Genomic DNA, 40,630 nt, shown 5'->3' on the forward strand with positions numbered 1-40,630 from the left:
AATGTTGACTTTCTTATCAGCATAGCGGATAAGCGCATGTACAAAATGAAATTTCAACGTTAAACGGTATATATGATGAGAAAGTTCATGCAAGTACTGCTTCTACTGGCAGTCATTGCGGCAGGTGTGTTGGCTTGGGTATTTATTCCATCGCACGAAACCATCGGGCAAAAAACGCTTGAGCAGGCACTCAACGACGACTACAGCCTCGTTGGACATCGAATCTACTCAACCGATCCGGATGCTGGCAACCGATTCGGCTACTTCGTATTAGCAACGGGCCAGAGCATTGAAGAGCAAGAGCCGTTTTTGGTCACTTCGGATCAGTTTATTCGCATGGAGAAAACGGGTGATAATACCTTGTCTGTGACCGTCAATGGCCGTATTTACCATTATCATAACGACTTGTGGGTGCCAAAATCAGACGGGAAATTGCAGCACTTTTTAGTCAGCGCAACCGCCAAGTACGTACGCTAAAACGGGAACCTTACTCCCCCCAAAAAAACAAAGCCCCGCATACACTGCGGGGCTTTTTACGTGAAGAAGAAAATAACATCGAAAGAATGAGCGTTACTTCGCTAATACTTTCTCTTTAATCACTTTGAGTACCCCAGCCTCTTGGTTGCTTGGCGCAGAATAACGAGCAATTTTCTTAATCTCTTCGTGCGCGTTGGCAACCGCGTACGAATGCTCACTGACTTGCAGCATTTCGAGGTCATTGAGGTAGTCACCAAACGTCATAGTTTCTGCCGGAGTAAAATTCATCGTCTCTTGAAGATGCTGAATGGCCGCACCTTTAGAGGCCTCGGCATTCATCACATCCAGCCAGATTTTTGCACTCACCACGACTTTATGCGTTGCGCCAAACTTTGCGTTCATGGTCGGGAACAGGAGCTCTTCCGAACCATCAAAGTGACAAATTGCTACCTTAATAAACTCGTCTTCGACCTCAAGCAAATCCGGCACATATTCACAGCGGTGGTAGTACTTTTGAAATTCTTCCAGCGATTGCTGATCATGCGTTTCGATGTACGCCGAGCGCTTGCCACACAATACGATGTTCGCCCCGTCAATCTCACGAGCCGCTTTCACAATCTCCAACACTTCCGCTTTAGGAATGGTACAACTGTAGAGCTCATTGTCTTGGTACATCACTAAGGTGCCGTTTTCAGCCACATACAACAGTCTGTCTTTGATTGGCGCGAACGTGTCTCGCAGACTGTAATACTGACGACCAGACGCAGCGGAGAACAAAATACCTTGCTCTTCCAGTTGCAAAAACAGATCGAAAAACTCTGGATCCAAACGACCGTATTGGTCAAGCAATGTGCCATCCATATCGGAAGCAATAAATTTGATGCGAACTTGTGACATTAACTAAAACTCTAAATGACGCTGCGAAAATATATCCATGTAAGGTACAGGATCTTGTATGAATCTCAAGTCGGGATGACGACGCCTTTCGCTATTACCAAGGATGCTGTTTAAAGTAATCTTCACTGTGATCGATGAAAGCTCTCACCGCAGGAGACAAGTGTTTACGTGATGAATACAGCGCGTAAATGTTGAGATCATTTGGCTTCCAATCCGGCAACACCGACTCAAGCTGACCCGATTTGAGATAGATATTGCTCAAGTAAGTTGGCAACATCGAAATACCCATGCCTTGTAAAGCGCCATGCAATAACGCCGTGGCCTCATTGCTGGTTAGGCGACACTCAATTCCCACCGATTCGAACTGGTCGCCCTGAGACAAATGCCACACGTGACGCTCAAAGTTTTTGTATCCCAAACAGTCGTGTGAAGATAAATCTCGCGGATGCGCAATCGCGTGGTGAGTTTGCAAATATTGCGGTGATGCCACCAACACCGATTCGCACACCGCAATCGGCTTACCAATCAAAGAAGGATCGGGATCTGACGCAATTCGGATCGCCAGATCGATGCGTTGTTCGGTTAGATCACTCACTGAATCTTGCAGATCTATGTCGATATACACTTTGGGGTGCTTTTGCATAAAACTGTTTACTACGGGGATCAACTGTGAGAATCCAAATGAAGTACTAGACGCAAGACGGATTTTTCCGGACAGCTCACCATCAACGGCAATGTTCGACGTTAATGTATCGGCCTGTTTTAACCAGCGCTCAATCTGAGGCAAGCTGCGCTCCCCTGCGGTGGTGAGGGACACCTTGCGCGTGGTGCGGTGTAACAAACGAGTTTGCAGCCAGTTCTCCATAGCCTCTACATAACGAGTTACCATTGGCCGAGACATGTCTAACCGCTCTGCGGTCGCGGTAAAACTGCCAGAATACACCACATCCACAAACACTTTTGCTGCCGTTACTCTGTCCATAAATTTGCTCGAAATAAGAAATAGTGATGCACATTATTGTGTATTTTTCCGAGCGTATCAATTTCCTAATATAGCTCCCGTTCCCAAGCCATCGTCGCTTGGCCCCAAATTCTTTAGGAGCTTATTATGAAAAAATTTACTTTGATTGCTGCATCCGTTTTAATGGCAAACCCTGTCCTAGCGGCAAACCACTCTCCCCTTACTCTTGAGGTTTACAACGCCGACGGTAACAGCTTCCACGTAAACTCAACCTTGGTATACGGTGAGACTGACGCCATGGTCATCGACACTGGCTTCACCAAAGCTGACGCGATGCGCATTGCCGCTAAAGTGTTGGACTCAGGCAAAACGCTTAAAACCATTTTTATCAGCCAAGCGGACCCAGACTACTACTTTGGCGCAGAGGCCTTACACCAACAGTTTCCTGATGCGCAGATCATCGCAACGCCTGCGGTTCAAAAAATTATTAAAGAAAAATTGGCTGGAAAGCTGGCGTACTGGGGACCAAAGCTGGGCGCAAACGCACCGGTAAAACCAGTGATCCCTGTCGCGTACGATAAAGCATCATTGGAGCTAGAAGGTCATAAGATTGAAATTCGTGGTAACCATGGCACATCAGCACACCGCCCTTACCTATGGATTCCAGATAACAAAGCGATTCTAGGTAACGTAGCCGTGTACTCAAACGTACATTTGTGGATGGCCGATGCCGCAGACCAAACCGCTATCAATGCTTGGGAGCAGCAGCTTAGCGAGATGCTTGCGCTTAAACCTCAAGTGGTCATTCCTGGTCACATGAAAGCAGGCACAAAGCTGAACGCAGACACCATTCGCTACTCGCAACAATACTTGCAGGATTTTCAGCAAGCGAAAAAACACAGCAATAACAGCGCTCAACTCATTGACACCATGTCAGCGAAATACCCAGAAGCTCAATTGCCAATCGCGCTAGAAATCGGTGCAAAAGTGCATACTGGTGAAATGTCATGGTAACCGTGCATTACTTCTTCGATCCCATGTGTGGTTGGTGCTACGGGGCATCACCACTCATCGAAGCCTTGATGGACACCTCTCAATTTAAGGTGGAGCTTCATCCCGGCGGCATGATTGAGAAAAGCGCGATTGAGCCTGAATTTCGTCAGCACATCATCAACAGTGACGCTCGTATCGCAACCGAAACCGGAGCAACGTTTGGTGAAGCATATCTGCAACGCGTGAAAAGCGAAGATGCGTTTGTTCTTGATTCTTATCTACCAACACAAGCGATCTTGAGTGCGGAGAAAATGGGGCTGAATCCATGGCACATGCTAAAGGCCATCCAATCCGCGCATTATCAGCTCGGGTTAAAAGTGAATGAAGCATCGACGCTCAAAGCCATTGCAGAATCGCTAGGTTTAGCAAACGATGTGTGGGAGCAAAACATGACGTTAAGCGAAGCCGATCTAGATGAGAAAATTCGCTCTAGCCGACAGTTGATGCGCCAGTTACACGTTGGTGGCTATCCAACCCTGATTGCAGAAGTAAATGGCGAGTACCTGACCTTGCCGCACTCGGCCTACTACGACAAACCGGCACAGTGGAAGCTGGCATTACAAAAACTGCAATAAGCTCTTCCCCACTCGCTCTTGTTCTTAATCCAAGAGCGAGTGCCAACACCGACATGGCAATCCTGACTCAAACAGGTACAATCCTCGCTCGATTTTTTACTCGCGCGGATACCCACCATGCACTCGCCTGAACATTGTTTTACTCGTTTTACTGCTGATACTTCTGACTATGAATTACCAACGCAGTTTACGTTTCCGTTCTACTACACGCCGCATCCTCTTTGCGTTATGGCTGCAAAGCAATTGCAACAGCACTTATTAGCGCAAACCGACTTCGAACACGATTTTGGTTTGGTTAATGAAGAAACGGGGCGAGGCAAAATGTTTGGCGTATTGCTGGTAGAAAGCTCTCAAGGCGATCTCGGCTTTTTAAGTGCGTTTTCTGGCAAAATTGCTGACCAAAACTTGATTCCAGGATTTGTCCCTCCTGTGTACGACATGCTGACCGATGAAGGCTTCTTCCGCGCAGAAACGGATGCCATCAACGCCGCCAATGCGGAGTACAAAACCTGTGCCGCGAATCCGGAATTAGCGGATCTTAAAGCGCAAATCCAAGCCGACCGAGCCGCTTATCAGCAAGAGGAGCAAACACAGCGCCAAGTGATGATTGATGGCCGCGCCGCACGCAAGCGACAGCGCCAACAGGGCGAGCAAACGCTCAATGCCGATGATCTCAAAATCTTGTTGGATGAGTTGGGTAAGCAAAGTGTCGCTGAGAAAAACGTTCTCAAATACTTAAAGCAAGCGTGGGATGAAAAGCTTGCAATCAAAGAAGCGCGATTGGCCGAGTTAGAGCAGCAACTTGCTCACCTGAAAGAGCAGCGCAAAACGCTCTCCAACGCTTTACAGCACAAATTGCATAAACAATACCGCTTCCTAAACAGCCATGGCGAAGCACGCGACTTGGTGGACATTTTTGCAGACACCACAAACCCAGTTCCACCAGCAGGTGCGGGGGAATGTGCTGCGCCAAAACTGCTCCAATACGCGTTTAAACACGGATTCAAACCGCTGGCGTTGGCAGAATTTTGGTGGGGTGTGTCGCCAAAGCCTGAAGTTCGCCAACACAAAAAATTCTACCCATCGTGTAATAGCAAATGTCAGCCGATTTTGGGCCATATGATGCAAGGGCTGGATGTCGAACCTAATCCATTGGCGGAGAATTGGGCAGAAGACAAAGAACTAGAGATAATCTACCAAGACGACGCTATGGTCGTCGTCAACAAGCCCTCGGGCTTACTTTCAGTGCCTGGTAAAACTATCAAGGACTCTGCTTATACGCGCCTACAAGCGATGTACCCTGATGTGGAAGGGCCGTTTGTGATTCATCGCCTCGACATGGCGACCTCTGGCATTTTGGTGTTTGCCTTAACCAAGCGCGCGAACAAAAGTCTGCAAAAACAGTTTATGGCTCGCGGCGTAAAAAAACGTTATATGGCACTGCTCGAAGGCGTATTAAACGAGCCTGAAGGGGAAATTTCACTGCCAATGCGTGGTGACCCCGACGACCGCCCACGTCAACTGGTGTGTTTTGAACACGGGAAACATGCAGAAACCTACTGGCAACTGATTGAAGTCAAAGATGGACGCAGCAAGGTATACATGTATCCGAAAACAGGGAGAACTCACCAACTACGTGTACACAGTGCTCATCACATGGGGTTAAACATGCCGATGGTTGGTGATGGTTTATACGGCGAAAAAGCGAATCGCTTGCACCTGCATGCTGAGATGCTAGAGCTGGATCATCCATACAGCAAAGAACGCATGGTGTTCCAAGCTGAGTGCGAATTCTAACGTCTTCCCAAGTTTAAATAACAAAAAGGCACTGACTATCAGTGCCTTTTTTTTCTAACACCAGAATAAGCGTGATGCGCGATACCGAAAACCGTTAGCTCACCTTAAACTTGGTCCACACCTGAGAGCGCCAACGCCTTGCCATGATGATACCACGTACCCATTCATCGAGTGCGATTGCCATCCAAGCCCCTAAAACGCCATAACCCAAGTGGATGCCAAAGATGTAAGAGAAAAGCACGCCTAATCCCCACATACTCAAAATCCCCATTTGCACTGGGAACTTGATGTCACCCGCGCCTTTGAGCCCCGCGATAAAAATCAGGTTAAACACACGTCCGGCCTCGAGCAAAATTGAGCCCATGACTAACGAACCTGCCAATGCGAGTATCTCTGGTTGATCGGTAAATACGCGCAGAATCTCTTCTCTAAACAGGTAAATCAGTGTGGTTGCCGCCGTTGATGCCACAAACCCCACTAAGAAGTAGATTTGTACGCGTTTTAAAATGCTACTCACCCAACCTTTACCGATGTAGTAACCGGTCTGAATTTGCGCTGCCTGACCAATTGCCAACGCGAAAGCAAACGAGAAACGGGCAATGTTTTGTGCATAAGTGAAAGCCGCCAACGATGCCGTCCCCATTTGCACCACAAAGTACACAATGCAGATTTGCGCCACGTTGTAAGACAGCACTTCACCCGCGTTCATACCGCCGATTTTTAAGATCTTTTTGTAAATCTCTGCCGGTACTTGTTTCATAGTCGACATTGGTAGTTCAATGCTACTGCGAGCGAGAATAAACCATAACATTAACGTACCGATGATTTGGCTGACGACGGTTGCTATTGCCACGCCTTGCACACCATACACAGGTAAACCAAATGGCTGGTAAAGCGCAATATAGTTACCAATGATGTTGAACACACCCGAGATCAAATTCACCACCATTGGGGAACGTGAATAACCATGACTACGCAGAATAGTTGTAAAAACAACGCCAATCGTAACGTTAAACGTCATCGCACCGCTTATCAGCAGATATTCATGAGCGTACTGCTCGACTTGCGCTTCCAAGCCGTAATACGGGAGTAGGTATATCGCACCAAGCACGGCAATCACACTCAATAGCACACCGACGAGCACAGACAACGCAATACTCGCAACACCAACGCTCACTGACTCTTGCTCGCGTCCAGCGCCATTGTATTGGGCAATCAAAATCCCCGTACCGCTACTGACAAACGTCGAAACGATGATTAAAAAGAAGGTAATCTGCGTGATCACACCAACAGCGGATACGGCTTTGTCTGAGTAGCCACTCAGCATGAACACGTCACTGGTTCCTAAAGCCGTCCGTAGCAAAATTTCGACAAGAATTGGCCAAGCTAATGCCACGATGGACATTCGTTGGTTGATGTTTTGGCTTTTAGGCATGCTTGTAACCTTTCCTACAACTAAAAACTGCCTCACAATTTTGTGAAGCAGTTTAAAAATAGTGACTCGAACGAAGCTCGATATGAGGTTGTGATTTAGCGCGGATTCTAGTCGCATATTGGTCATAACGACAACAATATTTCGCCCTGTTTCGGAAAAATATTTCTAATGCCTTTTCGAAACGACATATGCCTTAACGATAAGTAGAGCAGAGATTGGTGAACAATACTCTCAATCAACAAGCACCGAACAGAATCAGGATAATCAATAGTAATGCGTCTAACTAGATACATTACTTTGAGTTATCAGTCCAACCATATAGAGCCATGAAGAACCGTCATGAAAACCTGCATGCGCTACCATTCCTCTTTGAACACTCGCACCAAATCACACTGATGGCTTTGCACTAAAAATGACTGATATCACATTTGGAAACTTTGTTGTTCTATTTATCGCGAAAATACCGCCTAGAATAAGCGTACACGTTAATTAAGCAAGGATACGTAATGTCGACATTGGCTGGGGCGCGCTTAGAAGAAATGGCGGACATCCGCTCAACAAGAAAAAAGAAAATTGTCTTTTTATGCTCCAGTATCGCCGCTGCCTGTTTAACTTATGGTTCCATTGCTCAATCACTTGAGAATAACTGGGGCTTAAGCTTTTTCCATGCTTTGTGTGCCTTGGCATGCTTAGCAATCAGTTATGTAATAAAAGTCCAGCGGCACCATCAATACGCCGACTTATGGCTAAGTGCTGTCTTAATGTTCGAAGGGTTATTGTTACTTCTGTATAACGACGCTCCGTCAGGCAAGGTGCTATGGCTATATCCTATTGTCGCCACTCTGGTATTAATTAATGAGTTTAAGGTCGGTCTGCTGTTCAGTGGCACCTACATTTTACTGATCTTTTTTGGGGTCGCTTTTTTAGATCGACTGCCAACAGCCACAGAAATCATAGAGCGGAGATTGATGCTGACCCTGATAGCGACCGCGTTTGTGTGTCACACGTTCTCGTATTACTACACGAAAGTCCTCAATTACATTCAAACACTGTATCGTGAGGGGATTGAGGAGTTAGCATATTTTGACCAGCTCACTGGGCTTGCCAATCGCTGGAGCTTTGAGACTTGGGCGCGCGCAAAGCTCGATGAAATCAAGCACTCATCTGATGACAGCATCACCGCATTGGTTTTTCTCGATATCGATAACTTCAAGCACATCAACGACACCTACGGGCACGATATTGGTGACCAAGTACTTCAAGCCTTCGCAACTCGATTAAAAAATAACATTCGCAACAAAGACAGAAAAACAGATAAACACGACTACTCCATCGCTCGATTTGCGGGCGACGAGTTTGTAATCATGCTTTACGATGTAAAAAGTAAAGATGACCTAGACAGCATCCTAAAACGGATCGTAAATCTGTTTCCGACAGGTTACCGAAGCTACGATATGATTAACGAGTTAACGATGAGTGTAGGTGCTGCTATCTATAAGCAAGATGCAAAGGATTTGTCTGAATTGACTCGATGTGCAGACAAAGCAATGTACGCAGCTAAACATACTGGTAAAAACCAGTACGCCTTTTATGAGCACTGCAATACGGAAGAACAGTCAACATCTGATGCACCAGCGGTACCAGAAGCTTGCTAATGACTAAGCGAACACATGCATCACCCAAAGCCCCACAACGAGGAATACGATTAACCACACTACTTGCAACGTTCTGTTCGGCTTGTCTTGCTGACGAGTGGGGTGATCTTTAAACGCACGGCCCTTCATTTTGCCCATTAAGCTCTTTCCTAGAGCACGTCGATAAAATTCACGTCTCTTATGAGCGGCGTTGGCAACTTCGGTAAAGCGCTGTCTTTGCTCATTGGTGAGATCTTTATCCTCGTAACGAGGAGGGAGATCAGAATGCTTGCGTTGTACTGCCATCACTTCCTCCCTGGTCGATGGGTACATTTTTATTAAGTATATACCCAAATAACCAAAAAGATGCGTTATAAGTGAAGCACATAGACGAAAAAACCACCCGAAGGTGGTTTTATGACGAGCAACAAATGAACGCTAGAAGTACTCACATAAATACGCAGTCGCTTCTTTCACTTGAAGCTCAAATGAAGAATTACCTTCCACTTCAAAAAACTCACCACTTTGACAAGTCGTCCAATCGCTCTCGCCAACACGCTTGACCACAAGCGCACCTTTTACAACCGTCATACGCTCTGGTGCTTGAGTACCAAACGTGTACTCACCAGGAAGCATCACACCAACGCTAACATCCTGATCTTTCTGGTTAAAGCCTAGTGATTTTACACTACCAGCAAAATAGCTATTTTCCTTAATATTCATTATTGGTTTCCTTATCAAAAGTCCGCTCTTTTTTACCTTGTTTCTTTCCGTTACTCAAGCTTTGAAAGCCATTAAACTCAACGTAATAACGCACATCCTTTGCTACTGAGCGAGAACCTTTTTTCGCGAGAATTAATCAGGCGACCTAAACCGAGCAAGAAAACCTACGAAGTAATGAATGTGAGCAAACAACAAAACCATCAATAAGATGTGTATCTGAATGTAAAAGTGGACATTAGATCATAGTTTCGTCGTCTCAATGGCGGGATTGTTTGTTTTTAAAAAGGAAGGTTTCCACCATGTTAAAAAAGTGGAGAAAATTAGATCTATGACGGACTCAACCCGCCGAAGGCGAAAAGCACGACAAGAACCAAAACTTTCATTTTTGGCTCGCCACCAATCTAAAATCCTCAAGAGTACATTTGTCTGCTTCGGGATGGGTCTGTTGACGTTTTTTGGCTATCAAATCCACCTTTCCTATCAAGACCACATTGATCCGGAAAAGGTGTACGGCGAATGGATTGAGATTGGCGCGCCACCCTACCAAACAGAACGTCTCGTTTTCACTGAAGATGGGGTATACCGAAACCATCGACTTATTACGACGGAATTTGAATTCGATGGCAAGGTCATCACGTTGAATACCGGATTAGGAAAGACAGCGTATCAGATCTCGGGCTCTCATCTTTCACCTCAAATACGCCGTATTGAGCCTCTTATTCCAGATCAGCGATTCATTCGTAAAGGATTTGAGCATACCGTTCAGGGCTCAGAAACCGGTGCAGCCTCTAAACGTCGCGCCGCGTTGAGTGAACACTTCAGCCGTGACTAATACGTCTTCACGGCTATTTTTCCTTTCAATTCTCTTTCTATATCAATGAAACAAAACCTTAATAAACAACAAAATAAGGCCTTCATCGCATTTAACTAACTCGTTACTGAGTAAACAATAATTTTAGTTTCTGCTGAGATTTTATAAATTATTGACTCAGTCTGACACTTTCTGTGTAACAGAGTGCGAGTTTTAGTTAAGTTCTCTCAAGTGCCTCGAAAACCGTCTTAATTTTTTTTGACGAAAAAAAACTCTCTGAAATGCTGAGTGTGATGCTTTTGCACGTGGAGTAAATCCAATCATCTTATCTGGTGCAAGAGCAGCCTATGTTCTAGGTAGAACATGAATCCAAGGATTGAGAGAGAAGTTATGATTCGATTTAACCTATGTGCAGCTGGAGTTGCTTTAGCGCTATCAGGCGCTGCAGTTGCGGCTCCAACCGCACCAAGTATCGATATGTACGGTTCCAACAACCTTCAGTTTTCTAAAATTGAACTCGCGATGGAAACCACGTCAGGCTACTACGACATGGTGAAATACCATGAGCAAGCGAAGATCACTGTTAAATTTAACCAGTGGAGTGGCACACCTGGTGACACTTACAACGTCTATTTTGATGGTGTAAAAGTAGCAAGCGGCCCTATCACTGGTAGCCAAACGACAGCTTCGTTTGAATACGGCCAAGGTGGCTTATACCAAATGGAAATCGAAGCATGTGATGCGACAGGTTGTGCGAAAAGCGCACCAGCTGAAATCACAATTGCAGATACCGATGGTTCTCACCTGAAGCCACTAACGATGAATGTTGATCCAAACAACAAAACCTACAATACCGATCCAAGCGTCGTGATGGGTACGTATTTTGTTGAATGGGGCATCTATGGCCGTGACTACACAGTCGATAATATGCCGGTCGACAACTTGACTCACATCCTTTACGGTTTTATCCCAATTTGTGGCCCAAATGAGTCTGTGAAGTCTGTTGGCGGCAACAGTTTCAACGCGCTACAAACTGCTTGTACAGGTGTGCCTGATTATGAAGTCGTTATCCATGACCCTTGGGCTGCTTATCAGAAGAGCTTCCCACAAGCTGGTCATGAATACAGCACGCCTATCAAGGGTAACTACGCAATGCTAATGGCATTGAAACAACGTAACCCTGATCTAAAAATCATCCCATCGATCGGTGGTTGGACACTGTCTGACCCATTCTTCGATTTCGTGGACAAGAAAAACCGTGACACATTCGTCGCATCAGTTAAGAAGTTCCTGAAAACTTGGAAATTCTACGACGGTGTTGACATCGACTGGGAATTCCCTGGCGGCGGCGGTGCAGCAGCCGATAAGGGCGACCCTGTAAACGATGGCCCAGCATACATCGCACTGATGCGTGAACTGCGCGTAATGCTTGATGAATTAGAAGCTGAGACAGGCCGTACTTACGAGCTAACGTCCGCTATCGGTGTCGGTTACGACAAGATTGAAGACGTAGACTACGCAGATGCAGTTCAGTACATGGATTACATCTTCGCAATGACTTACGACTTCTACGGTGGTTGGAATAACGTTCCTGGTCACCAAACTGCGCTTTACTGTGGTTCATTCATGCGTCCTGGTCAGTGTGACGGTAGTGGCGTTGATGAGAACGGCGAACCGTACAAAGGTCCTGCTTACACAGCAGATAACGGCATCCAACTTCTTCTTGCTCAAGGCGTTCCTGCGAACAAGCTAGTACTTGGTACAGCAATGTACGGTCGTGGCTGGGAAGGCGTAACTCCAGATACACTCACAGATCCAAACGACCCAATGACAGGTACTGCTACAGGTAAACTGAAGGGCAGCACAGCGCAAGGTGTTTGGGAAGATGGCGTAATTGACTACAAAGGCATTAAGTCATTCATGCTAGGTGCAAACAACACTGGTATTAACGGCTTCGAGTACGGCTACGATGCACAAGCAGAAGCACCATGGGTATGGAACCGTACTACGGGCGAGTTGATCACATTTGATGACCACCGTTCAGTGCTAGCAAAAGGTAGCTACGCGAAGTCTCTTGGTCTTGCTGGTCTATTCTCTTGGGAAATTGACGCGGATAACGGTGACATTCTAAACGCGATGCACGAAGGTATGGCTGGTGGTGTGGTTCCTCAACCAAACCGTAAACCAACCGCAGCCGCTGGCGCAGATCAATCGGTAACAGGTCCTGCAAATGTGGTTCTAGATGGCAGCCTGTCAAAAGACTCTGACGGCACCATCGCAAGCTACGCTTGGGAACAAGTATCTGGCACAGCAGTGGTACTAACAGGTGCAAACACAGCGAAAGCAAGCTTTGATGCAGCAGAAGTTACTGTTGAAGAGCAATTAACTTTCAAGCTGACGGTGACTGATAACGAGGGTGCAACGGCATCTGACCTCGTTGTAGTAACAGTGAAACCAGCAGGTGTTGTTGACCCAGTGAACAGCGCACCAGTAGCACAAGTTGTTGCTCCAGCAACAGCAAACGCTGGTGACGTTGTGGTTGTAGATGCATCTGCGTCTAGCGATGCAGACAACGATACCCTGACATTCAACTGGACTCTACCTCAAGGTCTGAATGCAACGGTTGAAGGCTCTAAAGTCACGTTCACTGCTGCGGAATACCCGCAAGACACAAGCTTAAGCTTCACTGTAAGTGTGAGCGACGGTAAAGCGTCTTCATCGGCAAACGCGACAGTGGTTGTTGCACAGCACACAACCGATCCGAACCCTGGTACTTGTGACAACGCATGGGATGCGAGCGCAGTGTACACAGGTGGTAACCAAGTGACTCACGCAGGTAAAACGTGGGAAGCGAAATGGTGGACTCAGGGTGACGATCCTAGCCAATCTGGCGAATGGGGCGTTTGGAAAGAAGTTGGCGTAGCTAACTGTAACTAATTTCAGCCTTGCAGACGTTCTGCTAAATAAACAAAGGACAGCTTCGGCTGTCCTTTTTGGATTTAACCTCTTAACGAGGAGAGCAACACCAGAGACGAAAAAATCTGAGGTGTTACTTTCAAATCGACTTAGCCCAAAACGGAGCGAGTCAATCAGTAAAAGTAAGGGTTACCAAGCACTATCGAGCAAACGGTCAAAACTACTGAAGACTTGCTCACACTTCATCACTCGACCATGCCCCTGACCTTGTGTTGTCACTAACTCAACGTTTTTAATCTCTTCAGCCGCTTTTGCCGAGACACTGTATTTGGTGAACTTATCTTGCTCATCATGAATAATAATGGTGTGAGACGGACGCTCAGACAAACGCTTCATCGGATCAATGGACTGTAACGGATAGCCAAATTGGTCTTCAACTTCTGAAACCACAGCATTAAAAAGCTTCATCGAGTAACCGGAACGCGCAATGCTACCGAATAAGTTCTCTACGTAATTTAATACCGGAGCAATAAGCAGCAAAGGCTTGTTTTCTAATTTGCTGTGTCGGCACTCAAGAGCAGAAGCGGTGCCCATGCTGTGCCCAACTAGGCCAACAACATCCTCGACCGTATCCAACACATCTTCTAATCCTCTGACAAACCCCGGAATGTGCCCATACTGCCCCTCACTCTCACCATGTGCCGGATGATCGTACGCCAAAGCAGTAAACCCTTTCGACGCAATATGTTCCATCAGTGGATAAAACTGACTTGCCGTGCCAGACCAACCATGAGTTAGCACCCAAATAGGTCCAGAGCCCAAAGTATAGGTTTTGATGATGCCTGCATGCCCTTTAATTTCACCTTTGATAAGCCCTTGAGGTTCAATATTTTTAGGTTGCGTACGAGCAGGTGTCAGAAGAAGCTTGCGCGCGGTCTTCTTTGCATGTGACGGGGCCAGTGTATGGTGTAACCGAGTACTAATGTTCACCAAACTGCGCTTAATACTGAAACGTTGCGATGTATTAAAGTAAATTTTTTCACTCATAATCATGTCCTTAACTATCAGCTTTGCAAAAAATAGAACGGTCGTGCTTTTTACGCTGATAAGAAAGAGCGAACTCAGCCGCTCTTTGTGATTTTATGTCTACGAATCTGGGAAGCGAATAACCGATATTAGCCTTTCCAGCGAGAAAATAAGTTGTCGATCCCTTGCCAAAACAGACGCAAGCTTTCTTGCTCACCTTTAATTGAGTAAAAAACATGCGCACTCAAATAGAGACCGTACAAATCAAACGTTGCTTGGCGTGTATCTAAGTCTGCTGCAAATTCTTGCTTCTCTTTGCCTTTCGCTATTTGGATCTCCAAATAACTCAGCCAAGTGTCTATGGATTTACGCAGTCCGGCCTGAAGCGGGCAATCTTTATCTGCCGTATCATTCCAAGCGTCAAGAAACATACAACTTCCTTGGAATGCGTGATTCCAAGTCATCCAAGAGTCGAGCAACCCTCGAATTTTACGCTCGATATTGCCATCCCCGAGTTCTCGAGCAGGCTCAATAACCCGATCAGCGAACACTTTATTGGCGTGATCAAGCACCGATAGCTGTAAATTCAACTTCGAATTAAAGTGGGCAAACAGACCACTTTTCGACATACCGCATTGCTTGGCTAACTCTCCAATCGTAAGACTTTCTAATCCGTCTTCGCTGGCGATCTCAAAAGCCCGCTGCAGAATAAACTCTTTTGTCACTTTTCCTTTTTGCATAATCTTATTTTTAGCACGATCGTTCTTTTTTGCAATCTAGAGTTAACTGGTCTAACCATTATTCAGTGCTATTTTCGACTCACGAATCAGGTATTGATTGCGTTAATAGGTTAATAATTAAGAAGTTTGACGTAAGTCTTAATTTTCGAAACAGCTTCAATGTAAGCGCAAGTCTGTTGACTTTTTCACGTATTACTTCAACAACAACCTGCTATTTTCACCTAAGTTTTTTATTTAGGTAAACAATGTAATGGCAAAGAAACAAAAAATAGCCAGCTTAGAGTTTGCACGTATCATTGCAATACTTGCGATTGTGGGTTTGCATTGCCAGATGGCACTGACGTACTGGCAGTGGGATGGGATTCCATGGGTTGGCTATATGCTCAACCAACTGGCTCGTTTTGCTGCTCCGCTGTTCTTTCTCATCTCGGGTTATCTAATCCAGCCGAAGTTGAGTCATTCACCAATCGATACTCTTAAGAACTACGCCAAACCGTTAATGAAGGTTTGGCTCATTTGGAGCATGATCAGTTTACTGATGCCATTCCAATGGCAGACGGTCGCTGAGGCTGGGTATCTCGCCGAAAGGCAAGGTTATTGGGGGTACTTAATGTCAACCCCGATCAATTCACTCATCGAAGGCGGACTCGTTCATCTGTGGTTTATTCCGGCTCTAGTCATTGCCGTAGCGTTAATTGCCTTTCTCGTGCATATCAATATGGTGCAACTGATACTGCCAACTGCAGTATTGCTATACATATACGGGGTCTTTGCTGGCAGTTACGCGACCATTACCGACCTGCCAGCGCCTTTCTTTACTCGTAATGGGCCTTTTTTCAGCACGTTGCTAGTTGTTCTGGGTTATTTCGCACGAGAAGCGCAGTGGCGGTGGTCGCGAAACAATACGGTTCGATGCATTATTCTTGGCATGGCACTGCATTTTGGTGAAGCTTACTGGCTGATGCAACATGACATCGCTTTCAACTCGCACGACTTCCTATTCGGTACCGTTATCTGGTCTGTAGGTGTCTTTAAGTGGCTTTTGGCTCACCCTCATTTTGGCGACATGCCTTGGGTCTTCAAACTATCTCCTAGCGTGTTAGGGATATATGTTAGCCATCTGCTTATCATAATTGTCATGATGAATGTCGCTGGATTTATCGGGCTGCAACACCTCGCGAAAGATGTGTTTATTTATCCTGCAACGATTGTTGCAACCATACTGCTTGTGAAAGCAATCGACGCTTCACCGTTGAAAAAATGGCTCCTACGCTAAATGCATTCAGCTCTAGATATAGCTAGCTTTAACTCAAAAGGGTTAGAGCTAGCCAGTTCAAAATGAGATTTCTCTCTCACTGACCAATTTTTGACTTTCTAATCCTTCAGAATTTGCTTTCACTCACAAAAAACATTGTTCATTTCCTTTAAATTGGCTCGACTATTACAACATTGCTCATTAAACGGAGGCTGTATGTGGGCAGGTCAAGGACTCGTTCCTTTTTTAGAGATTAGTCACTGGTTAACTTACGGTTTATATGCCGCTGCGGTTTTATTCGGCGCAGCAAGCATTGCGTCACTCAGAAAATAGTGGCGCACACTATCATTTCCTAACTCCTACTGTTAATTCGAGCTCTCTCACAACTAACTCATTCATTTGTGGCTAATATTTCTCCAACCAGACAAAGGAGAAATGTCTATGCCAATCTATCCAATTGTGGCTTTCTGCTGTTTGTTGTTCTCTAGCGCCACCTTTGCTGCATCAACCAATGAACTGAATCTTGTTAATTCTGGTGTCGGTTACGCGGCTCTGATTATCTTTTCGATCGCTTACATACTGGTTATGTTGGAAGAGTATCTGAAAATGAGAAAATCCAAGCCAGTGCTGCTCGCGGCAGGGTTAATTTGGATTCTGATTGGCTACACCTTTGCTCAGCACAACCAGCCTGAAATCGCCAAATCCGCACTAGAACACAACTTGTTGGAATATGCCGAGTTGCTGCTGTTTTTGCTCGTGGCGATGACCTACATCAACGCAATGGAAGAACGCAAACTCTTCGATGCCTTACAGGCGTGGATGGTTGGTAAAGGTTTTGGATTCAAAAAGTTGTTCTGGCTGACGGGGTTTCTCGCTTTTGTCATTTCACCGATTGCAGATAACTTAACTACGGCCCTTTTGATGTGCGCTGTAGTGATGAAAGTCTCTGGTGATAATCCTAAGTTCGTCAATCTTGCTTGTATCAACATTGTTATCGCAGCCAATGCTGGCGGTGCATTCAGCCCATTTGGTGATATTACAACCCTGATGGTGTGGCAGGCCGGTCATGTCAGCTTTGCTGAGTTCATTCCGTTGTTTGTACCGTCATTGGTGAACTACTTGGTTCCCGCATTTTTGATGTCACTTTTTGTTCCAAACACAAAACCGAATACGATTCACCAACACGTTGAGCTAAAACGCGGGGCAAGGCGTATTGTCGCGTTGTTCATTTTGACGATTGCCACCGCAGTCTCTTTCCATGCTGTGCTGCACTTCCCACCCGTTATGGGCATGATGATGGGCTTGGCGTACTTACAGTTTTTCGGATATTTTTTGCGCCAAACTCTCAAACACTCACTCGCAAAAAAAGCAGCTATGGCAATTGCCAATGGCGATGATCAGGCATTGAAGCGCTTAGGCTCAGTGGTTCCGTTTGATGTGTTTCATCGTGTGTCTCGAGCCGAATGGGACACCTTGTTGTTCTTCTACGGTGTTGTAATGTGTGTTGGCGGTTTAAGTTTACTTGGCTACCTCGAACTGGTTTCAAACGTCATGTACACGCAATGGAACCCAGTCTGGGCAAACGTAATGGTTGGTGTCCTATCTGCAATCGTCGATAACATTCCGGTTATGTTTGCTGTACTGACCATGGAACCAAGCATGTCGATGGGCAACTGGCTACTGGTCACATTAACCGCAGGTGTCGGTGGCAGTTTGCTTTCCATTGGCTCCGCGGCAGGCGTCGCTTTAATGGGAGCCGCGCGTGGACAATACACCTTCTTTGGCCACCTAAAGTGGGCTCCCGTCATCGCCTTGGGTTATGCCGCCAGTATTGCGGTACACTTGTGGATAAATAGCGGTTTATTTACTTAAAAACACCTAGAATTAGTCACTTAACTTGCAATGTAACCTAACGGTCGGATGGATGGTTAACGCCATCCATCACTTCAATCGCTCCCAACTCATATGGGTTGACGCCCTCTAAGCAGCCGACATTATAGCCATACTCACTCGGGTCAGAACGACGCTGATGGTGCGTATAAATACCGCACTCGCCACAGAAAAAGTGCTTCGCAGTGTGTGTATTAAATTGATACTGCTTCAAGACGTCTTCGCCTTGCACAATACGAATACCGTTCAAAGGTACAGATGCGACAATCGCGCCACGACGTCGACACATAGAACAGTCACACCGTCTCGGCTTCTCAATACCATTGGGTAACGCCAGTTCCAGCTCAACTTTTCCACAGTGACAACTCAGTCGATGTAATGTGCTGATTTGGGTGTTGCCAACTTTCTTAATCATAACTTTTCCTTGTTGTTTTTCTATCTGTGTACATTATGTTAAACAGGTTAATATCATCATAATCTCGTCCAAAAACTCGACATCCATCACTTTTCGCGACATTTTATTGGCCGATTTGTTAGTTGCTATTTTGGCGACTGTCTATCGCGTCCGTGAGACGTGTTATCTCCGGCGCGGTTTTTAAACCAAGGAAATTAATTTATGGACAAAGATCATAGCCTAAGAGAGAACCTCTTGGCTCTGACGCTCGGCAGTGCGTTGGTGTCACTTGGGGTGATATTTTTTAGCAAAGTAGGATTGCTCACTGGCGGTACGGCTGGTTTGGCGATCTTCCTAACCAAAGTGAGTGACTTCAGTTTTGGTCAGATATTTTTCGCTCTTAACCTCCCTTTTTATATTTTATCTGTGATGCGCATGGGTTGGCGCTTCACTATCAATACTTTTATTGCGGTTTCGATTGTCTCTTTTGCGGTCGATCATCTGCATCATGTGATTGAGATTTCACGAATCGAACCTTTCTATGCGGCACTTTTGGGTGGTGGGCTGATTGGAATCGGTATGTTGGTAATTTTCCGTCACAAAATGAGTTTGGGCGGCTTTAACATTCTAGCGTTGTACCTTCAGGAACGTTTTGGAGTTCGAGCGGGTAAAGTTCAAATGGCGTTAGATTGTGCCATCGTGGTGATGTCACTGTTCATTGTAGATGTGCACCTTATCGCTCTATCTGTTCTAGGTGCCATCGCAACGAACTTGATTTTGGCGATGAACCATAAACCAGGACGATACCAAGCAAAAGCGCAAGCAGCATAATCATCGCTGCATAGTCAACAACCCTAAAGCCCCCAGCCAGTCGCTCGGGGCTTTTTTCATTCAACGCTAAGATCACGTCAACGAGCTCGTTTTGCAGTGCAGCTGCATCTCTTCATCCAATTTAGCTTTATATTTCTGGCTAAGATGGAAGTGTACTTGCATCAACAAGTCATGTGCGTGGAACAGCTCAAACGCGTCGCTACCATTTTGCTGACAAATAGCCTCACAGCGCTCAGCATGCACTTTGGCTTCTTGCGGTTTATCCGCTTTAAGCAAGCTCATCGCTAAGCGATACTCTGCGCGCTCTTCTTGCATCCACCCCCCTGCCACTTTCCAATAGTCTAGCGCGAGTGTCGCTGCTTCTAACATCTTCGATTTTTCCATGCACGTGCGCTCAGCCAGCGCTTCGTACTGACATGCTAAGTTGTTCGCAGTGATCGCGATAGCGCGCGCTAATGGCCCTTCTGCATCGTTCGGCGTCATTCCTAACGTTGCCTTCACCAACCATTGACTCGCCAGTTCAAGCTGAACAAGTGCAGAAAGTTCATTCGAAATCAAAGCGTAAACTCGGCGTTGTTCTTGCTCTTCCAATAATTCCATATTGTCAGTGCCATCTACGAAGTAGCGCGCAACGGCAATACTGCGTTGAAATGCCAAACTCTCGGCAACCTTGCGTTCATCAAAGTGATCTAAACAAGTAAGAAACTGTTCTGGGCTCTGGAGATGCCCAATAGCGGTATGCAGCATCAATGCGAATATTCGCTCGATTTGGGTAACGTCTTCCACCTCGCTCAGAGCCGTTTCTAGCTGAGCATAAATTTGTTCGGGATTTTCCTCGTGATGCTGCCAACACTCACTCATGAAGGCATCAAAATCCGTTTTGAAAGGCATGTCCTTATTGTCCTTTTTCTATTCGTATAACGAATATGAAACTCTACACTATCGTTACCCCTGTGTAGCACGCTTAATCCCAATATGAGAATCGCCTCACTTAAAGCGGTGTACCTTGCTCCAACGCGAGCAAACGTTGCTTGCGCTCCACTCCACCTGCATACCCAGTCAGTTTTCCGCTTTTGCCAATAACGCGATGACAAGGCACCACGATAGAAATCGGATTCTTCCCATTTGCTAACCCAACAGCACGCACAGCTTTAGGGTTACCTATCGCATTCGCGAGATCTTGATAGCTCCACGTTTCCCCATATGGAATGGTCGTTAGTGCCTGCCAAACTTGATTTTGAAAATCAGTGCCTGTCGCTGCAAGGGGCAAGTCGAATTCGTTGCGCAGACCAGCAAAGTATTCATCCAGTTGGGTGACAGCTTGGCGCAAGACCGGATGCTGCTCGTCTCGCACCCCCAGCTCACTCGGCTTAGTGGTGCATGTTTCAAACCAAATGCCAAGTAAGCCCTCAGCGTTCGATTGGATAGTCACCGTTCCTAGTGGACTCGGCATTTCGGTATAAAATGTTTTCATGATTGATTCCATAAGTGAAACGTCGCGTAGCTTCCCCAAGGGGCCGCAGTGTGCGTATTCAGTGATGGGTAACGCTGCATCGCCTTTTTCACCACTAAGTCTTTATCTAGAAAGCAATCGGGTTGAGATTGCCCTCGCAGTTGAGCATAACTGACGGTCCAAGGTCCAATGCCTTTCAAAGTTAGCCACTGCTGGGGGTCAGCTTCTGAGTTGTCCTGCATAAACTGGGCGAAGCGCACTAGCGTCTCTTTACGGCTTTGCGGCATGCGCAAAAAGCTCACGTCGGAGTTCGCAATATCACTGGGAGTCGGGAAAAAACGTTTTTCTGACTCTCCGCTAAGTGTGGCCACCAATAAGTTAAGTTGACCAATCGCAGCTTTAACCGACACTTGCTGGCCTAAAATCGCTCTAACCCCTGCTTCCCATGCATTCCATACACCAGGAATACGAATACCTTTACTCGACACGAGCCCAGGCGCAACATACTCCAAATGCTGCTCAACAGTACAAATATCAGCGTCAAGATCGAACATACGACGAATGTCAGACACCAAGTTTTGCAGCTTCGTTACGTCTTCAATTTCAAACGCCAGTTCTAAGTATCCTTCACCTTTTGTCGCTTTAAACCAGGCTTTGCTGTTATCCAAAAAAACGTTGCGCTGATAACTCTCATCACTCACTAGCTCAACCCCCTCAACCGCTCGCAAACGATAGAAGTCCAACATGTGCGACCAATTCAACTCACCTCGATAAGGTAAGGCAATTCGATTGCAACCCGCACCATCAAACTCTTTACGGCGTACTTGAGAAGGCGTTAGTTTGAGAAACTTTTGAAAAGCATCGTTAAAGCGGCGCGTACTGTTAAAACCTGACGCAAACCCCACGTCGGTGACCGACATAGAGCTGGAGTGAAGCAACTGTTTGGCGAACATTAGTTGCTGATATTGCGCATACTGCTTGGGTGACATACTTAGATACTGCTCAAACAACATACGTAAGTAACGGTCAGAAATCCCAACACGCTCAGCCAACTCAGACACCGAATGGTGATGCAACTCCCCTCTATCAATTAACGAAATCGCTCGTTGAAAGGTCGTCTCGACACCTTTCCATGCCCAAGATCCAGGCGCGCTGTCAGGTCGACAACGTAAACACGGACGGTACCCTGCTTGAAGGGCTTGCGTCTTATCAGCGAAATACTCAACATTTTCTTCTTTAGGCAAATTTGCCGGGCAAATCGGACGACAAAAGATTCCCGTTGTTTTTACCGCCACATAAAATCGCCCATCAAAACGGCTGTCTCGCGCGACTCGCGCCTTGTGACACTGCTCGAAGGTCAGTGAGGTATGAGGGTGAATAAACATAGTGCTTTCCTTGCTCATGCCTTTTGTCATTTATTGTTCATAGGCATCGTTCAATATAGTGTTATTGTAGCTTGCTTAAGCGCCCACAATTAGCCATTTTCGGAACTCAATATTGAGATTTATTGGCATTAGCGCTTTTGTACACTAAAGTTAGATCCAGAACATCACAACAACGTCGGCTAAAGGGAATTGGCATGGACTTACATACTTGCGTAATTGTATTAAGAAACCAAAAGGTTATTACCAGTAAATCCGTAGATCATTCTATTGGAATTATCGAACGAGACTCAGATAACGAGATCTCAGAAATTCAGATTAATGCGACGGATGGACGTAATATTCGAACTTATCACTACAACAATGTAGAGGAGTCATTAGAGCGCTTAATGAACCTCTGACGGTTTTCTTTAACACACCTTTCTCCCTTGTTAAAAGCGAAAGCAATAGAGCACAGTACATGTGCTCTTTTTTTGTTTAACAGCAAAAATGTTTATCGAAAATAATGACAGACCTTGATTTTAAACAGAACATAATAGGCAAATATAAACCCAAAAAAAACTTTACAAGATATTGATTTAAAATAATAAAAACCACTTATTCAATTTTTTAGAATGAGTTTATCAAAATCCTCCCGTTATTTTTATGTTCGCCTCTACCTAAACTGTTCTCAACAGCACGGGAGCACACGCTTCCCACTCATTGAAAAGAGTCAGAGGACAGAATCATGAAAGCACTATTACAGAAAATTACCACATCAAACGCAGGTTACAGCGCACTATCACTTCGCGTTCCAATCGGCATTATCTTTATGGCGCACGGCGCACAAAAACTATTTGGCTGGTTTGGTGGCTACGGGCTAGAAGGCACAGGTCAGTGGATGGCATCTATCGGTTTAGGTCCTGGCTTGCTCATGGCGTTACTTGCGGGCAGCGCAGAGTTCTTTGGCGGCTTGTTCATTTTACTTGGTCTGCTAACTCGACCAGCAGCGGTTGCTTTGGCGTTCACGATGGTGGTAGCGATATTCTCTGTCCACTTTGAGAATGGCCTGTTCATGGCAAACAACGGTTACGAGTTTGGCTTGGCATTACTGGCAGCGAGCGTTTCTCTGGCGTTCTCTGGCGCAGGTAAAGCAGCGTTAGATAACTTATTAAACAAAAAGCTCTCTTAAGGAGGCCTTATGATTACGGTAAGACATGCAGCAGACCGAGGTCGAGCAAACTTTGGCTGGCTTGATAGCAAACATACGTTTTCTTTTGGTAGCTACTACGATCCTCAACATATGGGCTTTTCTGAGCTGAGAGTCATTAATGACGATGTAGTCAAGCCTGGCGCGGGTTTTGATACACATGGCCACCGTGATATGGAGATCATCAGCTATGTGTTGGAAGGTGTTATCGCACACAAAGACAGTGAAGGTAACGTCAAAACACTACCTGCAGGTGAATTCCAACTCATGTCGGCAGGGAAAGGGATTTACCACAGTGAGTACAATGCATCGAACCAAGATACGCTGCGGTTTCTACAGATTTGGATTCAACCGAACACATTTGGAACCAAACCAGGTTATCAGCAAAAAGATTTTGGTCGCAATCCTGGGTTAACGACTATCGCAACTCCAACTGGAGAAAACGGCACGCTACTTATTAAGCAAGATGCGACTTTGCATCAGTTAATTCTTGAGCCAAGTAGCGAACTAAACTTTGAGATTGAGTCGGGCCGAAATCTATTCATCCATCAAGTGACTGGGAGCCTTAGTGTCGACAATACCACTTTGACGGCTGGCGACGGCGCGAAGGTTGAACACCAGAGTAAGGTTGTTTTGCGCAATACATCAAACGAAAGCACAACAGCCCTGTTGTTTGACTTACCATAACTATCGATTCATCGAGATAAAAACAAAGCCGCCTTGATTTCTCAAGGCGGCTTTTTCGTTTTTCTGACTTTTCATTCAACGCTATTCGTCGGAAGTGCCAGAACCAATTTGCTGAAAACTGTAAGCGGTCAGTGGATCGATCTCTTTGACAATTTCTTCCACTTGCTTAATCGCGTCTACAGACGAGCTAGCTTTACGATAGCTCAAATAGATAGGGCGACACCAATCTTCTACTCCAGACACCTTGTGAAGCTGCCCATTAGCGATAAATGGCTCCACGAGAGAGATTGGTAAGTACGCGGCTCCACCCTTCTCTAAAATAAAGTCCAATGCGATACGCGCTGTTGAAGTGCGTAAATATGGAGCCGGAATCTTAGGGTGACGCTCAGAATGCTCTGAGGAGAAACGCGTCCCCCAGTCAACGTACACATATTTGTTTTCGAAAACGGTGTCTAAAGAATCTTTCTCAGTTGATACCAGAACGAGAACAACATCCGCCACTTTTTTACAGTTAAGCTCATCAGCTTTGATCTGATCGAACGCAAATGCCATATCTAACGTGCGCTCTAGCAAGCTACGACTGAGCATCTCACGTCCCATCACTTCTGCCATGAAGCCATAACCACCAAACGAATCTGTGACGACACTTAAACAATTCTGTAAATAAGCGTCCCAAATGTTTGGCGTGCCACCTAACGTTAGTTGCAGCGCTTTGCCATCTTCAAGCGATAATTCTAGCTTCGCTTGTTGCAATGTAGTGACCATTACCTCGGCATAGCTGATTAAGCGCTCACCTGCAGAGGTCAACTTTATGTTATTTCGATCACGAATAAACAATTGCGTATCGAAGTAACTTTCCAATTGTTTGATACGTGCGCTCACAGCGGCTTGGGTAATATAAAGGTTCTCAGCAGCACGTCCGAAGTGACGAACTCTTGCCAGCTCTAAAAATGTTCGAAAGACTTTTACATCCATAAACCATCTCCTGGTTAATATAAAACCAGATTAACAACTAATTAAAATCATGACGACAAAAAAGTTTTGTTTTTCTTTTGTTAGATTTAAGCCTAATTTTCGCCGTAAGTTCACTACATTCATCAATAACGGTTACAGAGGCTGTTGACATGTCTGACACTGAATTCCGTCATGGCAAAAAACGTTTTTACGATAACGTAAAATTCCCACGCGGCTTTGCAAAGTCTGGCGATTTTACTCTTTCAGAAGAGGAAATCCTAACAATTTATGGGGATACAATGCTTGGCTTAGAGTCAGGCGAATTAACACCTGAAAACAGCGAAGAGAAACACTTCATCAAGGTGTTAGAAAACCCGGGCAAAGCAAAAACAAAACTTGAGCGTACGTGGCTAAAGTACACCCAACTTGCTCGTGGTCGCAAGCGCTTCCATACGCTAAATGGTCGTAACAAGCCTGACGCCACAGAAGAATACATTGAAGAGAGTTTGGTTGAAGACGATTAATAACCAATAACCTAGTTCTCGCCTTTTTCTAGCAGTAGGCGAAAGCTCGTTTGACTTTACTGAGCGAGCAAGACAAGCTCATTTCTTCTCCTAAAGCCCAAGGGGGCATTCTCCCAAGGGCTTTTTTAATATTTGGGTGATGACCGTTTACTTGGCGAGCGTCGCAATCTTTTTCAGAAAGCTCTCTTTCAAATGCTCTTGGTCATATTCCAAGTGATAGGTGTTGTGGAAGCCAATTTTTAGCTCAACACCATTTCCTCTCAAGAAAACGTTGTACCCATCGTAGTCAGAAAACGCTTCTACACCTTCATACATTTTACCAAATTCGGTTGGCGTACCGTTGTTCATCACACATTCGTAAGCCTGTAGTACTTTGCTCGGATCTAACTCATTTTTCATACCGAATTCCTCACTGGTTTACACATTTCAATTATGGTTAAAGAATGAGCGCCATGCCATATCTAACCCATAATATTTGAAGTTCGTGTGCGATTTCGCACTCTGTAGGTTGTTAAAAAACAAGGTTAAGTGCGAAGGCAGAACTTAATTTAGATCATAAATTTTATCTATTGATTCGTCAGTTTCATAATGCAATTTCTTTGTAAAAAATCGTCTTATAAAAGCATTTAGATATAAAAATCGTCGACAAAACCAACATTGGTTAAAGAAAAAGCAAAATTTTGACCTAAAACAATAGCAGTTCGCCATTACTTATTTTATAATGCGAATTAATGTTTCAGTACATCGTTAATTCCAATAACTAGGGGCACAAAATGAGACTTATCCCGTTAACTCGAGCAGCACAAGTAGGTAAGTGGGCAGCTGCGCATATCGCTAAGCGTATCAACGACTTTAAACCTACTGCTGAGCGTCCATTCGTTCTGGGTCTACCAACTGGTGGCACTCCTCTAGCAACCTACAAAGCCCTAATCGAGCTTTACCAAGCCGGCGAAGTCAGCTTCAAAAACGTCGTGACTTTTAACATGGATGAGTACATTGGCATCCCTGCGGATCACCCAGAATCTTACCGCTCGTTCATGTACAACAACTTCTTTAATCACATTGATATTCAAGAAGAAAATATCAACCTACTGAACGGTAACACAGACGATCACGACGCAGAATGTAAGCGTTACGAAGACAAAATTAAGTCTTACGGCAAGATCAACCTGTTCATGGGCGGCGTGGGTAACGACGGTCACATCGCGTTCAACGAGCCAGCGTCATCTCTTTCTTCTCGTACTCGCATCAAGACCCTCACTGAAGACACTCGCATTGCGAACTCTCGCTTCTTTGACGGCGATATCAACCAAGTGCCTAAATACGCGCTGACTATCGGTGTTGGTACGCTTCTAGACTCAGAAGAAGTGATGATCTTGGTCACTGGTCATAACAAAGCTCAGGCACTTGAAGCAGCCGTGGAAGGTTGTGTAAACCATCTATGGACAGTTTCTGCTCTTCAGCTTCACCCTAAAGCGGTGATCGTATGCGACGAACCAGCTCAACAAGAACTGAAAGTGAAGACAGTGAAGTACTTCTCTGAGCTAGAAGCAGAAAACATCAAAGGCTTTTAACCCATAGGATTGCAGCCTAGAAATACACTAAAAATACAAAACCCGTGTTGAACACGGGTTTTTTCTTATCTGAACAGCGGGCTTAAGTCGTCAATAAGCTTTAATACCAAACTGACGAAGACGCTTAGGAAGCACTTCATCCAACTTGTCTAGTTCACTCGGTTCGACTTCGATAAGGTTGAAATGATGCTGCTTATAAACAGTACGAATGGTCTCACGGTCGGCCTGAGCCATCTCCCCATCGTCACTTCCCCAAAATTGCAAATAGACTTTACCGCCTGGTAAGTAAAAATCGCTAGTGACATCTTGGTCAATCGGCAGCTGACGCTCATAAGCGTGCACTACACCAGCCAAGTACAGCCAGTTGTCAATGAGCAACTCACCCTTAGAGCGTACGTAATGCCCATCTAATGTTCGGTGCTTGGCTTCAAATTTTTGGCGAAAGCTTGAGTACGATTTATCCGTAGAATGTGACTCCGCGTCTTGCCCTAAAAACTCAATGACAGACTGCTTAAGACGCTTGTTACGCAGCACCACATCGTGCCATACGACAAAGGTATTTTGTGTTTCTTTATCGGTTCTTTGCTGCCCACCAGCGCGCACACCAGCTTCTGTGACACTCCATCCCTCTTCGGATTTGGTCAACCAACCCAGTTCACTCAAAAGCTGGTTCATGCGCTTCGCATTCAATTTCAGCTTTTCACCCAGTTGTGTCGCGCTCAATGTTTTCCCTGAGCTGGGAGTCAGCTCAATATGTAAGTTGGTCGGCCAGACGATGAACTGGCCAAATTTAGGGTGATCCACATACTCACCGCCAAACTTTGCCCCTTCTTCGGTCAAAATCCACTTTTCATCTTGGCGAACGATGTAGCCTGCACGTTTGAGATCGGCAAACAGCAGCTTAGCTTCTACCTTGCGCATTTTCGCTAATGCCGACGTCGATATTTTTTCAGACATGTGGGTACCTCATGCTGCTGCAAAATTGAACACTATGTCGTCATAGTAACGCATTGATTTCACGGCTTGAAGTCAGGCAAACAAGATTTCGTGTTACAAATAGCAAAGCCAGCGTATAGGTGCTGGCTTTGTTATTTCGGTAAAAAAGCGAATGTTATTTAATAAAAGCGATGCATCCTTGCAAAATCACTAAATTCACAATGTCGATGAAGAATGCACCGACAATTGGAACCACCATAAATGCTTGTGGTGATGGACCATATCGACTCACGATGGAGCCCATATTCATGACTGCAGTCGGTGTAGCACCTAACCCAAAACCGCAGTGTCCGCTAGCGATCACCGCCGCATCGTAGTTGCCTCCCATCATGCGGAATGTTACGTAGTAAGTGAACATCGCCAACACTGCCGACTGAATAGCAAGAATAATAAGGAATGGGATCGCAAGATCGAAAATATTCCACAATTTCAAACTCATCAAGGCCATGGCAAGAAATAGAGATAGTGCAACCGTGCCAAGAATATCAACGGTTTCTAAATCAACCTTGCGCGCCTTCGTCACTTCCATGATGTTAGTGATAACAACACCAATAAACAGTGCATAAACAAAATCGGGAATCATTAACCACTTGATGTCAAAACTGCTTACCCAACTCTCCAGATACTTCGCGCCTGTCACGCAAAGTAGAATGATAGACAAGCTTTCAACGACTCTTTTCGCTGTGACACGATCTTCCTCATGTTCGTTGTACGTCACCAGTTCAGGGAAACTCTGATGACTTTGATTGGTGCGTCCGTATTCCGATTCCAAGTTGTGTTTGTTTAGTAGCTTTTGTGCAACAGGGCTGCCAATAATCCCGCCCATCACCAAGCCAAATGTAGCAGAAGCCATTGCCACCTCTAGAACATTATGCAAACCATACATTTCTTGAAAAGTTTGCGACCACGCAGCTCCAGTTCCATGTCCGCCAGAAAGCGTAATGGATCCGGCGATCAACCCCATGAGTGGATCTAACCCCAACGCTGTTGCTAAGGACACGCCGACCGCATTTTGGATAAGAATGTAGACCGATGCCACAACTAGGAAGATGAAAACCTTCGCACCGCCTTTAATCAGTTGGGTGTAATTTGCCGCTAAGCCAACGGTTGCAAAAAACATCAGCATAAAGACGTTTTGCAGTGGTAAATCAAAGGATACATCCACACCATTTAAGTGCATCGTCGTGATTACGCAAGCGACCACTAGACCACCAACAATTGGCTCTGGAATATTAAATTTTTTTAAGGTTGGTAACTTGGTATTGATGAACTGCCCTAAAAACAACACGCAAATTGCGACGAGGAACGACTCCTGTGGGCCGATAGATATTACCTGATTCATGAGACCTCTTTACTCTACTCTTTCTCATTCATTGAGCACGAGCTCAACGTGAGATAGGTGCCTAAGCCAGTCAGATTGCCTCTCGAAACTTTTGTTTTCTAGGCCTCTTTGACCATCAATTCTCATCAAGTAAGAAATAGGCAGACCTAAAATTATGCTAATTATCATTCAGTGAGAATATTCATTTAAAACAGGCGATAAGTGTATTGATGGGAAGAGAAAAACAACACTTCTCAACTTATGAGAAGCAATTAATTTCCATATAAAACAAAACCTCAAAACAACGACCACATAGGTGGATATTTAGAGCGAATGAGACAGGCGGATACACTAGGTTTTAAATTATTACTTTCTCTCTAATGCACTAGGTGTTATACATATATATAACACCATCTCAACCAAGAGATTCACTCATGACTAATTGGCATGATCGCCAACCGATATTTCGACAGTTGGCAGACCAGATCACGCAGCAAATACTGCAAGGTGTCTGGCAAGAAGGCGATGCTCTGCCCTCCGTCCGTAGCATCTCTGCAGATATGAAAATTAACCACCTCACCGTTATGAAAGGCTATCAATTGCTTGTTGATGACGGGCTAGTGGAGAAAAAACGCGGTCAAGGTATGTTTGTCGCTTCAGGAGCAAAGCTCAAATTACTCGCAGACGAGAAGGCACGTTTTCTTCAGCAACAAATTCCGCAGATAGCCGACACAATACAGCGTCTGGATATGTCACTCGACGAATTCATTCAACAACTAAAACCACACTTGAAAGGTGACCAATGAGCGCATTAGTCAGTGTAAACAACGTCTCCAAGCAATATCAGCAACAAGGAGAAGCACTGCATGAAGTGAGTTTCGACCTACATGCAGGACAAGTACTTGGCTTACTCGGCCATAATGGCGCAGGTAAATCAACGCTTATTAATGCCCTACTCGGTGCACATGAATATCAGGGCACTATTCGTATCAACGGATTTGAACCCATTATGCAACGCGACAAGATAATGCAGAGCTTATCCTACATCTCGGATGTCAACGTTCTGCCAGATTGGATGACCGTTGCTCAACTGCTTAACTATACCGAGGGCGTGCACCCAGGGTTCAATCGCGCCCAAGCAGATACGCTACTTCGTCAAACGGACATCAAACCTCGTGCGCGTATCAAATCTTTATCCAAAGGGATGAAGGTGCAATTACACCTCGCGATTGTGATCGCGACCAACACCCAAATCCTCATATTGGATGAACCGACACTCGGGTTAGATCTCGTGTATCGCGAGACGTTTTATCGTCACTTATTGGAATGGTTTCACGACGGCGAGCGCGTGTTGATCATCGCCAGTCATGAAGTATCAGAGATTGAGCACTTGCTGACAGATGTTCTGATTCTTAAGCATGGTCGCCCCGTTCTGCAAACCTCGATGGACAGTATCAGTGAAGACTATTTCATTCTTGAAGCCAACGACGAGCACCGCACACAAATTGAAGCGATGAACCCACTCTCGTCACAAAAAGGCCTCGGTTCAACGAAATGGTTACTCAAAGCCCAGTATGCCCAACAAGCAGAAACAATGGGCTCCATCCATGGGGTGAAATTAGCGGATTTATTTTTAGCATTGCAGAAGGAGGCAGCGTAATGCGTTCAGTTGTCGCGATGTTGCAAAAAGAGTGGTTAGAAAACCCTCTTGTTTTACGTATTCCACTGTTTGTGTTGGCGTGTGGAGTTATTCTCTTTGTGAGTTTAATGAGTAACGACACTCTACAACACAATATGTTTTTCCAAATGAGCTTTGGTGGCGATGTCAGTGACATTCACAAAGAGCTTGGTGATGATGTCAATATGTTGATTACCGGAGGAGCAGGGCTGCTGTCTATCTTGTTAGCCGTTCAGTACTTCCCAAGAACGCTACGCAAAGAACGGGCGGAAGGCAGCATTATGTTTTGGCGCAGTATGCCTGTCAGTGACATAAAAGCCCATTTAGTGAAGCTAGGATTTGGCTTATTGGTGATTCCGCTTGTCTGCTCGGTGCTCGTACTCGCTGCAAATTCAATGTTGTGGTTGCTGAACATCTCTACTGATCACCAATTGGCTTTATTGTACCGCCAAGCCTCGTTAGGTTACGTGCTGCTGCATTGGGGAGAGTTTTTAATCAGAATGTTGTTCGCCGGTATTCTGCTGTTACCGCTGGCATTAACTGCGATGGCTATTTCACAAAAAGTGAACTCACCACTGGTCATTTTGTTTATCGCCATTTATGCGCTGCGTTGGATGCCTATCGCACTTTTTGGTTTCTACGGGCTAGATCAGTTTTTCTCCGAAGTGCTTTACCTTCCGCTGCACGCCATTATTACACCAAACCCATTCAATGCCATTCCTCAAGCGGGTTGGTTAAACGTTGGCATTTACGCCTTCATTGGTATTCTTGGTTGGACAGCTAGCCTCAAGTTCAGCCGAACTATCCAATAATGCTTCGTTCAATAAACGACCAAACCAAGTCATAAAAAAACGGTCACAACCAGTGTTGTGACCGTTTTATTTCGCCTCTAGGAGCTCATCCACTTAACTTTAACCAAGGAATGAAATGTAGCCTTGCAAGATAATTAAGTTGACGATGTCGATAAAGAAAGCGCCCACAATTGGCACCACCATAAATGCTTGTGGCGACGGGCCAAATCGGTTAACGATCGAACCCATGTTCATTACGGCTGTTGGGGTTGCCCCCAAGCCAAAACCGCAGTGCCCCCCTGCAATAACAGCAGCATCGTAGTTGCTTCCCATCACTTTGAACGTAACATAGTACGTAAAGATTGCTAAGACGACAGACTGCACAGCTAAAATAACCAAGAATGGAATCGCTAGATCGAAGATATTCCATAACTTCAAGCTCATCAGAGCCATCGCTAAGAACAGAGATAGCGATACCGTACCTAACATATCGACCGTTTCGGCATCTAACTTACGAATCTTGGTCACTTCCAAGAAATTCGTAATGATCACACCAATGAATAGCGCATATACGAAGTCTGGAATCATCAGCCATGAGATTTCATACGTGCTTACCCATTGCTCGACATACTTGGCCCCAGTAACACAGATCAGTAGGAAGAAGAGTTTCTCCACCACTTTTTTCGCCGTTACTTTATCTTCTTCGTATTCATTGTAAGTCACCAACTCCGGGAATTTCTCGTGAGTTTTGGCATCTCGACCACCACGACCATACTCAGACTCTATGTTGTTCTTTTCCACCAGACGCTGCGCTACAGGGCTACCAATGATACCGCCGATGATCAAACCAAAAGTCGCTGATGCCATTGCAATTTCTAAGACGTTATCCAATCCATACACGTCTTGAAAGGTTTGTGACCACGCAGCACCTGTACCATGACCACCTGACAGAGTAATCGAGCCAGCAATTAACCCCATCAAAGGATCTAAACCGAGCGCCGCCGCAAGTGAAACGCCAACGCCGTTTTGTATGATGATGTAAAACGATGCGACAGCTAAGAAGATAAAAACCTTCGCACCTCCTTTCATCAACTGAGTGTAATTTGCGGCCAAACCAACTGTCGCAAAAAACATTAACATAAACGTATTTTGTAATGGCAAGTCGAATTCTAAGTCGATGCCGTTGAAATGAAGAGCAGTAATCATGCAGGCTACAATAAGACCACCTACAATCGGCTCAGGTATGTTGAATTTCTTTAAAATCGGTAGCTTAGCATTAATAAAATGCCCCAGGAAAAGCACACTGATTGCGACCAAGAAGGACTCCAGTGCACCTACAGATATTAAATGATTCATATCGCCTCTTATTATTGTTCTCTTCATTCTCCGTAATGAATGAGTGTTAGTTTAACCTTCGTTCAATAGCAAATTTTCTCGCTTTATTGTTTCGAAAATACTCAAAAAGTTGGTGTAGATGCGCCTTAGGCTAGTTTAAGGGGCGCTCCTTAAGCGATGTGTCAGTTTTTACGCTGTTAGCAAGCCCTTAAATGTGAAAGGAGCTGATACAGCTCCTTCAAATGGCCCCTCGCAATACCTGTGCGTTATCGCTTGGGGTGTTGTGTTGTGAGTAAATTCTGGGTGACACTTTCTGAACCACTTCGGGCTCCCTTACTTAAACAGAATGTGTCAATTACTATCAAACAAAGTTCCTTCCCGTTGTAACCGCTAAACGCCGAGAGCGCGTTCAAAACAATTGGGTTTGCCTGTTCCTGTCGTAGCTTTTCAACTCTGGCTCATGGTGTATAAACGAGCCGAATCCAAGGAAACTCTCAGGCTGCAACAAACGTTTTCGTCACAACGGAGCAGGATTATAACATATCGCTGATAATTTTCTTCAATTCAGTGACATTCACCAACCCCATGGTTAAACCTTGCAATGATTAACTGCCTATTATCATTTTCACAGATAAAGATCGAAGCACAGTTACTCAGTAAGCTTCTTAGAAAACGATGCATAGCCAATAACTTCACCGCCGTTCTTATCCAAGAGGTCTTGATAAACGCCCTAGAGAACCAAGCAGCCGAAATATGCGATGTTATCATGATTGCTTTTCGAGACCGATGCCCCGACTTTGGCTGATGAGTACAACCCCAACTATGCATCAGACAAAAACATGTATAATTTTTTATACAAGTTATTCAATAACAAGAGTCCCACATGAACATTCATTCTCTTTGCCCTGCGCTATTACTCAGCGTCGTCTCATCAGCTACAGCAGCTGAAAACATTCGTATTCAATATTCTCCCATAGAGACAACTCATGAAAAAATCGCCCAACAATCGATTCAAAGCAGCGATGTAAACACCATCTTTGTTGAGCTGTCTCAGGCCTACTTTCCATTTGATAAAGCTCTCACGCTGGTTTACGGCGGAGAAGATGGTCCAATGTATGATCCTGATACACACACAATATACGTTCCTTACACTTTTTATTTGGAGTCGCTCAATTACTTCTCCAATAATCAGTATGAAGAACGCTTCGGAAAATCCCCAAAAACAGGGGCGCTAGATACGTTATTGCACACTTTACTTCATGAAGCTGGACATGCTTACATCGAAGATCAAAGCATCCCTGTTCTCGGAAAAGAAGAAGATGCGGTCGATAATTTTGCCACTATTTTAATGATTGACTTCCTAGAAGATGGCGCAGATATGGCCATTAGCGCCGCCGACATGTTCGCATTCGAATCCGACGACAGACCGGACTACTACGATTTTGGCGAGTACATTGACGAACACAGCTTTGATTTGCAGCGTTACTTTTCAACGTTATGTCTGGTGTACGGTAGTGATCCTGAGCAATACAAAGCCTTACTCGATGAAGTAGAAAAAGACTACCTGCGTGATCGCAAAGAGTTCTGCCAATTCAATTACGGCAACATTCGCGACAATTGGCTGCATTACTTGCAAAACAATGAACCAAAAGAAAATTCGCCACGTAAAAGCGATTAGAAAATCTCAAACAAGAAAACCGCAATGACAAAACTCATCATATTTTATGACGGAACCTGCCCGCTTTGTGCCAAAGAGATGAAGGCGCTAAAACAACGCGATGCCAAGCAGCACATCAAAACCGTCGATATCTATAGTGATGCATTCTCAGATTATCCTCAGATAGATCCTGAACAAGCCAACACCATTTTGCACGCCCTCAACGAAAAGGGGGAACTTCTGCTTGGGTTGGACGTGACTCATCGTGCGTGGCAATTAGTTGGTCGCGGTTGGCTCTACGCTCCACTGCGTTGGCGCCTCGTTAAACCTGTTGCTGACTGGCTTTACCTCAAATTCGCAAAGAATAGGTATCGCGTCTCATATTGGTTAACGGGGACTTCTCGTTGCAATAGTGGGTCGTGTTCACGTTAATTGTGATCCCGCTTAAAAATGCTACGACCTTCGTCTAGATTTACAAATTTCCAGTACTTCTGATTGAGTAACTCGGTTAATCTCTAAGCATTACAACAATAAGTATTAACACTTTTATCAGGCAAGCTTATTCAGCTTGTCACTTGTAACGCTGCGCCGAGAGAAGGACGTCTCTATGAATCTGACGATCAGAAAACGACTATATATCCTTTCAATAATTCCAATTCTAACTATGGCAATAGGCATGATGTGGTTCACCTACGTACAAACCACGGCCTACAACGAGCACGAGATTGAGCAAACTCGAAGTCGAATGATGGAGATGAAAAAAGCCGAACTCAAAAGTTACGTACAAATGGCGCGTTCCGCTGTCGAGCCGCTACTCGCACAAAATGCCCCACTGGAAGAGGCTCTGCCTATCTTGAAACAACTAGAGTTTGGTCAATCCGGCTACATCTTTGGTTATGATTCAAAAGGCGTTCGCGTCGTGGTGGGTAAAAACACCAAAGGCATCGGGGAAAACTTCTATAACTTGCAGGACAAGAAAGGCAATTACCTGATTCAGGATTTGCTAAAAAATGCCAAAACTGGTGAGTTCACGACTTATTACTTCCCGAAACTCGGTCAGAGTGAAGCACTACCGAAACTGAGCTACTCAGTCTTTATTCCTGAATGGGACTTGATGTTGGGAACGGGTTTCTACACGGACGATATCGACGCCATTGTGGCAGACATGGAAAAAGCCGCACACGAAGATCTCAACACCACACTGACGGCAATTGCCCTGTTTTGTGCCTCGATTACAGCGATAGTTGCAGTCTTTGCCGTGTTTGTTAACCGCAGCATCATGAAGCCTATTGAGCAGTTTGATGCTTCAATTCACTCTTTCGCGCAAGGCGATGCAGATTTAACCGCGCGCATGGAAGAATCGAGCGTGCCGGAGTTCACCCAACTTAGCCGTAACTTCAATATCTTCGTTGAAAGCCTGCAAGGCATCATTAAGAGCGTTAGCCACGTAGGACAAGAAGTGGTTTCAGAGACCAACGAGATGTCACAGCGTGCATCGCAAGTGGATGAATTAGCTTCTGGTCAACGTGAAGAAACCGAACAAGTCGCAGCGGCAATGACCGAGATGACAGCAACGGCGCACGAGATTTCAAACAACGCTAACCAAGCAGCGCAATCAGCCAGAGACGCCGATGAAAACTCACAACAAGCAAAACACATTGTTGATTCAGCAGCGAACTCTGTCGAAGCACTCGCGCTAGAGGTGTCGGAAGCCAGCACGGTGATTTCTCGTTTAGAGAGCGACGTAAAAAACATTTCTTCTTCTCTGGAAGTGATTCAGGATATAGCCGAGCAAACTAACCTATTGGCACTGAACGCAGCCATTGAAGCAGCCCGTGCAGGCGAACAAGGTCGCGGCTTCGCAGTCGTTGCCGATGAGGTTCGTAAACTGGCGAGTCGCACTCAAGACAGCACAGGCGAAATTCACCAAATGATTGAGCAATTGAAGTCTGGCTCGGATGCGGCAGTGAAAGCCATGGGCTCAAGCCAAGCGCGTGGTGAAGCAACGGTTGAGGAAGCACGAGCAGCCTCTGCCGCACTGCAAGAAATCCAAGCCGCAATTGCTAACATCATGGACATGAACACCTTGATCGCAACGGCAACCGAAGAACAAAGCCAAGTTGGGCAAGAGATTTCACAACGCATCGAAGTCATCTCTCAACAAAGCAGCCAATCGGCGCACCTTGCCAACCAAAACCGTGCAGGCAGTGGTAACCTTAACCACAAAGCTAACGAGCTGTACGACTTGGTGGGACGCTTCACGGTTTAACTTCCTTAACCATACTTAATAGTAGAAACAGCGACGCCTTAACGTCGCTGTTTTTATTTCTGCTATCCTCAAGCGACTTAGCTATAATGCCGCCAACTAAGCACCCACAAGGGCAAAACCAGATGATTACCATGACCACCAATTTCGGTGACATCGAGATTGAACTGAACCTAGAACGAGCACCAGTTAGCTCAAAGAACTTCAAAAAATACTGTGAAGATGGCTTTTACGACGGCACCATTTTCCACCGCGTTATCGACGGCTTTATGATCCAAGGAGGCGGTCACACCGAAGACATGGCAGAAAAGCCAACGCGCGCACCGATCGCGAACGAAGCAAACCGTGGTCTAAAGAACCTTGTTGGCACTATCGCAATGGCGCGTACCGATGCACCGCACTCTGCAACGGCACAGTTCTTCATTAACTTGGAAGACAATGATTTCCTAGACCACACCGCAACGACCAACCTAGGCTGGGGCTACGCCGTGTTTGGTAAAGTGACCGCGGGTATGGATGTCGTAAACCGCATCGCGAAAGTAAAAACGACCTCTAAGCTTGGTCACGATGATGTGCCATGCGATCCAATCATTATCGAGAAAGTGACGATCAGCGAATAAACCCATTCGCCTCTGCAGAGAAATCGTCGCTATAAAACGAAGAAAGCGCCTAACGTCTGATGACTTAGGCGCTTTTTGTTTTTATGACTCAGCCGATTAGTTGGGCTTATAACGAAGTTATTGATAGAAAAGCTCAGCTTTGGCTCCAACCAAATCCAGTTCAGAGCCTTGAAAATCAGCCAGATATTCAGCAACAAGGTTGTACCCAACCCAATACCCCATGTATTTCGGCCAGCGGCTTTCATCGCTGCCAAGAAAGTAAGCGTCGAAGTTGTAATCTAAGCTGGTCAACTTGCCTTTCATCTCAGCGTAGAAAGGGCGCCAATCTTGATCTTGATTTGCTCAAACAAGGTCGGAGTGACGCCGCCATTCACCTTACGTTCGAAGTGACAAGCTAACCCTTCCATAATTAGTACATCACCAAGTGCAACGCCACTTTCTCCCGCTCGCATACGGAACAGGTGATGCAACTCATGCGCTAACACCGCAGCTAGTTCTTTCTCAATAACGTTTTTAATATCTGCACGTTGGGTATTAAGAAGAATCTCCACACGATAGGCGCTTAAGCAATAGCCACCAATCCCCGTCTGCGGTACGTCATTGCGATCAAATGGGCTAATGGTGAGGTCAATGTTGCTTAAATCAAAGTAACTAGAAAGTTGTGAGCTCAGATCATCAAGTTTCTGATGCAAATACTCAGAAATTGGAGACAGTTCTCCCGTCGCATTTAACAGGGTTACGCGATAACTCATTTATCTTCCTTGATAATGTGGCTTAAGAGCAGCGAGTTTACAGTGTAAAGAGTGAGCAGTTCTAGCGATTACATCCCTTTGAACAAACTTTGAGATGCACGGCTCACAGGGAGCTTGTTTTCTCCAACGTGAACAAACATTCTTCCAGCAAAGTCTTTGTTTACTTTGCTAATTTTGCACACTTGCACAACGCTTGAACGGTGTACTTGCCAGAACTGTTCTGGGTTAAGCTGCCCTATCAACTCTTTCAACGAGGTGCGAATCAAATACTCCTGCACTTTGCCTTGTCCTTGTTGGGCATACACAGAAACGTATTTTTCTTCCGCTTTGAAATACAGCACATCAGACGTGCCGATCAGATGAATATCTTCCCCTTGCGTCGCTTTGATCCACTGAAGATATTGCGGCGTTTGTGGAGCAGATAATTGCTGCAGTTGCTCTAACAGGCTGCTCATCTGCACATTACTGCTTTCTTGCTCTCGCTTAGCAAGGCGTATTTTCACTCTTTCACACGTCGTAAGGAGGCGCTCATCCGAGATAGGCTTGAGCAAATAATCGGCGGCATTTTGCTCAAAAGCTTTGATGGCGTAATCATCGTACGCGGTGACAAACACAATCAAAGGTGGATTGGCGAATTGATTGAGTTTTTGCGCTAATGTCATGCCATCCAAAACTGGCATACGAATATCGAGAAACGCAATATCAGGTTGACTTTGCTCAATGGCTTGCAACGCTTGTTCACCATCGGCGACTTTGGCTATCACCTCTAGCTCTGGCCACACTTCAGCTAGGCTTTTATCAAGATGACGCCTCAATAACGGTTCATCATCAGCAATAATGGCAGTAAACCCTGTATTCATTCCTTTCTTCCTTGATTACGATTCCATTGGCCAGCGCAAGCGAACACAAACGCCACCCTGAGCAGACTCACTGATAGAAACCTCTCCTTGACCTGCGAACAAAGCTTCAACTCGCTGCTTGAGATTACTTAGACCCACGCCAGACCCCATGTGCCCACTCACGTGATTCAAGCCAACACCCGTGTCTCTGACTTCAATCCTCAAGTTCTGTTGTTCGCGCTTGATGAGCAAGCTGACTTCACCACCCTCTCGCTTCGGCTCAATACCATGGATGATGGCGTTTTCGATTAAGGGTTGAAGCATCATCGGCGGTAATTCGGTTCTGCCTAGCCCTTCTTCCACCTCAATCTTGTAACTGAGTCGATCACCCAAACGAGTTTGTTGGATGCCTAAGTAAGCCTCAAGTAACGCCGTTTCATTGTCTATGGTGGTGTGTTCTTCGCGTGAGCTTTTGAGCGTTGCACGCAGCAGCGCGGTTAACTGTTCTAGCATCAGCTTGGCTTTATCAACATCTTGCGACATGAGCGCACTGATATTCGCCAAGGTATTGAATAGGAAATGCGGTTCAATCTGGCTTTGCATCTGCTTAAGCTGACTTAGCAACAGCGCACGATCTTGCTCTGCTTTCTCGCGCTTGATGGCTTCCAACTCTCGTTGAGCAACCGCCTCTTTCTCACGCGAGTAAAAATAGAAATAACACATACCGCTAAACAGTAATCCCATTAAGCCAACAGGGATCATATCGGAGATACCAAAATACTCTCCGAGCCAAAATTGCGCATTAATCACCCCAAACAATAAACAGGCAACAAGCGAACACACCACTTCTATCATACGTGGGATGGCTGGAAACAAACGGTCAATCAACCATGAGAAGAAGATAGCCGAATAGCCAAATCCGAAGCTAACCGCCACATGAATGTAAAATGGACCGCCCCAAACCGAGAGCGTCATTGCTGCGATAAAGAGACAAAATGCCGTGGTCACTAATAAGCTACGCGGCCATCCACTTTTCACCACTGATTTTGCTGAACACATTTAGAATTTCCCTTTGATGTTAAATACAATCATATGCTTATCATTGATTTGTGCGTAAGCAGATTGGTCGTCTCCGGTTAAAAAGCGTGCGGCAACTTCCACTTCTACACTTTGATCGCCAGTATCAATCCATTGGTA

At 45.4% G+C, this 40,630-nt stretch carries 40 protein-coding genes and 1 pseudogene; 22 read left to right on the forward strand and 19 right to left on the reverse strand.

Annotated elements, in window-relative coordinates:
• The first annotated feature begins 87 nt into the window (after nt 1-87).
• Entirely contained in the window at nt 88-477 is a 390-nt protein-coding gene (locus R7P35_RS21955; RefSeq protein WP_005374387.1) for a hypothetical protein, read from the forward strand.
• A gap of 93 nt (nt 478-570) precedes the next feature.
• On the opposite strand, the gene R7P35_RS21960 is transcribed toward R7P35_RS21955, so the two are convergent.
• The gene (locus R7P35_RS21960) at nt 571-1,374 is read right to left on the reverse strand and encodes a Cof-type HAD-IIB family hydrolase (protein ID WP_017633831.1); all 804 of its coding nucleotides are present in this window, start codon (nt 1,372-1,374) and stop codon (nt 571-573) included.
• A gap of 94 nt (nt 1,375-1,468) precedes the next feature.
• The gene (locus R7P35_RS21965; RefSeq protein WP_017633830.1) at nt 1,469-2,356 is read right to left on the reverse strand and encodes a LysR family transcriptional regulator; all 888 of its coding nucleotides are present in this window, start codon (nt 2,354-2,356) and stop codon (nt 1,469-1,471) included.
• 126 nt (nt 2,357-2,482) lie between these two features.
• On the opposite strand from R7P35_RS21965, the gene R7P35_RS21970 reads away from it, so the two are divergent.
• The 3 genes from R7P35_RS21970 (at nt 2,483) to R7P35_RS21980 (ending at nt 5,760) form a co-directional block, all read left to right on the forward strand.
• Nucleotides 2,483-3,349, forward strand: coding sequence for an MBL fold metallo-hydrolase (locus R7P35_RS21970; protein ID WP_065275591.1), 867 nt, complete (start codon nt 2,483-2,485; stop codon nt 3,347-3,349).
• Nucleotides 3,343-3,963, forward strand: coding sequence for a DsbA family protein (locus tag R7P35_RS21975; protein WP_065275590.1), 621 nt, complete (start codon nt 3,343-3,345; stop codon nt 3,961-3,963). The genes R7P35_RS21970 and R7P35_RS21975 overlap by 7 nt, the downstream gene beginning before the upstream one ends.
• Before the next feature lie 117 nt (nt 3,964-4,080).
• Entirely contained in the window at nt 4,081-5,760 is a 1,680-nt protein-coding gene (locus tag R7P35_RS21980) for an RluA family pseudouridine synthase (RefSeq protein WP_213904677.1), read from the forward strand.
• 94 nt (nt 5,761-5,854) lie between these two features.
• Here the strand turns inward: R7P35_RS21980 and R7P35_RS21985 are convergent, their stop codons facing one another.
• Nucleotides 5,855-7,195, reverse strand: coding sequence for an MATE family efflux transporter (locus R7P35_RS21985; protein WP_065275588.1), 1,341 nt, complete (start codon nt 7,193-7,195; stop codon nt 5,855-5,857).
• Between the two features lie 506 nt (nt 7,196-7,701).
• Between R7P35_RS21985 and R7P35_RS21990 the strand changes: the two genes are divergently transcribed.
• Entirely contained in the window at nt 7,702-8,850 is a 1,149-nt protein-coding gene (locus R7P35_RS21990; protein WP_017821033.1) for a GGDEF domain-containing protein, read from the forward strand.
• 3 nt (nt 8,851-8,853) lie between these two features.
• Here R7P35_RS21990 and R7P35_RS21995 read toward each other — a convergent pair whose 3' ends face one another.
• Both R7P35_RS21995 and R7P35_RS22000 read right to left on the reverse strand, forming a co-directional pair.
• On the reverse strand, nt 8,854-9,135 hold the full coding sequence (locus tag R7P35_RS21995) for a hypothetical protein (RefSeq protein ID WP_005374405.1): 282 nt from the start codon (nt 9,133-9,135) through the stop codon (nt 8,854-8,856).
• A 132-nt stretch (nt 9,136-9,267) separates the two neighbouring features.
• On the reverse strand, nt 9,268-9,552 hold the full coding sequence (locus R7P35_RS22000) for a pyrimidine/purine nucleoside phosphorylase (RefSeq protein ID WP_065275586.1): 285 nt from the start codon (nt 9,550-9,552) through the stop codon (nt 9,268-9,270).
• Between the two features lie 328 nt (nt 9,553-9,880).
• Between R7P35_RS22000 and R7P35_RS22005 the strand changes: the two genes are divergently transcribed.
• Nucleotides 9,881-10,384, forward strand: a complete 504-nt coding sequence (locus R7P35_RS22005; RefSeq protein WP_005374408.1) for a DUF2850 domain-containing protein — start codon at nt 9,881-9,883, stop codon at nt 10,382-10,384.
• Nucleotides 10,385-10,753: 369 nt separating this feature from the next.
• Entirely contained in the window at nt 10,754-13,300 is a 2,547-nt protein-coding gene (locus R7P35_RS22010; RefSeq protein WP_054578566.1) for a glycosyl hydrolase family 18 protein, read from the forward strand.
• A gap of 168 nt (nt 13,301-13,468) precedes the next feature.
• Here the strand turns inward: R7P35_RS22010 and R7P35_RS22015 are convergent, their stop codons facing one another.
• Complete coding sequence (locus R7P35_RS22015; RefSeq protein WP_065275584.1) at nt 13,469-14,326, reverse strand: alpha/beta fold hydrolase; 858 nt, start codon at nt 14,324-14,326, stop codon at nt 13,469-13,471.
• Between the two features lie 128 nt (nt 14,327-14,454).
• Nucleotides 14,455-15,045, reverse strand: coding sequence for a TetR/AcrR family transcriptional regulator (locus tag R7P35_RS22020; protein ID WP_005374416.1), 591 nt, complete (start codon nt 15,043-15,045; stop codon nt 14,455-14,457).
• Between the two features lie 250 nt (nt 15,046-15,295).
• On the opposite strand from R7P35_RS22020, the gene R7P35_RS22025 reads away from it, so the two are divergent.
• Together R7P35_RS22025 and nhaD are read left to right on the forward strand one after the other, a co-directional pair.
• Nucleotides 15,296-16,321: an acyltransferase gene (locus R7P35_RS22025; RefSeq protein WP_318092581.1), complete on the forward strand. Its 1,026-nt coding sequence runs from the start codon at nt 15,296-15,298 to the stop codon at nt 16,319-16,321.
• Nucleotides 16,322-16,741: 420 nt separating this feature from the next.
• Nucleotides 16,742-18,172 (forward strand): sodium:proton antiporter NhaD, encoded by a 1,431-nt coding sequence (nhaD, locus tag R7P35_RS22030; protein WP_025768739.1) that lies wholly within the window; start codon nt 16,742-16,744, stop codon nt 18,170-18,172.
• A gap of 37 nt (nt 18,173-18,209) precedes the next feature.
• Here nhaD and R7P35_RS22035 read toward each other — a convergent pair whose 3' ends face one another.
• A complete protein-coding gene (locus tag R7P35_RS22035; RefSeq protein ID WP_025768738.1) occupies nt 18,210-18,605 on the reverse strand; it encodes a GFA family protein in 396 nt (131 codons plus the stop codon).
• Between the two features lie 201 nt (nt 18,606-18,806).
• On the opposite strand from R7P35_RS22035, the gene R7P35_RS22040 reads away from it, so the two are divergent.
• The gene (locus R7P35_RS22040; RefSeq protein ID WP_005374427.1) at nt 18,807-19,415 is read left to right on the forward strand and encodes a YitT family protein; all 609 of its coding nucleotides are present in this window, start codon (nt 18,807-18,809) and stop codon (nt 19,413-19,415) included.
• Between the two features lie 72 nt (nt 19,416-19,487).
• Here R7P35_RS22040 and R7P35_RS22045 read toward each other — a convergent pair whose 3' ends face one another.
• The 3 genes from R7P35_RS22045 to R7P35_RS22055 all read right to left on the reverse strand — a co-directional run bounded on the left by R7P35_RS22045 (nt 19,488) and on the right by R7P35_RS22055 (nt 22,253).
• The gene (locus tag R7P35_RS22045; protein WP_318092584.1) at nt 19,488-20,306 is read right to left on the reverse strand and encodes a hypothetical protein; all 819 of its coding nucleotides are present in this window, start codon (nt 20,304-20,306) and stop codon (nt 19,488-19,490) included.
• 100 nt (nt 20,307-20,406) lie between these two features.
• On the reverse strand, nt 20,407-20,889 hold the full coding sequence (locus tag R7P35_RS22050; RefSeq protein ID WP_005374431.1) for a methylated-DNA--[protein]-cysteine S-methyltransferase: 483 nt from the start codon (nt 20,887-20,889) through the stop codon (nt 20,407-20,409).
• The gene (locus R7P35_RS22055) at nt 20,886-22,253 is read right to left on the reverse strand and encodes an AlkA N-terminal domain-containing protein (protein WP_213904675.1); all 1,368 of its coding nucleotides are present in this window, start codon (nt 22,251-22,253) and stop codon (nt 20,886-20,888) included. The genes R7P35_RS22050 and R7P35_RS22055 overlap by 4 nt, the downstream gene beginning before the upstream one ends.
• A 194-nt stretch (nt 22,254-22,447) precedes the next feature.
• Between R7P35_RS22055 and R7P35_RS22060 the strand changes: the two genes are divergently transcribed.
• The 3 genes from R7P35_RS22060 (at nt 22,448) to R7P35_RS22070 (ending at nt 24,126) form a co-directional block, all read left to right on the forward strand.
• Nucleotides 22,448-22,651 carry a hypothetical protein gene (locus R7P35_RS22060; RefSeq protein WP_318092586.1) on the forward strand — a complete coding sequence of 68 codons (204 nt, stop codon included), beginning with the start codon at nt 22,448-22,450 and terminating at the stop codon, nt 22,649-22,651.
• Nucleotides 22,652-22,977: 326 nt separating this feature from the next.
• On the forward strand, nt 22,978-23,421 hold the full coding sequence (locus R7P35_RS22065; RefSeq protein WP_213904674.1) for a DoxX family protein: 444 nt from the start codon (nt 22,978-22,980) through the stop codon (nt 23,419-23,421).
• Between the two features lie 9 nt (nt 23,422-23,430).
• Nucleotides 23,431-24,126 carry a pirin family protein gene (locus R7P35_RS22070; RefSeq protein WP_017821043.1) on the forward strand — a complete coding sequence of 232 codons (696 nt, stop codon included), beginning with the start codon at nt 23,431-23,433 and terminating at the stop codon, nt 24,124-24,126.
• Between the two features lie 81 nt (nt 24,127-24,207).
• On the opposite strand, the gene R7P35_RS22075 is transcribed toward R7P35_RS22070, so the two are convergent.
• The gene (locus R7P35_RS22075; RefSeq protein WP_005374436.1) at nt 24,208-25,101 is read right to left on the reverse strand and encodes a LysR family transcriptional regulator; all 894 of its coding nucleotides are present in this window, start codon (nt 25,099-25,101) and stop codon (nt 24,208-24,210) included.
• A 149-nt stretch (nt 25,102-25,250) separates the two neighbouring features.
• Between R7P35_RS22075 and R7P35_RS22080 the strand changes: the two genes are divergently transcribed.
• The gene (locus R7P35_RS22080; RefSeq protein WP_005374439.1) at nt 25,251-25,604 is read left to right on the forward strand and encodes a DUF413 domain-containing protein; all 354 of its coding nucleotides are present in this window, start codon (nt 25,251-25,253) and stop codon (nt 25,602-25,604) included.
• Nucleotides 25,605-25,751: 147 nt separating this feature from the next.
• Here the strand turns inward: R7P35_RS22080 and R7P35_RS22085 are convergent, their stop codons facing one another.
• Nucleotides 25,752-26,003: a DUF3081 domain-containing protein gene (locus R7P35_RS22085; RefSeq protein WP_005374440.1), complete on the reverse strand. Its 252-nt coding sequence runs from the start codon at nt 26,001-26,003 to the stop codon at nt 25,752-25,754.
• 374 nt (nt 26,004-26,377) lie between these two features.
• On the opposite strand from R7P35_RS22085, the gene nagB reads away from it, so the two are divergent.
• Complete coding sequence (gene nagB, locus R7P35_RS22090; RefSeq protein ID WP_005374441.1) at nt 26,378-27,178, forward strand: glucosamine-6-phosphate deaminase; 801 nt, start codon at nt 26,378-26,380, stop codon at nt 27,176-27,178.
• A gap of 90 nt (nt 27,179-27,268) precedes the next feature.
• On the opposite strand, the gene R7P35_RS22095 is transcribed toward nagB, so the two are convergent.
• Both R7P35_RS22095 and gltS (R7P35_RS22100) read right to left on the reverse strand, forming a co-directional pair.
• Complete coding sequence (locus R7P35_RS22095) at nt 27,269-28,135, reverse strand: hypothetical protein (protein WP_025768733.1); 867 nt, start codon at nt 28,133-28,135, stop codon at nt 27,269-27,271.
• A 154-nt stretch (nt 28,136-28,289) separates the two neighbouring features.
• On the reverse strand, nt 28,290-29,516 hold the full coding sequence (gene gltS, locus R7P35_RS22100) for a sodium/glutamate symporter (RefSeq protein WP_025768732.1): 1,227 nt from the start codon (nt 29,514-29,516) through the stop codon (nt 28,290-28,292).
• 413 nt (nt 29,517-29,929) lie between these two features.
• Between gltS (R7P35_RS22100) and R7P35_RS22105 the strand changes: the two genes are divergently transcribed.
• The 3 genes from R7P35_RS22105 to R7P35_RS22115 are packed head-to-tail and all read left to right on the forward strand — an operon-like array spanning nt 29,930 to nt 31,985.
• Nucleotides 29,930-30,301: a GntR family transcriptional regulator gene (locus R7P35_RS22105; RefSeq protein WP_005374444.1), complete on the forward strand. Its 372-nt coding sequence runs from the start codon at nt 29,930-29,932 to the stop codon at nt 30,299-30,301.
• Entirely contained in the window at nt 30,298-31,155 is an 858-nt protein-coding gene (locus R7P35_RS22110; RefSeq protein ID WP_005383221.1) for an ABC transporter ATP-binding protein, read from the forward strand. Before R7P35_RS22105 ends, R7P35_RS22110 begins: the two co-directional genes overlap by 4 nt.
• Nucleotides 31,155-31,985, forward strand: a complete 831-nt coding sequence (locus R7P35_RS22115; RefSeq protein WP_025768731.1) for a membrane protein — start codon at nt 31,155-31,157, stop codon at nt 31,983-31,985. The genes R7P35_RS22110 and R7P35_RS22115 overlap by 1 nt, the downstream gene beginning before the upstream one ends.
• Before the next feature lie 99 nt (nt 31,986-32,084).
• Here R7P35_RS22115 and gltS (R7P35_RS22120) read toward each other — a convergent pair whose 3' ends face one another.
• Nucleotides 32,085-33,320 carry a sodium/glutamate symporter gene (gene gltS, locus R7P35_RS22120; protein WP_025768730.1) on the reverse strand — a complete coding sequence of 412 codons (1,236 nt, stop codon included), beginning with the start codon at nt 33,318-33,320 and terminating at the stop codon, nt 32,085-32,087.
• An 862-nt stretch (nt 33,321-34,182) separates the two neighbouring features.
• Between gltS (R7P35_RS22120) and R7P35_RS22125 the strand changes: the two genes are divergently transcribed.
• From R7P35_RS22125 to R7P35_RS22140, 4 genes are all read left to right on the forward strand, one after another.
• On the forward strand, nt 34,183-34,977 hold the full coding sequence (locus R7P35_RS22125) for a DUF4344 domain-containing metallopeptidase (RefSeq protein WP_025768728.1): 795 nt from the start codon (nt 34,183-34,185) through the stop codon (nt 34,975-34,977).
• 24 nt (nt 34,978-35,001) lie between these two features.
• Nucleotides 35,002-35,388: a thiol-disulfide oxidoreductase DCC family protein gene (locus R7P35_RS22130; RefSeq protein WP_025768727.1), complete on the forward strand. Its 387-nt coding sequence runs from the start codon at nt 35,002-35,004 to the stop codon at nt 35,386-35,388.
• A 175-nt stretch (nt 35,389-35,563) separates the two neighbouring features.
• A complete protein-coding gene (locus tag R7P35_RS22135; protein WP_025768726.1) occupies nt 35,564-37,225 on the forward strand; it encodes a methyl-accepting chemotaxis protein in 1,662 nt (553 codons plus the stop codon).
• A 122-nt stretch (nt 37,226-37,347) separates the two neighbouring features.
• Nucleotides 37,348-37,842, forward strand: a complete 495-nt coding sequence (locus R7P35_RS22140; protein ID WP_025768725.1) for a peptidylprolyl isomerase — start codon at nt 37,348-37,350, stop codon at nt 37,840-37,842.
• A gap of 117 nt (nt 37,843-37,959) precedes the next feature.
• Here the strand turns inward: R7P35_RS22140 and R7P35_RS22145 are convergent.
• The 3 genes and pseudogenes from R7P35_RS22145 to R7P35_RS22155 form a co-directional block, all read right to left on the reverse strand.
• Nucleotides 37,960-38,594: pseudogene (locus tag R7P35_RS22145) on the reverse strand (DUF2268 domain-containing putative Zn-dependent protease).
• A 68-nt stretch (nt 38,595-38,662) separates the two neighbouring features.
• Complete coding sequence (locus R7P35_RS22150) at nt 38,663-39,454, reverse strand: LytR/AlgR family response regulator transcription factor (RefSeq protein ID WP_205461210.1); 792 nt, start codon at nt 39,452-39,454, stop codon at nt 38,663-38,665.
• 15 nt (nt 39,455-39,469) lie between these two features.
• A complete protein-coding gene (locus R7P35_RS22155) occupies nt 39,470-40,492 on the reverse strand; it encodes a sensor histidine kinase (protein ID WP_205461211.1) in 1,023 nt (340 codons plus the stop codon).
• Between the last annotated feature and the right edge of the window lie 138 nt (nt 40,493-40,630).

This window comes from Vibrio sp. Vb0304 (assembly GCF_033338995.1).
Taxonomy (GTDB): Bacteria; Pseudomonadota; Gammaproteobacteria; order Enterobacterales; family Vibrionaceae; genus Vibrio; species Vibrio alginolyticus.

Coding starts and splice junctions, on each gene's coding strand:
- R7P35_RS21995 (WP_005374405.1), bottom strand. CDS start 9,135: ATGGCAGTACAACGCAAGCATTCTGATCTCCCTCCTCGTTACGAGGAT.
- R7P35_RS22085 (WP_005374440.1), bottom strand. CDS start 26,003: ATGAAAAATGAGTTAGATCCGAGCAAAGTACTACAGGCTTACGAATGT.
- R7P35_RS22150 (WP_205461210.1), bottom strand. CDS start 39,454: ATGAATACAGGGTTTACTGCCATTATTGCTGATGATGAACCGTTATTG.
- R7P35_RS22015 (WP_065275584.1), bottom strand. CDS start 14,326: ATGAGTGAAAAAATTTACTTTAATACATCGCAACGTTTCAGTATTAAG.
- R7P35_RS22110 (WP_005383221.1), top strand. CDS start 30,298: ATGAGCGCATTAGTCAGTGTAAACAACGTCTCCAAGCAATATCAGCAA.
- R7P35_RS22105 (WP_005374444.1), top strand. CDS start 29,930: ATGACTAATTGGCATGATCGCCAACCGATATTTCGACAGTTGGCAGAC.
- R7P35_RS22035 (WP_025768738.1), bottom strand. CDS start 18,605: ATGATTAAGAAAGTTGGCAACACCCAAATCAGCACATTACATCGACTG.
- R7P35_RS22075 (WP_005374436.1), bottom strand. CDS start 25,101: ATGGATGTAAAAGTCTTTCGAACATTTTTAGAGCTGGCAAGAGTTCGT.
- R7P35_RS22065 (WP_213904674.1), top strand. CDS start 22,978: ATGAAAGCACTATTACAGAAAATTACCACATCAAACGCAGGTTACAGC.
- R7P35_RS22095 (WP_025768733.1), bottom strand. CDS start 28,135: ATGTCTGAAAAAATATCGACGTCGGCATTAGCGAAAATGCGCAAGGTA.
- R7P35_RS22070 (WP_017821043.1), top strand. CDS start 23,431: ATGATTACGGTAAGACATGCAGCAGACCGAGGTCGAGCAAACTTTGGC.
- R7P35_RS21955 (WP_005374387.1), top strand. CDS start 88: ATGCAAGTACTGCTTCTACTGGCAGTCATTGCGGCAGGTGTGTTGGCT.
- R7P35_RS22040 (WP_005374427.1), top strand. CDS start 18,807: ATGGACAAAGATCATAGCCTAAGAGAGAACCTCTTGGCTCTGACGCTC.
- R7P35_RS22155 (WP_205461211.1), bottom strand. CDS start 40,492: ATGTGTTCAGCAAAATCAGTGGTGAAAAGTGGATGGCCGCGTAGCTTA.
- R7P35_RS22045 (WP_318092584.1), bottom strand. CDS start 20,306: ATGCCTTTCAAAACGGATTTTGATGCCTTCATGAGTGAGTGTTGGCAG.
- R7P35_RS22135 (WP_025768726.1), top strand. CDS start 35,564: ATGAATCTGACGATCAGAAAACGACTATATATCCTTTCAATAATTCCA.
- R7P35_RS22005 (WP_005374408.1), top strand. CDS start 9,881: ATGACGGACTCAACCCGCCGAAGGCGAAAAGCACGACAAGAACCAAAA.
- nhaD (WP_025768739.1), top strand. CDS start 16,742: ATGCCAATCTATCCAATTGTGGCTTTCTGCTGTTTGTTGTTCTCTAGC.
- R7P35_RS21975 (WP_065275590.1), top strand. CDS start 3,343: ATGGTAACCGTGCATTACTTCTTCGATCCCATGTGTGGTTGGTGCTAC.
- R7P35_RS21960 (WP_017633831.1), bottom strand. CDS start 1,374: ATGTCACAAGTTCGCATCAAATTTATTGCTTCCGATATGGATGGCACA.
- R7P35_RS22055 (WP_213904675.1), bottom strand. CDS start 22,253: ATGTTTATTCACCCTCATACCTCACTGACCTTCGAGCAGTGTCACAAG.
- nagB (WP_005374441.1), top strand. CDS start 26,378: ATGAGACTTATCCCGTTAACTCGAGCAGCACAAGTAGGTAAGTGGGCA.
- R7P35_RS22050 (WP_005374431.1), bottom strand. CDS start 20,889: ATGAAAACATTTTATACCGAAATGCCGAGTCCACTAGGAACGGTGACT.
- R7P35_RS21990 (WP_017821033.1), top strand. CDS start 7,702: ATGTCGACATTGGCTGGGGCGCGCTTAGAAGAAATGGCGGACATCCGC.
- gltS (WP_025768730.1), bottom strand. CDS start 33,320: ATGAATCATTTAATATCTGTAGGTGCACTGGAGTCCTTCTTGGTCGCA.
- R7P35_RS22130 (WP_025768727.1), top strand. CDS start 35,002: ATGACAAAACTCATCATATTTTATGACGGAACCTGCCCGCTTTGTGCC.
- R7P35_RS21985 (WP_065275588.1), bottom strand. CDS start 7,195: ATGCCTAAAAGCCAAAACATCAACCAACGAATGTCCATCGTGGCATTA.
- R7P35_RS22115 (WP_025768731.1), top strand. CDS start 31,155: ATGCGTTCAGTTGTCGCGATGTTGCAAAAAGAGTGGTTAGAAAACCCT.
- R7P35_RS22125 (WP_025768728.1), top strand. CDS start 34,183: ATGAACATTCATTCTCTTTGCCCTGCGCTATTACTCAGCGTCGTCTCA.
- gltS (WP_025768732.1), bottom strand. CDS start 29,516: ATGAATCAGGTAATATCTATCGGCCCACAGGAGTCGTTCCTCGTCGCA.
- R7P35_RS22025 (WP_318092581.1), top strand. CDS start 15,296: ATGGCAAAGAAACAAAAAATAGCCAGCTTAGAGTTTGCACGTATCATT.
- R7P35_RS21980 (WP_213904677.1), top strand. CDS start 4,081: ATGCACTCGCCTGAACATTGTTTTACTCGTTTTACTGCTGATACTTCT.
- R7P35_RS21970 (WP_065275591.1), top strand. CDS start 2,483: ATGAAAAAATTTACTTTGATTGCTGCATCCGTTTTAATGGCAAACCCT.
- R7P35_RS22140 (WP_025768725.1), top strand. CDS start 37,348: ATGATTACCATGACCACCAATTTCGGTGACATCGAGATTGAACTGAAC.
- R7P35_RS22020 (WP_005374416.1), bottom strand. CDS start 15,045: ATGCAAAAAGGAAAAGTGACAAAAGAGTTTATTCTGCAGCGGGCTTTT.
- R7P35_RS21965 (WP_017633830.1), bottom strand. CDS start 2,356: ATGGACAGAGTAACGGCAGCAAAAGTGTTTGTGGATGTGGTGTATTCT.
- R7P35_RS22000 (WP_065275586.1), bottom strand. CDS start 9,552: ATGAATATTAAGGAAAATAGCTATTTTGCTGGTAGTGTAAAATCACTA.
- R7P35_RS22080 (WP_005374439.1), top strand. CDS start 25,251: ATGTCTGACACTGAATTCCGTCATGGCAAAAAACGTTTTTACGATAAC.
- R7P35_RS22010 (WP_054578566.1), top strand. CDS start 10,754: ATGATTCGATTTAACCTATGTGCAGCTGGAGTTGCTTTAGCGCTATCA.
- R7P35_RS22060 (WP_318092586.1), top strand. CDS start 22,448: ATGGACTTACATACTTGCGTAATTGTATTAAGAAACCAAAAGGTTATT.